Genomic DNA, 54,463 nt, shown 5'->3' on the forward strand with positions numbered 1-54,463 from the left:
CTCGTCAACGACATCTGGGGCGGCGAGACGCTCTTCGAGTGGGACACCCCCGTCTGGGAGCACTCTCTCGACAAGGGGCTGCGGCTGCTGCGGCTCGCCGTGGAGACCCACCTCGTCACCAGCCACCACGCGCTGCCGCTGCTGCTGCGCAGGCCCGGCGGGCTGGTCGTCGAGATGACCGACGGGACCGCGGAATACAACCGCGACACCTACCGCAACAACCTCTTCTACGACCTCGCCAAGGCGGCGGTGCTGCGCATGGGCTTCTCCCTCGGCCACGAACTCGGCCCGCGCGGCGCCACCGCCGTCGCCCTCACCCCCGGCTGGCTGCGCTCGGAGATCATGCTCGACCACTTCGGGGTGCGCGAGGACAACTGGCGTGACGCCCTCCACCGCGAGCCGCACTTCGCGATCTCCGAGACCCCGCGCTATGTCGGCCGCGCGGTCGCCGCCCTGGCCGCCGACCCGGACGTGGCCCGCCTCAACGGCCGGTCCCTGTCCAGCGGTGGCCTCGCCCGGGTGTACGGCTTCACCGACCTCGACGGCAGCCGCCCGGACGCCTGGCGCTACCTGACCGAGGTGCAGGACGCGGGCAAGCCGGCGGACACCACCGGTTACCGGTGACCCGCCGGCCCATGACGCAGCTGACGCGTCGGCGGACCGCCGCCCGGCCATGGTCCGCGCGGTAGCCGGCGCGTCAGCCCTCGGCTGCCCGCGCCGCGTCCACCCGCGCCACGGCCGTCCGCAGCCGCCCGAGCAGTGCGCGTGCCGCCGGTGAGACCGGGCCGTCCGACCGCCAGGCCAGCGCCACCCGCCCGCGCGCCCGCGGATCGTCGAGGCGCCACACCCGCAGTCCCTCGGCCGTGGGCCGCCCCGGTACGACGGCCACGCCGAGCCCGCGCGCGGCCAGGTCCACCAACGCCCGCGGGGTCGCCGCCTCGAAGGCGACGCGCGGCCGGAACCCGGCCTGGGCGCACAGCCGTTCCAGCACCCCGCGCACCCCGGCGCCGCGCGGCAGGGTGATCAGCGGATGACCGGCGAGGGCGGCGACCGGCAGGGCGCCACGGCCTCCGTGGGCGGCTGCCAGCTCGTGTCCCGCGGCGACGGCCGCGCCGAGCGGCTCGTCGATGACGACCTGGTGGCCGACGCCCGGCGGCGGTTCCTCTGCGAGCCCCGCGACCGCGAGGTCCAGCTCGCCGCGGCGCACCGCCTCCAGCATGCGGTCGGAGGTGTCCTCGGTGAGTGTGATCTCCACCCGCGGATGCCGCTCGTGGAAGGCGGCCAGCAGCCCGATCAGATCCATCGGGTGCCCGAGCGTGCCCGGCACCATCCCGATCGCGACCCGGCCGCGCAGCAGGCCCGTGAACTCCTCCACCGCCTGCCGCACCCCGTCCACAGCCGCCAGCGCGGCCCGCGCGTACGGCAGCACCGCCTCCCCGACCTCCGTCGGCCGCACCGCGCGGCCGGAGCGGTCCAGCAGCGGATGCCCGAGCTCCCGCTCCAGCCGGCGGATCTGCGCGCTGAGCCCGGGCTGCGCCAGATGCAGCCGCTCGGCGGCGCGGGTGAAGCCGCCCTCGTCCACGACGGTCACGAAGTAGTGCAGCTGCCTCAACTCCATAACGGATGATGCTAGATGCCAGAGCAGACGTCTCTTGGACTTATGGCCGCGCGGGCAAGATCCTGGACGCATGGGGACCACAGACGATGCCATCGCCGCCGAACGCCGGGACCTGGCAGACCTGTTCGACGCGCTCACCCCGGACCAGTGGGCGCGGCCCAGCCTGTGCGCGGGCTGGCGGGTGCGGGAGGTGGTGGCCCACATGTCGATGGGCTTCCGCTACTCCCGCCCGCGCGTCCTGCGCGAACTGCTCGCCGCGCGCGGCAGCCTGCACCGTATGGCCGATCGGCTCGCGCACCGCGACGCGGCCGCGCACACCGACGCCGAACTCGCCGGCCTCCTGCGCACCCACGCCCGCCATCCGTGGGGGCCGCCGGTGGGCGGGCGCGCCGCGGCCCTCGCGCACGACGTCGTGCACGGCCTGGACGTCGCCGTCGCCCTCGGACTCGACCGCCGTGTCCCCGAGGACCGGCTGCGTATCGTCCTCGGCACGATCTCGCCGCGCGGCGCCCGCTTCTTCGGCGCCGACCTCTCCGGCGTCCGTCTCGTCGCCGACGACCTCGACTGGTCGTACGGCAGCGGCAGCCCGGTGCACGGTGCCGCGCAGGATCTGCTGCTCGTCGCCTTCGGGCGGCGGCTGCCCGCCGCCCGGCTCGAGGGGCCGGAAGTTCACCGATTCGTCACAGCCTGACCGGTCCGTGCAACCAACACCCCCACTCGCCTGTCTACGTGGCAGAGACCGCAGGACGGGCAAGGGAGAAACCGGATATGAGGTACATAGGCCGTCGGGGCGCCGTCGCCCTCGGCGTCACCGGACTGGTGGCGCCGCTCACACTGGCGCTCGGCGCCGCACCGGCGCAGGCCGCGTCGCACTGCACCACCAGTACCGGCCCCCACCAGAAGCAGGTCGAGAAGTTCCTCGGCCGCCCGGTGGACGGCAGGCAGTCGTCCGCCGACTGCAGGGCCATCCAGGCCTTCCAGACCAGACACGGCATCACGCCGAACATCGGCTACGCCGGGTCCGTCACCTGGGGCGTGATGGACCTCATGAACAAGCAGAAGGCCGTCGGGAAGAATCCGAACAAATCAGGCAAGTGCCCGGTGAACAAGGGCCGTATCGCCTGCGTCGACCTCACCCTCCAGCTCAGCTGGATCCAGGACGGCAAGAAGCTGGTCTACGGCCCGGTCCCGGTGCGCACCGGTCGCGACGGCTACGAGACCCGCACCGGCCTGAAGAAGGTCTACTGGCGTGACATCGACCACGTCTCCAGCCTCTACCACGTGGCCATGCCCTACAGCCAGTTCTTCGACGGCGGCCAGGCCTTCCACTCGGTCGGCGTGAGCGTGTGGAACCCGCCCGGCTCGCACGGCTGCGTCAACATGACGAGGACCGACGCGAAGAACTACTGGTCACTGCTGCGCAAGGGCGACGACGTCTTCGTCTACGGCCGCAAGCCCGGCACCTGACGGCAGCCGCCGGGGGGCGGTGCCCGGACGGCCGCCCCCTCCCGTTGCCCCGTTTGGACGTGATCATCAACACGTCCGGAGTGTCTCGATTGTGCGACCTCGCTCACAGCGCCTTCACCTTCAGCGCCGTATGCTTCACAGCATGTCCACCACTGTTGAACCCGCTTTCGAGCGATCGGCCGCGGAGGTCAACGAGGAGATCCGGGCCCTGTGGCTCCGTTCGGGCGGGACACTGACCGGCGAGCAGCGCGAGGAGTACCAGCGCCTCGTCCTGGAGTGGGCCGCAGCGGCCCACCGGCCGGTGAACGCGGCCTAGCGTCGCCCGAACCTCCCGCCTCCCGCCGCGCATCCCGGCATCATCCGAGGGCACCCTCTGCTCAGTGGGTGCCCTTCTCGCTCTGACCTCCGCCCTCGTCTACGGCGTCGTCGACTTCTTAGGCGGCCTGCTGTCCCGGCGTGCCCCTTTCCGGGCCGTCACCTTCCTCGGCCAGGCCGGCGGGCTGCTGCTCGCCGCCGTGACCGCATGGGTGATGTCCGCCACCTCCGCCGCCCCCGCCGACCTGGCCTGGGGCGCGCTGTCCGGTGTCGGCAGCGGCCTCGCCATGCTCTTCCTCAACCGCGGACTCAGCCGCGGCGCGATGAGCGTCGTCGTCCCCGTGAGCGCCGTCACCTCCGTCGTGCTGTCCGTGCTGTGCGGGGTGCTGCTCCTCGGGGACCGGCCCGGTCCCGTCGCCTGGGCCGGCATCGCCGCCGCCGTACCCGCCCTGTGGCTCGTCGCCGGCGGCGCGGCGACGAGCGGCTCGGGCGTGCGCGACGGGCTGCTCGCCAGCGCCGGCGTCGCCGTGCAGTACCTCGCGCTCGGCCAGGCCGGTCCGGACAGCGGACTGTGGCCGGTGGCCGCCGGACGCGTCGCCGCGGTCCTGTTGCTGCTGCCCGGCGCGGTACGGCGTCCACCGCGCCTGCGTCCCGGGCCGGCCCTCGCATCGCTCCTCGTCGGCGCCGGCGCGGCCCTGGGTCTGATCCTCTATCTCCTCGCCACCCAGCGGCAGTTGCTGTCCGTCGCCGTCGTGCTCGCGTCCCTCTACCCCGCCGTGCCCGTCGTCCTCGGCCTCGCGGTCCTGCGGGAACGGGTCGCCCCCAGGCAGGCGGTGGGCCTTCTGGGCGCGGCCGTGGCCACGGTGCTGCTGAGCCTGGGCTGAGGGGTCAGCCCCACATGGCGGAGTAGTGCCGGCGAAAGGCCCTGCGGTCCTGTTCCTCCCGCAGCCAGCGGGTCGCCACCAGCGCCACCAGGCTGCCCGCCACCACCAGGAGCCCCGGCCCGACGGCACGGGTGTCCGCCAGGCGGGACAGCAGCGTCGTGCCCTCCGCGCCACCGCCCACCGGGGACGGTGCTCCCGGCGACGCGGCCCCGGGCGCCGACGAAGGGGCCTTGGGGGAGGTGCCGCTGTTCGATGTGGCCTGTGCCGACACGATCAGCCGCACGCCCAGCGTCCGCAGTGCCTTGGTCACCGGCTGGAAGAACGTCGTACCGCCCGAGGTGCAGTCCCCGCTGCCGCCGGAGGTCACCCCGAGCGCCACGCCCTCGGAGAACAACGGGCCGCCGCTGTCGCCCGGTTCGGCGCACACATCGGTCTGGATCAGCCCGGTGACCGTTCCCTCGGGGTAGTTCACGGTGGCGTCCAGGCCGGTCACCCGCCCGTCGTGCAGGCCGCTGGTGCTGCCGCTGCGGAACACCCGCTGTCCCACCACCGGATCGGCCGCCCCCGTGATCCGTACCCCCGTTCCGCCGCCGATCGCGACGACGTCAGCCGCCTCGCCCGCCCGGCCGCTCGCATACCGCACCAGGGAGAAGTCGGTGCCCGGGAAGGCGGAGTCGGCGGTCTGCCCGACCTCCCGTGCCGCCCGGGCGTCCGCGAACCACACCGAACCCTTCGGCCCGCAGTGCCCGGCGGTGAGGATGAAGTCGGCCCGCCCGTCGGTGACGTTGAACCCCGCCGAGCAGCGTCCGCCCGTCGACAGGATCGGCTGCGCCCCGTTCAGCCGGGTGGTGAACGTCCCGCCCGTGCGCTCCATCCGGACGAAACCGCCGATGCCCTGCGCCACATGTGTCAGCCGGGACCAGTCAGTGGCCGAGACGGTGCGGTCGGCGCGCACGACGACTTCGTTGGTGCGGTAGTCCACGGCCCACGCGGTGCCCGGCACCCGCGCCGCCGAACGCAGCACACCAGTCGCCGACTTCAGCTCGTCCAGGCTGTGCCCGACGAGTTTCGGCTCGGCGCCGGCACGGCGCACCTCGGCCGCCGCGCCCGGGTCGGTCACGGCGACGACCGGCCGCCCGTCGGCGCCGAGCCAGCTGCCCGCCGTACGCCCCGTGCCCAGCCGCCGCACCAGCCCCGCTGCGCTGTCCCCGGCCGGTTGTGCGAGCGTGCGCGGCGCCGCGGGCGGGCCCGGTGGCTCACTGGCGACGGCCTGGGTGACCATGGCCCCGCCCAGCAGGAGCCCGCCGGCGGCCGCCAGCCGTGCCGCTCGCCTCACGAACCGTCGTCGTGCGTGCCTCATGATGCCTGGCTCCCGAACCCCGAACGCGCGACCGGCGGCCGCGGGGCGCGCCGGTCGGCGCGCGCCCCTTGTCCATACGGCGCGGGGCCCGGGCGTGTTCAGCGCTTGCGGCCCACTCCGCCGAACATGGCCACCTCCGCCGGCTCGATCCCGTCGGTCGCGTCGGGACGCCAGCGCGAGCACGACACCACGCCCGGCTCCAGCAACTCCAGCCCGTCGAAGAACCGGGCCACGGCCTCCGGGCTGCGCTGGGTGAGCTTCGGAGTGCCGTGCTCGTTCCAGAACTTCACCGCCTCGTCCACGTCCGGCATCGCCGGGTGGGTGACGGTGTGCGACAGCACCAGGTGGCTGCCCGACGGCAGCGCGTCCAGCAGACGCCGCACCAGCGCGTACGGGTCCTCCTCGTCGCCGACGAAGATGACCACGCCGAGCAGCATCAGCCCGATCGGCTGCGTGAAGTCCAGGGTCTTCGCCGCGTGTTCGAGTATCGCGTCGACGTTGCGCAGGTCCTCGTCGAGATAGTCGGTGACGCCCTCGGGCGTGCTGGACAGCAGGGCGCGGGCGTGGGCGAGCACCAGCGGGTCGTTGTCGACGTAGACGATGCGGGCCTCCGGGGCGTGCCGCTGGGCCACCTGGTGGGTGTTGTCCGCGGTCGGCAGCCCGGTGCCGATGTCCAGGAACTGCCGGATGCCCGCCTCCGTGACCAGGTGCCGCACGGCCCGGCCCAGGAACAGGCGGTCCTCACGGGCGTACTCGCCGATCCCCGGGTGCAGTTGGCGAATCCGGTCGCCGGCCGCGCGGTCGACGTCGTAGTTGTCACCGCCGCCCAGCCAGTAGTTCCAAATGCGGGCCGTGTGCGGCTGGGAGGTGTCGATACGCACGCGCGGGCTGTCGGTCACGGGCCGGCTCCTGGAGAAACGGGGACGATACGGGGACAGCACGCAATCTAGACGGCGCAATCCAGCCGCGCTGCCACTCCGGCGTTTTCGGTGCGCGGGTCCCGAGCGGAAGCACCTTCATGTCAGGCAGTCACATCGACGTGACGTCACCCTTGCCTGCCACGACTCCGGCTGCCCTGGCTTCGGGCGGGCCACCGAGCCGCGCCCAGCTGTCCTCGTCGCCCCAGACGGACCCCGCGGCCACGAACGGGCACAGCTGCGTGGTCAGTTCGGTGTCGCCGTGCCCGTGCAGTTCGTCGGAGGCGATTTTGCGGGCGACCCCGGCCAGGAAGTCGGCGAGCTGCACGCGCGCGTCGTCCCGTGCGGCGACCAGCCGTAGCCCGGTCAGGGCGGCGCCGTGGCGGCGGGCGGTCGCCACGATCCAGGCGATCCGGTCCTCGGTCAGCAGGTTCTGCCGGTCGTGCACCAGGGTGACCGGCCGGCCACCGGTGCTCCAGGAGACCGCCGTGCGCACGATCGCCGGCAGCAGCGGGTCGAGCACCGGCACCAGCGGCGGCCCGTCCAGGAGCCGGTCCCGGTAGGCCTGGGCCCGGGCGTGGGTGTCCGCCAGCCGGGCGAGGACGTCCATGGCCGCAGCCGGACCGCCCGCCTCGCGCAGCGCCTCGACGGCGCCGTAGAACTCAGCCACGGGCGGCTGCGGCTCCCCGTCGTGGCGCACGCGCAGCAGCCGGTTCGCCGCGCCGAGGAACCGCGCCCACGGCCCGTCGCCGAACGCCCGCCGGCCCGCCCGGAACACGATCCTCGCCGCTTCGTCACCCTCGTCCAGCAGCAGCCCGACGGCCTGCTCCACCACCAGGAACGCCTTCTGCGTCAGCTGCACACGGGCCTGCCCGGCCAGTGGGCCCGCGGGCGCCAGCAGCCACTCCAGCACCGCGCGGTGCTTCTCCCGCAGCAGGTGCCCCGCCTTGTACTCCTCGGCCGGGGAGCGGATGCGGTCCCGGACCTCCCGTACGGCCGCCTCGGCCACGCCGACCGGCAACCGCACGCCCGCGTGCGCGAACACGTCGGTGTTCCCGCCGACCAGGTTCTCCCCGTCCGACCCCGACTCGTCGCACGCCACCTCCAGCGGTGCCTCGTCCGCTCGACGGCCGTCCGCCCGGTTCCAGGTCACACCCACGCCCCCTGTCCTCGCCGCACCTCAAGGATCGCGCATCGCCGGTCCCGGCCGCCTCGGGACAAACGGCTCTACACTGCCGGGCATGGACGACACGCCTCTGGACCGGCTCGGCGCGGGCAGCTACCTGCTGCTGACCAGCTACCGCAGGAACGGCACGCCCGCCGCCACCCCGGTATGGGTGGTGCGTGACGGTGACGCCCTGGGGGTGTGGACGGTCGCCGACTCCTACAAGGTCAAGCGCATCAGGGCCCGCGCCGACGTGCTGGTCGGCCCGTGTGACGCGCGGGGCAATCCGACGGGGGAGCAGGTCCCGGCCACGGCCGAGATCACGGACGCGGCGACCGTCGGCCGCTACCGGCAGCTGATCGCCCGCAAGTACGGCCTCATCGGCCGCCTCACCCTCCTCGGCAGCCGCATCCGGCGCGGCCGGGACGGCACCGTGGGCATCCGGGTGACGCTGAGCCGTGAGCCGTGAGCCGTGAGCCGTGAGGCTCTGAGCCCGGGAGGCCCTGAGCCCGTGAGGCCGTGAGCCCTGGCCGGCCGCACCGCGCGCGGTCGGCCAGGGCGCCTGTCGTCGGCTACGACGCGTCCAGGACCGTCCCGGTCAGCACCGGACCGCCCGGCAGCGGCGCACCCGAGTCGTCCGTGACCGTCAAGCGCACCGACTCGGCGGTCTCGGTCACCGTGTCCTTGACGGTGGGCACGGACACCTCCGTGCTCGTTGTGCCCGCCGGCATCGACGCCCACACGCCCAGGTACGGAACCTGGGACAGCGGCAGCTCCGGATCCGGCTCGACGCCGCCGGCCTCCCGCAGCCACGCCGGGTCGACGTCCTTGGTGGACAGCTCAGGGCCGGCCGTCACCGGCACCACCGAGAAGGAGGCGCTGATCTCGGTGTCCGCCGGCTCGGACAGCGTCACCTTCCAGCGCAGCGGCTGGCCCTCGCTCACCCGGTCGGCGATGGGGGTCACCGACACCTTCGGCATCGGGTCGTCGTTCAGCGCGGTCACTCCGCCCCGGTGGGACCCGACGACCGTGCCGCGGACCGCCTTGACGACGATGTCGTGCGTCACGTCGTACGCGAAGCGCTTGTTGCCCTTGACCTGGACGGCCACGGCGATGTCGTCGCGGCCCGGACGCACCGTCACCAGCCGGTCCTTGGCCTCGCCGGTGACCGGATCCATGACGTACACCCGCACCTGACCGCCCCCGTGCCCGGACACCCGCACCGGCACCCGGTAGGTGCGCACGCCCGAGTCGCCCTCCTTGACCGAAAGCCGGCCGAGGTCCACCCGGGCGAGGGGGGCCTCCTGCACCGCGGGCGTGCCCGGGCGCCAGGCCCAGGCGTCCATCAGCCAGGCCTGTCCGGCACGCGAACGCGGCGTCAGCTCGAGGGACGTGACGTGCCGCAGGTCGAGTCCGGCGCGGGTCGCTGCCGTGAGCGGGACGCGCAGCTCGCGCGCCCAGTACGAGGCGGTGCGGTCGCTGCCGGGCAGCCCGTCGGCGGTGACCCGGCCGAGGACGGCCCGCCGGCCGCGGGTGTCGGTGACGGCGACGTCGAGCTGTGTGCCCTTGCTGTTCGGCGGCATGATGACGCGCAGCGCCAGCGACCGGGCACCGGCGAGGGACAGCGGCGAGGCAGGCTGTACGCGGGCCGCTTTCCCCGGCGCCGGCCAGCGCAGCGCCACAGCGCGGCGGCCGGTCTCCCGGCCGGTGTCCCACGTGGCGAAGTGCGGTGAGACGCCGTGCGCGTCCTCGCCCAGGCAGGCGACCGCGGGCTTCGGGTCCACCGCCGAGCACAGCCGGGCGCCGGTGACCGTCACCTTGCCGTCGGGCAGGAATCCGGCGCCGCGTTGCGCGCCCACCGCGTGGGTCAGCACCCGCGCGGGGTCGGCGGACGGCGCCCGCCGCCCGGTGCCGTCGAGCAGCTCGCGCACCCGGTCGTCCCCGGCGACGAACAGCCGTGCCGCCGCCGCGATGTACGTCGAGCCGGCCCGGTGCTGCTGGTCGGCCGTCAGCCGGGTGCGGCTGCCGGGCGAGCACACCGGGTCCTTGTGGTCCGGGTCGTCGAAGAAGTCGTCCTCGGCGGGCGCCTGGGCCTTCCCCGGCGTCCACTCGGTGTTGAAGAAGTTGTGGTCGGCCCCCTCCACGTAGACGGCGCTGTGCAGCGCGCGGCCGCGGCTGACCCCACGGGTGCCGTCGACGTACACCTCGCCCTGCAGGTCGGAGACGTCACCGTCACAGCCCGGCAGGACGGTGGCCGAGGGCACGTCGGGCACCGGGTTCTGGCCGAAGATCGTCGGGCCGATCAGGACCGTGCCCCGCACGTGCCAGCGGACCGGGCCGCGGTAGCCGTCCTGGGTGGCGGGCGGCGGGTAGAGGCTGTCCATCGCGGCGCGGTTGACGCCCTCGCCACCGCGGGAGTGCCCGACGAGCAGGACCTTCGACAGGTCGGCCTTCGGCGCCTTGCGGATCGCCGCCGGGGCCGTGGCCGGGTGGGTGGCCCAGTCGGCCCAGTGGGCGAGGTGCTGCCGCACCAGCGAGGAGCGGGCCTGCGCGCCGCCGTCCTCCGCCTCCCCGTCCTGGCCGTTGATGCCGTTCGCGGAGATCGACACCGTCACATAGCCCTGGGAGGCGAGCAGTTGCTGGTCGCGCAGATAGCCGCGGTAGCTCGGGATGGGCTTGGTGCCGGCCGGACAGGGCCAGTCGCCTGTCGCCTCCGCGCCCTTGTAGCAGGTGGCGTGGCGGCCGTGCAGGAACAGCGCCAGCGGGCGCGCCCCGCGGGCTGCCGCCGGCGCCACGACCACCGCGCGCATCTCGACCGGCGCCTTGAAGCCGGGCAGCCGCACGGGCGGCAGGTCGTACTCTCCCGTGGCCGTGCGGTAGGAGCCCGGCGTGCCGGGATCGACGGCGCCCGCGGGAAGCGGGGCCGGTGGTTGCGCGGCGGCGAACGAGCCGCGGCGGCCCTGCCGGGTGTCGTCGGCGGGGGCGTCCAGGCGGCGTCCGCCGGCCCACACCTGAAGGTCCGTCAGCCGGGCGGCGTCCGACGACTCGAGCTCCAGCCGGAAGGTGTGGCCGTCGCGCGCCGGAGCGGGCACGCCGAGCAGCGTGCCGCCGGAGTGGAACTCCACGCGGGCGTCGCCCATGGGTATCCCGGGCGCCGAACGCCACACGAGGTGGCGCGCGGTGCCCTCGTCGGTGATCCGCCAGCCCGGCGGAAGGGCCGTCTCGTGCGCCTCCCGCGTGGGTGCTGCGGCGTGTGCCGCCAGCGGCGATGCCCCCGTCATCGCGAGCACCGCCGTGGCGGTGATGCCTATGCGCCGGGCCAGTGGCAACCGGGCAGGTGACAATGGTCTCTCCTCAACCCCGTGCGCGGGCACCCCGTCGGTCCCGGGGGCCCCTCGCGCCTCGGAGGACGGAGAGCGCCGTCCGCGGGTTGTCTGTGTGAGGGATCGGATCGAGTCAACTTCGCACGGATATGCGGGATTGGCGCGGACGTGCGCGGAAAGGGCTTTCCGTACGACTCGAACCCGACCGCTCCGCGCCGTCGTCGTCGGCACCGGCCACCGCGCCCGGACCTTCACCCGGGGCCTCGCAGCCCGCTCCGGCCGCCGTGTCGTGGCCCTGTGCGATCCGAGCCCGACCCGGATGGCGTTCCACAACCGCCTGCTCGCCGAGGAAGGCGCCCCGCCGGCCACCCCGTGGGACCCGCAGGACTTCGTCGCGCTGCTCGGCAAGGAAGAGATCGACGATGTCGTCGTCACCACGGTCGACGCCGAACACGACCGCTACATCGTCCCCGCGCTGCGCGCCAGCTGCCGGGTGGTCACCGAGAAGCCGATGACGGTCGGCGCCGAGCGCTGCCGCCGCATCCTGGACACCGTCCGGCGGACCGGCACATCCCTCGCCGTCGCCTTCAACTACCGCTTCAACCCCGCCCACCAGAGGGTGCGCGCGCGGCTCGCCGAGGGCGCGATCGGCGAGGTGCTCGGTCCACTTCGGATGGCTGCTCGACGTGCGGCACGGCGCGGACTACTTCCGCCGCAGGCACCGCGAGAAGGAGCGCAGCGGCGGGCTGCTGGTGCACAAGGCGAGCCACCACTTCGACCTGGTCAACTGGTGGCTCGGGGACCGGCCGAGCGAGGTCTTCGGCTACGGACGGCTCGCCTTCCACGGCCCCGACGCGGGGGAACGCCACGGGCTGCGCCGCGACTACGAGCGCGCCCACGGCTCCCGCGCGGCGCAGGACGACCCCTTCGCGCTGGACCTGGCGGCGCACGAGACCCTGCACGCCCTGTATCTGGACGCCGAGGGGGACGACGGGTACGTGCGCGACCGCAACGTCTTCGGCGGGCCGGTCACCATCGAGGACGACATGTCCGTCCTGGTCCGCTGCACGGGCGGCGCGACACTGACGTACCACCTCACCGCGTACTCCCCGCGGGAGGGCTACCGGGTGATGGTCAACGGCAGTGCGGGACGGCTGGAACTGGAGGTGGAGGAGAGCCGCTGGCAGCCGCCCGCCACCACGGTCGCCCCGGGCAGTGGCGCGGTGCACGGCGACACGGCCGCGCCGCACGAGGGTGGTGTCCGCCTCACCCTGCGACCGCTGTGGCGGCCCCCGGCCGAGGTGCCGCTGAACGCCTCGCACGAGGCCCACGGCGGGGGTGATCCCCGCATGCTGGACGCGTTGTTCGGTACCGTGGACGGCGCGCAGGCGGAGACGGTACCGGAGGAGCGTGCGACGGCCACCGAACGCGACGGCGCGCTGGCGCTCGTGGCGGCACTGGCCGCCGACCGGAGCTTCGAGACCGGGCGCCCGGTCCGTGCGGAGGAGATCCTGCCGGACCTCGCCGAGGAGTGAGCGGCCGTCAGGTCCACGCCCGGTACGGCTCGTCGACCAGCTGGAAGACCGGCTCGCCGCGCACCGGGTCCTTGGCGGTGGACAGCCGTACCCGGTCACCGCTGTGGATGCCGATGGGCGGGCCCATCACCCGGCCCCGCACGACGAAGCCCTCCGCCATCTCGACCAGGGAGACATTGCGCGCGGCGGGGGAGTTGCGGTGCACCACCGTGGAGTGGCGGACCGTGCCGACGCCCTCGCTGCGCTCCGTGCGCAGGTCGCTGCCGCGGCAGACGGGACACAGCACCCGGTGGTACATGGCGGTGCCGCACCAGGTGCAGCGCTGGAAGAGCAGGGCGTCCCGGGCCTCGGCGGTCCCGGGAATTGCGGCGGGATGGTCGAGGACGCCCGTGGCGGAGCGGGCTACCGGGGACACGGCGGTTCCTGAGTGGTGGTACACGCGGCTCAACTCCCTGCACTAGGCCGGAATCCGGCGTGCGCGGGGCAGCCCGCACACGCGTGTGCCCGGTTCACCGGAGGACCGTGCACGCCCTCAGCGTATGGCACTGAGTGCCACTCGTAAAGGCACTGCGTACCACGAAAAGGGAACGAAGGCCCGGCTACGCCCGTCCGAGGGTGGACTCGATCTCCCGCACCACACGCCACAGCGGGGCGTCCCGCCGGGAGACCACGACCACCACGTCGTCGGCCGACGTGGCGGCGAGGGGGTTGCGAGCGGTGGGGGAGGGCTGGTCCCCCTCGGTCGCGGTGGGCAGGGACCGTCCGCCGAAGGCCTCCTGCACATAGCCGAGCGCGTGGTCCACCGTGGCGCTCGCGTCCCCCTTGCCGGCCGAGCGAAGCCACGAGCGCAGCGCGTTGTTGTGCGCCGCCACCACGGCGGCCGCGATCACGTCCGCCCGCAGGGTGCCGTCCGGCCGGCCGGCGAAGCGGTCGCGCAGATACTCCGCGAGGGCCCGCTCGTAGCGCCACACCACCGACAGCTCGTAGGCGCGCAGCCCCGGCACCTTCTTGGTGAGCCGGTAACGCTGCACGGAGAAGGCCGGGTTCTCGGCGTACATCCGCAGCACCAGCCGGGCCGCGTCGCACACCCGCCGCACCGGCTCGTCGCTCTCCTCGCTCGCCGCGAGGAACTCCGTCATGTCCGTCAGGCAGCGCTCGTGGTCGGGGAAGACCACGTCCTCCTTGGACGGAAAGTAGCGGAAGAATGAGCGCCGTCCGACACCGGCCAGCGTCACGATGTCGTCCACGGTGGTCTGTTCGTAACCGCGTTCGAGGAAGAGCCGGAAGGCCGCCTCGACGAGCGCCTCCCGGATCGGCGGCCGCGCGCCAGCCTCCGTCTTGTCCTCACGCCCGGAGGCGGCACTGCTGGAGCTCATGCACGGAACGTAACATCTGGGAGGTCATCTTGGCACTCAGTACCCTCCACCCAGGGAACTGAGTGCCGCGCTTCTTCCCGGGCTCAGTCGGAGTCCTCAGGCACCCGGATGTCCACGACGCACACATCGTCCCGCCGTTCGCCCTCCAGCAGCGCGGCGAGCAGCGGCGCCAGCGTGCCCGACGGGTCCGGCGCCGGCGAACCGAGCGCCGCCGCGAGCCGGTCGAAACCCAGGTCGATGCACTCGCCCGGCCGCTCGACCAGCCCGTCGGTGTACAGCACCAGCCGGTCACCCGGCCGCAGCCGGCACTCGGCCTCCTCGTAGTACGGCGCGTCGGTGGCCCCGAGCAGCATGCCCGCGGGGCGCTCCAGGGGGCGCGCCCGGCCGTCGCGCAGCAGCATCGGCGGCGGATGTCCGGCCTGTGCCCACACCAGACGCCGGCCCTCGGCCCGGTACCGGGCGAGGATCAGGGTGGCGGTGCCGTGCGGATCGCGGGAGTGCAGCAGCAGCCGGTTGAGCCGGGCGAGCGCCCCGGTCAGCGACGACCCCGTGCTGATCATGCCCTTGGCGGTGAAGCGCAGCTGCGCCATGGTGGCCACGGCGTCGATCCCGTGACCGGCTACGTCGCCGACGACGAACAGCGCGTCGCCGTCGGGCAGTCGCACGGCGCTGAACCAGTCGCCACCGACGCTGAGCCCCGACTGCGCGGGCAGATACGCGATCTCGACACGCAGCCCGGCGAGGTCGACCGGCGTGCGCGGCAGGGGCAGCAGGGCGTGCTGCAGCCGGGTGGCGAGGGCGCGCTCGGCCTGCAGCACACCGTGCTGCGTCAGCATCGCCCGCTCGCTCTCCACCAGGGCGAGCTCGGCGTTGCGCCGCGCGGAGAGGTCCTGCACGAAGCCGTGCACCTCCACCGGGGCGCCGCTGCTGTCGGCCACTGCCTCGGCGACCACCCGCAGATGCCGTATCCCGTCGGGCGTGCGCACCCGGAACGGAACGTCGAAACGCTGTCCGTCCCGCAGCAGCTGCCCGACCGCCCCGGCCAGCGCGGGCATGTCCTCGGGTACGGCCAGCGAGGGCAGTTCGGCCAGGCGCACCGGTCCGCGCGCGGGGTCCCGGCCCAGCACGGTGAAGGTCTGGGCGGACCAGGTCGCCTCGTGCGTGACCAGGTTCCAGTTCGCCCAGCCCAGGTTGCCCAGCCGCTGCACGTCCGCGAGCCGCTGCTCCTGCCGGTCGGAGGGGTCGTGCCGGACCCAGTTCACGACCAGCCCCGCGCCCAGGCGGGCGACCCGTGGGGCGGACGTGACCAGTTCGGTGACGCCCCCCGCCACCACGCGTTGGGCGAGCGGTTCTCCCTCGTACGGCTCACCGGTGGCCAGCACCCGCAGGCAGCCCTGCCACAGCGGCTCATCGGCCACGCTCGGCCGGTACTCCAGCAGCCGGAGACCGACCAGCTCGCGTCCGGTGCGGCCGACGGCGTCGACGGCTTGTGGGGTGGCCGCGTCGATACGGAAGTCCTCGACCTCGCCGGACGCCGAGCGCAGCGGCGTGAGCAGCAGCGCGGCACCCGGCAGCGTCTCGAACACACCCTGGACGACGTCGGCGGCCGCGTCGACGGCGGGCTCGCGCGGGGCGTCCAGCGACCGCAGCCGGCCGGCGCACAGCCGGGCGACCGCCCGCAGATGGGTCCGGTCGGAGTCGGTGAACGGGCCGGTGCGTCCGCACAGGACGCCGAGCACCACGTTGGCCCGGCCGCCGACCGACACCGGCAGCCAGGCGCGGGACGGCCATCGCTCGGGCGGGTCCCCGATGAGCAGATGGGTGTGGCCGACCGCTTCGATGTCCTCCAGCCACTGCTCCTGCTGCGCCTCCAGGCTGTCCCGCGCGGCCACTCCGGGCAGCGGCGGCACATGGTGCCACTGGCTGGCGGTGAGCTCGTCGAGGCCGGCCTGCCCGATCAGCTCCAGGCCGCCGGCGTGCGGCCGCTGGTAGATCATGATCGCGGTGGCGTCCACGCGGCGCCGCAGCTGCCGCAGCAGCACCGCGGCGAGGCCCTGGGGGCTGTGCACGCGCAGCAGGGTGCGGCCGAGCCGGGCCAGCGCGGTGGCGTCGTCGCGCAGCGCCGGCGGCTCCTCGAGGGGCTCGGCGAGGTCGCTCCCGGCGCCGGGCCGCCGGGTCTGCGAGGGGCGCGGTGGCGGTGCCGCGAGCGTGCCCAGCGTGATCCAGCACTCCTCCAGCAGGGTGCGCTCGGCGGCCTTGGCCCGGTGCATCAGCTCCTCGTAGGCCGTCTCCGGGGAACAGCCGGTCATTGCCATGACCGCGCCCTTGGCCCGCTCCAGCACCGCCGAGGCCGCGGCCATGTCGTGCAGCCGGTCCATTTCGGCACGCTGATGGGCCACGACCCGGCTCAGGGCGGCCAGGTCGGGCACGTTTCCGGACTCCGCCGGGAGGACCGGTTCGCTCGTCACGCTTTGAGCATTGCACAGGAGCGGTGCTTCGCTCACGGTCCAGGGGGACCTGATCGGCTTCACCGGCCCGGCGGGGGACACAGCCGGCGGCGCGGCACAGGGCTGACCAGGGGCATCACCAGGCACCTCAGGCTCTGGCCGGCCGCTGCAGCGCGGCAGGGCGGGGCACTGCACGGCAGGGCAGGGAAGCGGTACCGGCCGTCCGCGAGCCGCAGCCGGGCGACGCCCTGGGCGCCGGGGAACGCCCGGGCGCAGTGGGGGCCCAGCGGGAGATCCGCCAGGGGCTCACGGGACCGGGAGGTGCTCACCGCAGCGCCACGCCGCCTCGCCAAGCCGCACGCCGGTGCCGCGTGCCGGGGCCGGCGGGCCGTCCATGGCGTCAGCGGGGGCCCGGCAGGGCCTCGGTGACCGCGCGGACGCTGCGGGCGATGTGCTGCAGCTGCATCACCTCGGCCGCGTACAGCTTGATCGTGTGCTCGATGACCGACTCCGGCAGGCCGAGCCGGGGCAGGTCGGCGCGGGCGGTCTGCAGGGCGGTGCGGGCGACGCGGATCTCCTGCTGCACCTGGAGCTGCGCGTGCCGGGCGAGCAGCACGGGGTGCCGGATCAGCGCCGGGTAGCTGGCGTAACGCGCCGGCACCAGTTCCCGCAGCCACCGCACGGCCGAGCGCTCCCAGTCGTAGGAGCCAGGGGTCTTCACCTGGCACGGCCAGTCCGGGCTGATGCGCGTCGTCGTCAGGGCCATGATCGTCGCTTCCGGCGTCGGGTGCGGTGGTTCGAGAGGGGGGAGGGGCGGCCCCGGCCTAGGGGATGACCGGAGCCGCCACGGGCGCTCGCACAGGTGAAACGCCCGACCGGACTGCCCCTCGCCGTCGCGGGTAGGGGGCGGCGGCCGAGGGGGCGGTGTACGGCCCCGAGCAGTATTTATATATGCCGTCTGCTTTGCAAGACGTATGAAAACATTCATGCGCGCTTTACGACGGGTTCTCCCCCTGTGCACCGGTACGGGTACCGCCGCGGCTCAGTCCCGCAGGAAGAACTGGTGCTCCTCGGCGACCTGCTCGTACTCCTCCAGGCGGCCCTGCGTGCGCTCCGGACCGGCGTCCGTCATGGCCTGCAGCAGCGCGGCGGCCATCACCCCGGGCGCCGCGTAGGAATCGAACACCAGCCGGGAGCCGGTCCCGGTCGCGAAGGTGACGTCGGCCTCGTCCACGACCGGCCCGAGCGCCAGGTCGGTGATCAGGGCGACCCTCAGCCCGGCGCGCCGCGCGACACGCACCGCCGTGAGCGTCTCCTGCGCGTGCCGGGGCATGGAGAACGCCAGCACCCAGGTTCCGCCCGCCTCCCGGGACTGCAGCAGCGCGTCGTACGCGACGCTGCCGCCCATCGTCACCAGCCGCACATCGGGATGGATCCGGCGGGCCGCGTAGGCGAAGTACTCGGCGAGCGAGGAGGAGATGCGCAGCCCCAGCACGGTCAGCGGTGCCGACTCCGACAGGCTGCGGCCCACCTCGATCACCCGGTCGGGGTCGGCGAAGTCGCGGCGCAGGTTCTCCAGGTTCTCGATCTCGGCGTCGACCGCGGCCTGCAGCTCGTTGCTGCGGTTCACCTCGGCGGGGCCGCCGGCCAGCGTGCCGAGCGCGATGGTCTGCAACCGCTCCCGTAGCGCGGGGTAACCGCTGAACCCGACCGCCGCCGCGAACCGCGTCACCGACGGCTGGCTGACCCCGGCCCGCTCCGCGAGGTCGGTGATCGACAGGAAGGCGGCCTCGGTGATGTGCTCGATCAGGTACTGCGCGATGCGCCGCTGCCCCGGGGACAGACGCGGCTGGTCGAAGAGCGACCTGAGCTGGGAAGTCGGGGACGCCTCCACCTCCGGCGCGGTCTTGCCGGAAGTGATCGCCGATGCCTGTGCGCGTGCCTGCTGCGGCGATGGCACGGGTGCGTCTCCTTTGTCTCCCACAGTGCTTCAACATAGCTCACTCACCGTGGTGAACAGGGCGTATGGATAGCCCGGCGCCCACCGGGAACCCGACGCGGGACACGATCCGCGACGACACGTCAGGAGCAGTACGCGATGACCGTCCCCGAGGAGAACCGGGCGAAGACCGACACCACCGACGACACCCTCAAGACGCGGGGCGCGTCCCAGGAGGCGCACGGGACCGAGGAGCAGCGCGCCACGACGAGGGACCAGGGCGCGAGCGGGCGCACCCTGCGCGAGGCGATGGAGGAGGCCCAGGTGCGGCCGGACGACTTCGAGGAGAAGTGAGGGGGCGGACATCCATGGGAGCCCTCAGCGGGCTGGAACGCGCCCTGGAACAGCGCTGGGAGGCGCTGTGGGAACGCGTCATCGGCCGGGAACCGGTGGAACTGCTCGCGGCCCTGCGCCGTGAGTGCGACGAGAACGCCGTCGTGTGCAGCGAGAACCTCGTCGTGGTTCCCAACGCCTACGACGTCGAGCTCGACGCCTCCGTCCACGACGAACTGAGCCGCCACGGCAGCCGGGTCGGCCAGGACCTCGCCGACAGTCTGGTCCGGCACGCGGAACGCAAGGGCTACGAGTGGGCCGGCCCCCTGACCGTGCACATCACCCGCTCGCGCGACGTGCCCAACGGCCGCTACCGGATCGCGAGCACGGTGATGCAGCACGTCAGCGCGGAGGGGTTCGAGGCCGCGCATTAGGGCAGGGCCTGCCGTTCGGATCAGGCAGGCTGCGGGACGCGGTGCCTCCGAGCCGACCCGCGCGGGGGCGATGGGGGTGCTACCGCGCGAGCGCGATTCGAGCGTGCCAGGCCCCGCGGTGCCGGCATTGATCCGAACGCCAGGCCCTGGATGGCGGCGCCCTACCGCCGGAACACGGTGATGGAGTGGCCGACCTCGTCGACCGGCCGGCTGCCGGCGACGAGCGCGGCCAGCCGGCCCCGCGCCTTGGCGAGCGCGGAGTCGGACACCACCAGCAGTCCGTGCACGTCCCCGGCGGGCACCCGCAGCGGGTTCGCCGCGTGGATGCCGTAGGCGGAGGGCACACCGCTGCCCTTGTACACCAGCCACACCCGTTCCCCGGGATACCGCTCGCGCAGGCGGTGGGCGAGCCGGCCCAGATCCTGCCCCCAGTCGACGTTGGAGTCGTGCAGCCGCAGATGCGTCTGCGCCGGACCGCCGAACGCCTCGTTGGAGTACGGCAGGTAGTACGGGAAGGCCCGCAGCGAACTGACCGCGACGCACAGCACCAGCGCGGCGGTCACGCCGGGCGCCCACCGCCGGCGCAGGACCGGGGCGCAGCCCGCGGCCACCGCCAGGAACACCGGCACGAACAGCGCGTACCGCGTGCCGAGGTCCCGCGACCCCGTCATGGCCGCCGCCAGCAGCACACCCGCGGGCAGCAGCAGATACGGCGCCGCGGCCCGCAGCCGGCGCCGCGCGGTCAGCGCGACCACGCCCGCGATCCACAGGACGAGCATGCCGAGCGGCGTCTTCACCAGCAGCGCGGCCGGCAGGTAGTACCAGAGCGACCCGGTGTAGAGCCGCCCGAACAAGAACCCCTGCCAAGGCTGGTTCTCGAAGGCGAACTGCATGCGCAGCCCGTCCCGGTACGCCCGCGGGAGGGGCAGCAGCCGCACCAGCAGCCCGCGCAGTCCGTGCACCACCGGCACGTGCTGCTGCGGCGACCACCACAGCCGCGGATCGACCACCAGATACGCCGCCCACACGACCGCCACCGCCACCACGGCCACGGCCAGCGCCCCGCCCGCCGCTCGCAGCAGCCGGACCCGCCGCCGGTGCGCCCCGCACGCGTGCCACGCCGACACGGCCGCCAGGACCATCAGCACCGGTACGGCCGGCAGCGCCGCCGCCTTGGTGGCCGACGCCGCACCCAGAGCGGCCCCGGCGAGCGGCACGTACCGCCGGGGCAGCCGCCTGGCCCGCCACAGCAGCCACACCGACGTCAGCAGGAACCCGGCCGCGGGCGCGTCCAGCGTGGCGAGCGAGCCGTGCGCGATCACGTCCGGCGAGAAGGCGTACACCCCGAGCGCCACCAGGCCGGCCGGCGGCCCGGCGAGATCCCGGGCGAAGGCGAAGACGACCAGGCCGAAAAGCAGCGTCAGCACGATCACCGGCAGCCGCGCCCAGAACATCAGCCGCCACGGATCGTTCCCCGATTGGTACAGCAGATGTTGCCCGACCTGCTGCTGGGTGCCGGTGAAGGAGGCGTCGAAGTGCGGCCCGGCGGCCGCCACGCCCACGGCGATCGCCAGCTTGCCGAGCGGCGGATGCTCGGGATTGATCTCCAGGCTGTGCTCGTGCAGATAGACGGCCGCGGCGCCGACGTAGACGGGCTCGTCGACGGTCGGCGTCTGCTGCACGGCGGTCGTGACCATCGCGACGGCCATCTGCCCGAGCAGCACGGCCACGACCAGCGGCACCAGCCATCGCCGCCCGCCCCGCGGACACTCCCGCGCGGGCGTCTCGCGCACCCGCTGCCGCTCGCTCGTCGCCATGTGCCGCCCCGCGCGGGCGCCACCCCCTCAGGAGCCGTACGCCGGACCTTCCGCCGCGCCCAGGGATACGGCCGGCCGGCCGCCGCGGTTCACCCCTGGAGGCAGGTCATCGTGATCACGAGGTCGGCCCGGTCCCGGGTGGCCGCCACCAGGTCGGCGTTGCGCCGGTCCGTGCCCCCCACCCAGGCGACCGCCTCCTCGTGGCCCTTGCCGAACTCCTCGTGCCGGGCGACCAGGCGGCGCACGCGCTCCGGCTCGGGCAGCTCGCAGAACCACACCTCGTCCAGCGCGGCCCGCACCCGCGCCCAGGCGCCGGTCCCCAGCAGCAGGTAGTTGCCCTCCGTCACCACCAGGCGGGCGCTCGGCGGAACGGGGATCGCACCGGCGAGGGGCTGTTCCAGGACCCGTTCGAAACCCGGTGCGTACACGACGTCCTCGTTCTCGTCCCGCAGCCGGCGCAGCAGCGCCGCGTAACCGGCGGCGTCGAACGTGTCCGGCGCGCCCTTGCGGTGACGGCGGCCGAGGCGGTCCAGCTCCACGTCGGCGAGGTGGAAGCCGTCCATGGGCACGTGCACCGCCCACGGCTCGTCCCCGTCGTTCAGCGCCCGCACCAGCCGTTCGGCGAGCGTGGTCTTGCCCGCGCCGGGGCTGCCCGCGATGCCGAGGACCGCGCGCGCGGGACGGGCGTGGACGAGGGCGCGGGCCCGGGTCAGCAGATCGTCGAAGGTCGGCACGCAGCGAAGTGTGCCACTCCACGAACGGCGCCCTGTGGCGTGTGACACCCCGTAGGAGCCGCTGTGTGGGGAACGGTGTCAGGTATGACGACGGATCTCGGTCTGCCCGACAACATCCAGGCCTGCCTCTTCGACCTCGACGGGGTCGTCACCAAGACGGCCGTGGTGCACGCGGCCGCCTGGAAGGAGACGTTCGACGCGTTCCTGCGGCAACGGCAGGGCGCGGACGCCGAGCCGTTCAGCGACGACGACTACGACCAGTACGTGGACGGCCGGCCCCGCGCCGACGGCGTGCGCACCTTCCTCGCCTCCCGCTCCATCCACCTGCCCGAGGGCTCGCCGGACGACCCGCCCGACGCGCAGACGGTGCACGGCCTCGGCAACCGCAAGAACGAGCTGCTGCTGGAGAAGATCCGCACCCAGGGTGTCGAGCCGTACGACGGCACGCTGCGCTACATCGAGGCCGTCAGGGCGAAGGGCCTGCGCACCGCCATCGTGTCCTCCAGCGCCAACACGCTGGACGTGCTGAAGTCCATCGACGCCGAGCACCTGTTCGACGTGCGCATCGACGGGGTCGTCGCCGTCGAGCGCGGCCTGCCCGGCAAGCCGCGCCCCGACACCTTCCTGGCCGCGGCAGCCGACCTCGGCATCGAGGCGGCGGGAGCCGCCGTCTTCGAGGACGCCCTGGCCGGCATGGACGCCGGCCGTGCGGGCAGGTTCGGATACGTCGTCGGCGTCGACCGCGTGGGGCAGACCGACGCGCTGTACGCGCACGGCGCGGACCGGGTCGTCAGGGACCTCGCGGAGCTGGGAGGACAGGCGTGATCACCGAGCGGTCGTACACCGTCGAGCCGTGGGCCGTACGCGAGACCTCCCTCGACCTCGACCTCCTCGCGCAGAGCGAGTCCGTCTTCGCCCTGTCCAACGGGCACGTCGGCTGGCGCGGCAACCTCGACGAGGGCGAGCCGCACGGCCTGCCCGGCGCCTACCTCAACGGCGTCTACGAGCTGCACCCGCTGCCGTACGCCGAGGCCGGCTACGGCTACCCGGAGTCCGGGCAGACCGCCATCAACGTCACCAACGGCAAGGTGCTGCGGCTGCTCGTCGACGACGAACCCTTCGACCTGCGCTACGGCCGGCTCGTCTCCCACGAGCGCAACCTCGACCTGCGCCGGGGCGTGCTGGAACGCGTCTGCGAGTGGACGTCCCCGGCCGGCACCACCATCCGGGTGCGCTCCACCCGCCTGGTCTCCCTCACCCAGCGGGCGATCGCCGCCGTCGCCTACGAGGTCGAACCGGTCGGTGGCCGGGCCCGCGTGGTGATCCAGTCCGAACTGGTCGCCAACGAGAGCCTGCCCGACCCCAACGGCGACCCGAGGGCCGCCCGCGCCCTGAAGTCGCCGCTGGAGCCGGAGGAGGACATGGCGTCCGGCCCGCGGCTGCGGCTGGTGCACCGCACCCGGCGCAGCGGCCTGCGCGTCGCCGTGGCCGCCGACCACCGCGTCGAAGGACCCGAGCGCACCACCAGCAGCGAGTCCAACGTCGACGTGGCCCGGTTCACCGTCACCTCCGTGCTGGAGCCGGGACAGCGGCTGCGGGTGGAGAAGCTCGTCGCGCACGGCTGGTCCGGCGCCCGCTCCCGGCCCGCGATGAGCGACCAGGTGGAAGCCGCCCTCGCGGCCGCCGACCACAGCGGCTGGCAGGGCCTGCTCGACGAGCAGCGCGCCTACCTGGACGACTTCTGGGCGGCCGCGGATGTGGAGGTCGACGGCGACGAGGAGATCCAGCAGGCCGTCCGCTTCGCCCTCTTCCACGTCCTGCAGGCCGGCGCCCGCGCCGAGCAGCGCGCCATCCCCGCCAAGGGCCTGACCGGATCCGGCTACGACGGGCACGCCTTCTGGGACACCGAGATGTTCGTGCTGCCGCTGCTCACCTACACGGCGCCCAGCGCCGTCTCCGAGGCCCTGCGCTGGCGGCAGAACACCCTGGACGCGGCCCGCGAGCGCGCCGCCCAACTCGGCCTGCGCGGCGCCGCGTTCCCGTGGCGGACCATCGAAGGCCAGGAGGGCTCCGCGTACTGGCCCGCCGGCACGGCCGCCTTCCACGTCAACGCGGACATCGCGGACGCCGTCGTGCGGTACGTGGCGGCCACCGGCGACGTCGCCTTCGAGCGGGAGACCGGCCTCGAACTGCTCGTGGAGACCGCCCGGTTGTGGCGCTCCCTCGGCCACCACGACTCCACCGGAGCCTTCCACATCGACGGCGTCACCGGGCCCGACGAGTACAGCGCGGTCTGCGACGACAACACCTACACCAACCTCATGGCCCGGCAGAACCTGCTGGCCGCAGCCGACGCCGCCGAACGCCACCGCGAGCAGGCCGCCCGCCTCGGCGTGGACGACGAGGAGACGGCCACCTGGCGGGACGCCGCCGCGGCGATGAACATCCCCTACAACGACGAGCTCGGCGTGCACGAGCAGCACGCGGGCTTCACCCGCTACCAGCGCTGGGACTTCGCCGGCACCCGCGCCGACCAGTACCCGCTGATGCTGCACTTCCCCTACTTCGACCTGTACCGCAAGCAGGTCATCAAGCAGGCGGACCTGGTGCTGGCCATGTACACCTGCGACGGCTTCTTCGACGAGGAGCACGTCGCCCGCAACTTCGCCTACTACGAGCCGCTGACCGTGCGCGACTCCTCGCTGTCGGCGTGCGTGCAGGCCGTCGTCGCCGCACGCGCCGGCCATATGCGCCTCGCCTACGACTACACGGCCGAGGCCGCGCTGATGGACCTGGCCGACCTGGAGCACAACACCCGCGACGGACTGCACATCGCCTCCTTGGCCGGCACCTGGACGGCCCTGGTCGCCGGTTTCGGCGGCATGCGCCGCGAGGGCGAGAGCCTGCGCTTCGCGCCCCGCCTGCCCGAACACCTCAGCCGGCTCGCCTTCCACCTGCGGCTGCGCGAGAGCTGCCTGCGCGTGGAGATCGGTCCCGAGAAGGCCGTCTACACGCTGTTGTCGGGGCCGCCGCTGACGATCCGCCACCACGGCGAGGAGGTGACCCTGTCCACCGACAGTCCCGCTGTGCGCGCCGTTCCGCCAGCCCCGCGGCGCCCGGAGCCCGAGCAGCCCCGGCACCGCGCCCCGAACGCCCGCTAGGCCCTGTCGTTTGGATCATCCCGGGGTCGCGGGGTCTGGCGGCATTCCCCCGAGCTCTTCACGCACCAGACCCCGCTCGGGTCGGCCGGAAGGCACCGCACCTCACAGCCGGCCTGATCCGAACGACAGGGCCCAGAGCGCGCGAGGCGCGGGCCGGGAGGCCGGCGGCCGCAGCGGTGCGCGCTGTCCTCCGCCCGGCCGCGCCCCGCGGGCCCCGGGCGGCGCAGCCGGTTACGTTGGCGCTGATCACCGCACGCGCGGCCGGTTTCCCCACGCCCGCGCGCGGACTCAAGCGACCACAGGGAAGGGCCGGCGATGGCCGACAGCGCGCACCGCACCCGGCCCGCCCGGCGTCCCGTCGCCTCCTCGGCCCCGCCCGCGCCGGCCGGGACGGACGGCCCGCTCGCCGTCGTGGCCGGTCTGTTCACGCTCGCCCAGCTGCTGCTCGTCCACCCGTCGATGGGCCTCGGCTGGGACGAGACCGTGTACGTCAGCCAGGTCTCCGCCCACGCCCCCGCGTCGTACTTCAGCGCGCCACGCGCGCGTGGTGTCAGCCTGCTCGTGGCGCCCGTCGCGTCCTGGTCGTCGTCCACGTCGCTGCTGCGCGGCTACCTCGCCGTCCTCGCGGGCAGTGCCCTTTACCTGGCGCTGCGCGCCTGGCGGGGCCTGTTCCCCGTCCGCGTGCTCGCCACCGCCGCGTCACTGTTCGGCGGCCTGTGGGTCACGCTCTTCTACGCCCCGCAGGCCATGCCCAACTACTGGGTCGCCGTCGGTGCGCTGGCCTGCGCCGGCTGCTTCCTGCGCGGGTGGCGGAACCCGGCCGACCGGTGGGCCCTGGGCGGCGTCGCGGCTGCGGCCGCGCTCATGGCGCTGATGCGGCCCACCGACGCCGTCTGGGCCACCGCCCCGCTGCTCGTCCTCGGGGTCACGAGGCGGCGGTGGCGACCGCTTCTCGCCTTGGTGGCGGGCCTCGCGGCCGGTGCGGCGCAGTGGGTGATCGAGGCGTACGCCGACTACGGGGGCCTGCTGCGCCGTCTCGCCGACGGCTCCCGCCTCCAGGGTGGCCTCGGCCTGCACCTCGCCGTCGACGACCAGCTGCGCAGCCTGGACGGACGCACCCTGTGCCGCCCCTGCGACGTACCGGCTCCGCACCCGGCGGTGACCCTGTGGTGGTGCGCCCTGCCGCTGCTCGCCGCCGCCGGCCTGGCCGTCGCCGTCCGGGCCGGGCGCACGCTGCCCACGCTGCTTCCGCTGGCCTGCGCGGTCACCGCCGCAGTGCCGTACCTGTTCCTCATCGCCTACGCCGCCCCCCGGTTCCTCCTCCCGGCGTACGCCCTGCTGTCCCTGCCCGTCGCAGACGCCCTGCTGTCCCTGCTGACCGGCCCCCGAGGGCGTCCGCGCCCGCTGCTCACGGTGGCCGCGGTGCTCGCGCTCGCCGGGCACCTCGCGGTGCAGTACGCCGTCCTGGGCCACACCGTGCGCCGCACCACCGCGCAGCACCGGGCGTGGGCCCGTACCGCCGCCGAGCTGCACCGGCTGGGGGTGCACCCGCCCTGCCTGGTCACCGGCCATGAGGCCCTGCCGATCGCCTACTACGCCGGCTGTGCCTCCGCCGCCACCTCAGGACCCAACGCGAACGCCACCGCGGCCGGCATCACCCGCACCGCGCACCACGTCCCGACCGCCCACCTCACGCCCCCGGGTGGCGCACCCGCCGACTACGCGCGCACCTGGCGGCCGTACCGCTTGAGCACGCTGCGGATCTACCTGGCGCCCACCGACACGCCGCGATGATCCACACGACACGCCCTAACCCTCCACCCCCAGCTCTCGACGCCACCGGGTGATCTGACGGGAAGGGTCCCCGGTGCACGACCATGGCGTTCGGGTCGCGCGCCGGCCCACCAGCCGCAGCAACGCGGCGCCGATGTCCGCGCACCCGGCGAGGCACGCCGCGTGGGCGAGATGGTGCACATCCCGCAGCTCGGCCGGTGTCACGGGGGTGCTCCCGCGCTCGGCGATCCAGCGCTGCCAGCTGCGCCGCACGTCGGCGACCGCGCCGGGGTGGCTCCAGTGCTCACCGGAGGCGACGGCGGCCGTCCGGCCCCGGGCCGCGTCCAGGGCGTAGCGGTACTCCTCCACGCGCGCGTACTGCACCAGCACCGGCAGTGCGCAACCCGGCGGCGCCGCCCCGGCGGCGTCACGGGCGAAGTCGTACATCACGCCGTGGGTGCCGTGCCAGCGCGCGGAGTAGTAGTGCAGCACCTGAAGGTGCCCCTCGACGCTGTACGGGTCGCGCCGGTGCAGTTCGTCCCACCAGCGGGCCAGCTCTCGCCGCCGTACCCCGGACGGGTACAGCCGGGCCACCGAGACGAGTGACACCCATGGTGTCGGGTCCTGCGGGCAGGCCTCCGCCGCCGCGTGGCAGGCCGACACCGCCGAGTCGATGCGCCGCTGCTCGATCGGCACGCCCCGCCCGGCGGCGATGGCCACCTTGAAGGCCCGCGTCGTCTCCGTCGCGGCCCGCAGCACCAGTGCGTCGGCGCTGCGCGGCTCGGCGGCCAGCCAGGTCTCCACCGTCGAACGGTCCGCGCAGGCCTGCGCCAGCAGCCGTACCCGGTGTCCGCGCACCGCCCAGTCGGGGCCCGTGGCCCGCAGCAGCGCGCGCAGCCCCTGCCAGCGGCCGATGACGACGTCCTGGCGTGCGGAGGTCAGGGCGGCGTCGCCGCAGTCGGGGTCGAAGTCGGGCGTGAAACGCTCCCGCGTCATCGTCCTGCCTCCCCCTCAGAAGTCGGTGGGGAGGCCCTCGAAACCGCCCGGCGCCAGGGCCGGGCCGGCGGCCGGGACGTAGTCCGTCTCCACCGTGCGCGAGGCGTCGAGCCTCGCCGGCCGGTAGTACTCGCTGCCCCGCCGCCAGTACCAGAGCATCGGCACCAGACCGGCCGCAAGCCCGCCCAGCCCGATCCCGACCGCCGCGCCGCTCAGCTCGGCCAGCGACTCGGCGAAGACCCAGAACATGAACGCCGAGCCGAGCAGCGGCCACAGCCCGTTCAGCAGGAAGGCACCCGGCGACGACAGCAGCGTCCTGCGGTAGGCGACGACGACCGCCACGCCGACGAGACCGTAGTACACGGCGATCTGCAGGCCGATGGCGCGGATCGCGTCGGCGAGGATCTCACCCACCGTGCCGAGGGCCGTGGACGCGACGAACAGGACCAGCGCCACCGCGCCCACCACGGCGATCGCCACCCACGGCGTGTTCCAGGTGCGGTGCACCCAGCCCAGCGCCGCCGGCATGGTGCGGTCCCGGCCCATCGCGAACAGCGACCGCGTGACCTGGATCAGCGTCGTCTCCAGCGTCGCGATCGTGGAGAGCATCACCGCGACCGTCAGCAACTTCCCGCCCCAGCCGGGCCAGATCACCTCACCCAGCGCGGCCGGCACGTCGGCGCCGTGCGCGGCGATCCGCTCCGGCGTGAGGAGCGTGTTCACCAGGACGGTGAACACCTCGAACAGGACGAACACCACACCCACACCGATCAGCCCCGCCGGACCGGCCGTACGGCGGCTGTTGCGGGTCTCCTCACTGAGGTTGCTGGTGACGTCCCAGCCCCAGTAGGAGAACGCGGCCACCAAGGTCCCGGAGGCGAACCCGGACACGCCGTCGAAGTGGCCGAGTCCGAACCACGACCAGTCGAAGGACCGGGCGTGGCCGACGTGGCCCAGCGCCAGTACCGCGAACAGCACCAGGATCGCCAGCTCCACACCGGACATGAGCAGTTGGGCCCGCGCGGTGAGGCGGGCGCCGCCGAGCACCACGCCCAGCATCAGCAGGAACCAGCCCGCGCCGACCAGCGTGGACAGCGCGGTGTCGTCCGCGAGGCCCGGGTCGAACAGGGCGAGCGTCAGCGATCCGGCGGGCAGCGAACCGGCCACCATGAACAGGGTCGCCGACACCACCAGGGCCCAGCCGCTCAGGAACCCGAGAAAGGGATGCAGCGTCCGGCCCACCCACGAGTAGCCGGCGCCCGCGTTCGCGTCGAGGCGGCCGAGCCGGCTGAACGCCAGCGCGATGCCGATCATCGGTATCGCGCAGTAGAGCAGAGCGGCCGGGGCCGCCAGCCCCACCGCGCCGACCAGGACCGCCGTCGTCGCGGCCAGCGAGTACGCCGGTGCGCTGCCGGCGACCGCCATCACCACGGTGTCCGTCATGCCCAGGGCACCGGCCTGCAGCCCTCTGCCGCCGCTGTTGCTCATGGTCGCTGCTTTCGCTCGTGCCGGCGCGCGGGTGGACCGGCGCCGGCGACGTGGGGGGTGGGGGGTGCCGCCGCGGCCCCGTGGGGAGGCCCCGGGGGCGCGGTGACCGCGCAGCCGGCGGGACCGTACGCCGGTGCGTGGACGGACGGTCACGCGGAGTGTGCGAGTGATGATAGCGGCAGCCCTCGGCGCGCCAGGACGCCCCCGAAGGCGCAGGCGGGCCACCGGCCAAGGGGGTTGGACCCGGCCGAACGGGAAACGCGGAACAGGCAGACGCAAACACGCCACACGCACATCACGAGGCGACACGGCACCCGAGGGAGGCAGCATGGGCACCCGCCCCGAACCGATGGCCGACGACGCCTACCAGCCCACCGGAAGCAACGAGGAGCAGGAGGACGCCGCGCCCCTGGACATGCAGGACGCCGTCGGCGAACGCACCTATGACGACACCCTGGACGAGGGCTATTCGCCCCCGGAGAAGCCGCTCGGCGTCACCAAGCACGGCACCACCGCCGCCGAGCAGCACGACGGGGAGAGTCTCGACCAGCGGCTCGCCCAGGAGCAGCCGGACGTGCAACCGCCCGCCGGCGACGCCATCGGCGACCTTCCCGGCGGCGAGGGCGAACCCGTCGACCCGGAGGCCGGAGCGGACCGCGCCGGGCGTCTTGTCGCACCCGACGAGGGTGTGCGGCCCGACACCGAGAAGGACGCCGTCGCCGTGGACAAGGGCATCGACGCGGGCGCGGCCGGCGCGGAGGAGGCCGCGATGCACATCGTCGACGACGACGTGACGGAGAGCTGACCGATACCTCTTCCCACGGGGCACGACGTGGGGCGGTCTCCTCGACGGCGAGGAGACCGCCCCACGGCACGGTCCCGGCTCGAAGCGTCCGGCCCGTCAGGGCAGCAGCTTGTCCAGCGCGGCGGGCCCCTCCCGGTCCAGCTTGCGCTTGGCCCACTCCAGATTGCGCGGAGTGATGTCACGGCCCGCGGCCAGCACGACGTCCTCCGCGGAGACGTCGGTACCGGTGCGGGCGTGCAGCAGGCTGTCGGGAGTGGCCCGGTCCTCGGACGGCTTGGACGCCTCGGGCTGTGGTGTCGGCATGGCAGTGCTCCCTCCGGTCCGGACGGCTGCGACGACCCGGTGCGCGCAACGAGTCCACTCTCACCATTCATCCATCCGGCGCACCCTGCATCCGGACGGCGCGGGCAGGCGGGCCGCAGCCGTTTCTGTGCCGCCGGAGTACCGCGGTGCCGCCCGTCGTAACCCTCCCCGCGCCGATCGCCCGGGATGCCGCGCTGTGGCGCCCGACGTCTAATGGGAAAGGTCGGACGGGAGAGGGTCGAGCACCCCACCCGGCATACGCCAGGAAGGGCGCCCATGGCACGCACCCGGGAACGCACTGGGGGACACCGACGCGCCGCGCCAGGCGGCGCGTCGGCCGCGGGGGGACTGCGCGGGCTGGGAGAGTGGTGCGCCCGGCACTTCGTCGTCGTCATCGTGGCCTGGCTCGTCGCCCTGGCGGCGCTCCAGGTGCTCAACCGCAGCTTCGGCGGCGAGTACTCCGACAACTTCTCCCTGCCCGGCGTGCAGTCCTCGCAGGGCCTGACCGTTCTCAAGGAGCACGACCCGGCGGCCGGCGGCTACGGCAGCCAGATCGTCCTGCACGACGGCAGCAAGTCCCTGACGGCGCTCGGCTCACAGATGTCCACGACGGTCGGCGACCTGCAGAAACTGCCACACGTCCTCAGCGCGCAGAATCCGCTCACCGCCCCGGGCTCCACAAAAGGCAAGCCGCCGCAGGGCGGTGTCGGCCCGCTGTCGAGTGACGCAAAGACCGGGTACATCACCATCCGCTTCGACGTGCAGCCCTCCACGCTCGGCGACGACTACCTGAAAGGCGTGAACTCCGCCGTCCAGCCGCTGCGTTCGGCCGGCGCGCAGGTCGAGTACGGCGGACCGCTCGGCGAACTCGCCCGGCCCGCAGCGGACGACCGGGTCAGCGAGCTGATCGGCTTCGCCGTGGCCATCGTGGTGCTGCTGGTCGGCTTCGGCAGCGTCATCGCCGCGGGTCTGCCCCTGATCACCGCGCTGATCAGCGTCATCGGCGGCCTGGCCTGCCTGGGCCTGCTCGCCGCCGCGTTCACCTTCGCCACCGTCTCCCCGACCCTGGCCACGATGATCGGACTGGGCGTCGGCATCGACTACGCCCTGTTCCTGACCACCCGTCACCGGCAACATCTCATGGACGGCGCTGATCCCGTGCGAGCCGCGGGCGGGGCCGCCACGACGAGCGGACGCGCCGTCCTGGTCTCCGGCACGACCGTGATCATCGCCCTGGCCGGCCTGTACGCGTCCGGCGTCTCCTTCATCGGCAAGCTGGGACTCGCCGCCGCCGTCACGGTCGTCACCGCCGTGCTCGGTGCGCTCACCCTCGTCCCGGCGCTGCTCGGGCTGATCGGGAAACGCATCGACCGCTACCGGGTGCGCCGGCCGGTCGCCGAGACCGATGCCGCCCCGGGGTCGGTGCCGCACGGCACCTGGCACCGCTACGCCCAGCGCGTGGCGCACAGACCCTGGTACTACCTGGCCGCGGGCGTGGTGACCGTCGTCGTCCTCGCCATTCCGGTCTTCTCCCTCCAGCTCGGCCACATCGGCGACGGCGCCGACCCGACCTCCTTCACCGACCGGCGCGCCTACGACCTGATGACCAACGCCTTCGGCCCCGGCTCCAACGGCCCGCTCACCGTCGTCATCGACCAGAGCGGCGTACCCGCCGACCAGCGTTCGGCCCTGTCCTCCCAGGCGCAGAAGACCCTGAACGCCGTGGCCGGCGCCGCCACCGTCACCCCGCTGACCCCCACCACGGACGGCGACGTCCTGATCGGCACCGTCTACTCCAAGTACAGCCCGCAGAACGCCGGCACCACCGACCTCACCAACCGGCTGGTGGACACGACCCTGCCCGACGCGGTCGCCGGCACCCACGCCAAGGGCTACGTCACCGGCACCACCGCCGCCCAGGTCGACTTCCGCGACATCGTCTCCAGCCGGCTGCCGCTGATCATCGGCGTGGTCGTCGCCCTCGCCTTCCTGATCATCCTCGCCGTCTTCCGCGGACTGCTCGTCGCCGTCAAGGCCGCCGTGCTCAACGTGCTGTCCATCGCCGCCTCCTACGGCGTGGTCGTCGCCGTCTTCCAGTGGGGCTGGGGCGGGCCGGCGCTCGGCGTCTCGGGCAAGGTGCCCATCGAGAGCTATGTGCCGATGATGATGTTCGCGATCATCTTCGGACTGAGCATGGACTACGAGATCTTCCTGCTCTCCCGCGTCCACGAGGCCTGGCTGCACACCGGGGACGCGAAAGCGTCGGTCGCGCACGCCCTGGAGATCACCGCGCGGGTGATCACCTGCGCGGCACTGATCATGGTGAGCGTGTTCGCCGCGTTCATCCTCAGCGACAACATCGTGGTGAAGATGCTCGGCCTGGGCCTCGCCGTCAGCGTGCTCATCGACGCCACCGTGGTGCGGCTGCTGATGGTGCCAGCGGTGATGACCCTGCTCGGCAAGCACGCCTGGTGGACACCCCGCTGGCTGGACCGGATCTTGCCGCACATCGACGCCGAGGGTGAGTCGGCCGGACAGGCGGACGGCGTCAGCGGGCGTCCGGCGGCATCGGCGCGAGGGCGAGCATCGTGACGTCGTCGCGGATCTCGGGGCAGAACCGCACGAGGTCGGCCCAGACCAGGCCCGGCAGCGTGTCCGGGCCCGCCTCGGCGAAACCCGCCAGCCGCTCCTCGAGCGGATAGAACTCACCGGCCTCGTCGCGCGCCTCCAGCACCCCGTCCGAGGCCAGCAGCAGCCGGTCGCCGGGCAGCAAGGGCACCGCCGCACCGGCCTGAGGAAGCGTGTCGGCCAGCCCCAGGCCGAGCGGCGTCCACGGCTTCACCGGCACCTCGGTGACCGTGCCGCCGCGCAGCAGGAGGGGCGCCGGATGACCGCAGGACACGACGCGCACCGCGCGCGTGTCCGCACCGAACTCCAGCAGCACGGCCGTCGCGAACAACTCCGCGTGCTCGGTGCGCGCCGAGTCCACCACCAGCCGCCGGTCCAGGCGCGCGGCGACCGACTCCACGTCCGGCTCGTCGAGCACCGCCTCCCGGAAGGCGCCCAGCACGGAGGCCACCGTCGCGACGGCCGACAGGCCGTGCCCCTGCACATCGCCGAGGACCGCCCGCACGCCGTACGGCCCGCTGCGGACGTCGAAGAAGTCGCCGCCGACCAGCGTGCCGCGCTCCGCCGCCCGGTACAGCCCCGTGCAGCGCACCGGCCCGACGCGCTCCGGCACCGGCGGCACGACGGCGCGCTGCGCGGCCTCGGCGACGGTGCGCTCCAGGTCCAGCTGGGCGTCGCGGCGGCTGCGCACGAAGGACACGAAGATGCTCAGCGCCGCGACGAAGGACAGGGTGAGCAGGTCGGTGTTGCCGGGGCGGTTCAGATGGAAGACGGGGATGTTGAGCACGGCGAGGGCCGCGCCTCCCAGTACGGCGGTGGCGATCGGCCCGTACGACATCACGGCCAGCGGCGGGATGGCGCCGAGCAGGAAGCCGATGTCCTGGGCCTCGGGAGTGACAAGGGAGGCCGCGCACACACCGGCGATCAGCAGCACGGGCAGCACGCGCACCCACGGAGGCGGCGGCGCACCGCGCAGCCAGCCCCGCCGGTCCTGCTCCCGGCCCGCCACCGCACCACGCAGCCTCGCCACACCCCCACGCTCCTACGACCCTCCACCTCCCGCACCCCGGGTCGGGCCGAGCGGCGCTGTCAGTGCCGGGTGCGATGCTGGGGCACACGGCATGATCCACGGGCGATCGCAGGCGAGGGGGGAGAGGCGTCATGGGTTACCAGGGCCAGGTGTGGCGACTGACCGGTGCGACGGGCGCGATCGGAGAGGTCGTCGTCGAGGAGGCCGACTTCCCCTGGCTGCGCGGGCGGTTCGCCGCCGGTCCGGCCTTCGGTTCGGTGCGCGCCTTGTTCGAGCGGGAGCTGGCGCTGGCCGACGACGAGGACTGGGACGCGTGGGAGCGGGTCTGGGACGACATCTCCCGCACGGTGACCCTGCACGCCCCGGACGGCCCGGTCGCCGAGTTCCTGCTGCACATCGAGGACGACCGTGCCTGGTTCCGCTGGAGCGACGAGCCCCTCGCCGACGACCGGGCCGACGCTCCGGCGGGCAGTGGTCCCGCGGAGCCGAGAGCCTAGAGGGTCGTCGATCAGCCCCGCAGCAGGTCCTCGGCCTCGGCGAGGATCGCCGTGACCCGCAGGCCGAAGGCGGCATCGCACGGGTGGGGGCTGCCGTCCCGGGCGGCTGCCAGCAGGGCCTCGACGGCCCGGGCGTACGACTGCTGCGCCCCCTGGCTCCGCTCCGGGAGCCGCGTCACGCCCGACTCGCCGCGCAGTTCCACCACGGCGCCGGCGGCCGCGGGCGGTGCGGTCAGGCTCAGGTCCAGCGCGCTGGAGGCTCCGCCGGCATGCCGCAGCACCAGGTGCACGGTGTCCTCGGGCCCGTGTGCCGCGGCGGCCACCTGCTCGACGTCACCCAGCACCGGCAGGAGGACGGACAGCGCGTGCGGGCCGACGTCCCACAGCGCGCCGCGCTCCCGGCGCCAGGGGGAGGCCGCGTAGGGGCTGCCCTCGGCGAACGCCGCGCCCAGCCACTGCGCCCGCGCGGTGAACCAGCCACCCTGGTCCGCCTGTTCGGTGATCCACGCCTCGGACTCCGGCTGGAACCGGGTGGTGAAGAAGATGATCGAGGCGACCTGGGCGTCCCGCACCGCGTCGGCCACGGCGCGCCCGCCGGTGACCGAGGTGGCCAGCGGCTTGTCGAGGAGCAGGTGCCGGCCCGCCCGGGCGGCCCGCGCCGCGAGTCCGGCCTGTACGTCGGGCGCCAGCGCGACGGCGACGGCGTCCACGTCGGCGAGCAGGTCGTCCACGTCGTCGTAGGCCCGGGTGCCGTGGCTTCCGGCCAGTTCCTTGGCCGCCTCGGGCCGGCGGCCCCAGACGCCCACCAGGTCCACGGCCTCGTGTGCGGCGAGCGCGGGGGCGTGCACCAAGCGTGCCCAGGGTCCGGTGCCGAGCAGTCCGATGCGCATGCCACTCCTTCACAGGGTCGTCTTCACGGTCCTCCGGCGAGGTCGCGCACGAGCGTGGCACACCGCCGGGTCCGCGGACACCCCGGACCGAATGGACCGAACGGACCAGCTCACGCCGCCGGGCGCTCGGCGGGCCCGGCCGGGTCGGACGCCGCGGCGTCCGCCGCGTGTTTGCGCGGGGAACCCGCCCGCCCGCCGCGCACCAGACGCAGATGGCGTCGGCGCGCCGCGTGCCGGTGCCTGACCGGCAAGGCGGTGAACAAGCGGTCCTCCATACGATCCATGATCAGCAGCAGAACGGACAGCAACGGCAGCAGCAGAACGGCGACCCAGACCACGACAGCCCCCTAGGCCCTCGGGAATGTCTTCACGGGTGCTCCGGGCCGAGCCGATGATGCGTTCGAAGCCGGTGAAGAATCCGTGACGATACGCGGTTGGATATGCGTAAAGCAGACGGTATGTCCCTCTGATATCTCCGGCAACACGGCGACAAGACCGGTGACTTTGCCGGTCCGCGCGCGGCAGCCCCCCGCCGACAGTGACACCGCCAGCCCCACGGCGGCGCCCGCAGGCGGTCGCGGCACCCCAGCCGTGCCCTCGTCCGGGCGGGCGTTCGCCACGACCGAGAGGACCACTCGTCGTGCAGCACCCGCGCACCAGCACCGCGGCCCACGGGGCGGGCAACCCCTATGAGCGCGGCCCGGCGCCGACCGCGGCGAGCATCGAGGCGCTCCGCGGGCCGTACGCCGTCTCCGGGACGACCGTCTCGCGGCTCTCCGTCACCGGCTTCGGCGGGGGCACCCCACCGCCGGCACCGTCCACCTCGGCGACACCGACCTGACCCGGCTCGCCCCGCACCGCATCGCCCGGCTTGGTGTGGCCCGCACCTTCCAGAACATCGTCACCACCGAGGGCACGGTCGCCGACAACCCAAGGCGGGTTGAAGATCGCGGGGCAGAAGATCAAGGCGACCGACACGGGCCTGTCCGCACAGGTCTCCGCGCTGCGCAAGGAGGGCGTGAAGGCGATCCTGATCAGTGCCGGGCCCACCCAGACCGCCTCCCTGGCCGGTGTCGCCGCCTCCCGCGGCCTGCGCGTCCCCGTCGTCAGCAGCGCTCCCGGATTCGCGCCCCAGCTGATGAAGACCCCGGCCGCGCCGGCCCTGGCCGCGATGCTCCACGTGGTCAGCGCCGCGCCCGCGGTCAGCTCCCCCCTGCCCGGCGTACGGCGGATGGTGACGGCGTACCAGAAGAAGCATCCCGGATCGCCCGTCGACTCCGGCGTGCTGTCCGGCTGCAACGCCGCCGAGCTGCTCGGCGCCGACCTGTAGAAGGCGTGCGCGGCGGGCAGCCTCGCTCGTGAGGACGTCGTCAAGGCCCACCGCGCGCGGAAGAACGCCGACGCCGGCCTCGGCACTCCCCAGGACTTCTCCGGCGTCAACCGTCCCGCGAGCCTGGCCTCCTCTACGTGCTCAGGCCGGACGCGAAGGCGGTGGGGCGGTCTGGTGGCCGTGGAGGAGGCGCACCGGGCGCCGGGCGTGGAGGAGCATCTGAGGGGGCGCCACTCCTGAGGAGGCCGCTCGGGGCCCGGCCACCACCGGCGAAGGTTCGGGATGCGTGTACCCGAACGGGCCAACGCCGGGCCCCGAGCCTGTACTCTCTGTGCTGCCGGTTCCGATGCCGGTTACGGGAGTTGGGGGCGCAATGCGGCGTGACGGGGAGCTGTCCACGGAGATCGACGCCACCGTGCCGACGGCCGCGCGCATGTACGACCACTACCTGGGCGGCAGGGACAACTACGCCGCCGACCGTGCGGCGTGCGAGCAGCTCGACAAGGTCGTCCCCAGCACCCGCCGGCTCGCCCTGAACAACCGCCACTTCCTGCAGCGCGTCGTGCGGACCCTCGCAGGGGAGCACGGCATCCGGCAGTTCCTGGACCACGGTTCAGGTCTGCCCACCCAGGAAAACGTCCACCAGGTCGCCCAGCGTCTCGATCCCACCGCGCACGTCGTCTATGTCGACAACGACCCCATGGTGCTGGTGCACGGCCGGGCGCTGCTGGAGCAGGACGAGCGCACCACCGTCATCCACGCCGACCTGCGCGACACGGACAAGATCTTCGACCACCCCGACACGCGGCGCCTGATCGACTTCTCCCAGCCCGTCGCCGTGCTGTTCAACTCCGTCTTCCACTGCATCCCCGACAGCGACACCGACGGGCCGCTCGCGGTGGCCCGCCGGGTCGCGCGGCGCCTCGTGCCCGGCAGCTACCTGGTGATGTGCCAGCTGGTCAGCGAGGATCCCGAGGTGCGCGCCTTCGTCACCGACTTCATGGACCAGGCGACGCAGGGCCGCTGGGGCCGCGTGCGCCAGGAGAAGGACGTCGCCGAACTCTTCGAGGGGCTGGAGATCCTGGAGCCAGGCCTGGTGGAGGTCTCCACCTGGCGCCCGGACACCGAGGTCGCGCCGCGCCAGCTCAGCCACGAGTGGATCGAGTTCGGCGGAGTGGGCCGGATCGTCTGACCCCTTGCATCTGCACGCACCGAGCCCCGCTCGGGTCGGCCCAGAGGTACCGCACCTCACAGCCGGCCTGATCCGAACGACAGGGCCTGGTCTTAGGTGTAGCGGCTCTTCACCGTCTCGCGCAGCAGCTCGATCGTCTCGCGTGGCTTGAGGGCCTCATCCGCGAGGCGGTCCAGGGCGAAGCGGTATTCCTCGGTCTCGTCGCGGTCCTCGAGGAAGTTCGCGCTGCGGATGTGCTCCAGGTAGACCACGTCCGGCAGATCGAGACCGTCGAAGCGCAGGTAGGTGATCGGGATCGCGGGCGCCGACGCGTTCGTCACGTCCAGCGGCACGACCTGGACGGTCACGTTCGGGCGTTCCGCCATCTCGATGAGGTGCTCGAGCTGCTCGCGCATGACGTCCTTGCCGCCCAGCACGCGCAGCAGGACCGATTCGTCGACGACCGCCCACAGCTGCGGCGCGTCCTCACGCAGCAGCAGCCGGGCCCGGCGCATCCGCAGCTCCACGCGGCGCTGCACCTCGCCCGCCGGCGCGTTCGGCAGGCCACGCTTGACGACGGCCTGCGTGTAGGCCGGAGTCTGCAGCAGGCCGGGCACGTACTGGATCTCGAAGGTGCGGATGGTGGCCGCCGCCTCCTGGAGCCCCACCAGCCGCTCGAACCACTCCGGCATCAGCCGCTTGTCGTAGCGCTGCCACCAGCCGGGCTCACCGGCCCGCCGCAACAGCCTCAGCAGCACCGAAGCCTGGTAGTCGTCGGTGCCGTACAGCGTCAGCAGGTCGCGCACATCGTTCTCGGCCGGAGGGCGGCGGCTCTTGCCGGACTCGATGCGGGACAGCTTGGCGCCGCTGAAACCGAGTTCCTTGGCGGCCTGGTCCTGGGAGTACCCGGCGTCCTCGCGGAAACCTGCCAGCTGGACGCCGACCAGCATCTTCAGCAAAGTCGGCGCGGGCTCCGACCGGTCCAGATACGATTCCAGCCGGGAGAGGCGATGCGACTGAGCGGACATCCTTTACTCCCCGTTGACCGGCAGACCTGGCGGCCAGAATATCGTACTCGTTCCCGATACGGCCCATCATCCGACCGATCCGGGGGAGTTGGGTCCGAGCCCGGGTCGGCCGAACGGGCCCCGGGGCCGCGTCAGACCAAGTGGTCGAACTCGCCGTCCTTCGCGCCCGCCAGGAACGCCGCCATCTCCGAGGCCGTGTAGATCAGCGCGGGGCCGTCCGGGTCACGGGAGTTGCGCAGCGCGATGCCGCCCTCGGTCAGGGGTGCGACTTCCACGCAGTTCCCCTCGGCGTTGCTGTACCGGCTCTTCATCCACCGGGCGTCCAGCGAACTCGCTCGCACTCCGTTGCGTACTGGTGGCATCGCAGTCTCCTTGCCGTGACCGACCCGTCGACGCAGTGTCGCGCAATTTCTCGTGCAATTGCACGCGAGCGCCGTCAGCGTGGATAATAGCCGTGGCGTCAACCCTCGGGACGATGCCCGGTCCTGACGTCATTTCAGGGAGAAGACGTGCTCTCACCTGCGCCGACAGCGCCACGGTCATCGGGCGCCGCCGGGGTGTGCGGGCACGTGAGGCACTCGGCCGGCGAACCGTCCGGCCTCCCGGGCCGACCGGCCCCTGCGAGCTGACCCGACCGCCGTGGAAAGGCCCCACGTCATGCGCACCGCTCCGACCGGACAGCAGAGCACATCGCGCACGGAGAGCGCCGCTCCCGCCGCGGCAGCGACCCTGCAGGCGCCGCTCGCCGGCCTCGGGCAGGTGCCCTGGGCGGAGATCAAGGACTCCACCGGCTCCGCCGCGGCGATCCCGCTGCTGCTGAACAAGATCGCCTGGGGAGACCCCGCGACGGCCCGTGCCGCGCTGGAGGATGTGCGGAAACGCATCTGCCAGTACGGCTTCGTGGTGGAACAGGCCACCGCCGTCACCGTCCCGTTCCTGTGGGAACTGGCCCAGCTGCCTCACGTCTCCTGCCGGGCGCGGGTCATCCAGCTGCTCAAGAGCATCGCGGACGCCCGGCAGTGGGAGAGCACCGCCGCCGCCTACCCCAAGCTCCTCAACCACCGCGAGAACCACGTGACCTGGGAGCGGGCCGCCCGTCAGGCCGTGCGCGACCGGCGCGGTGTGCTGCGCCATCTGATGGCCGAGGGTGACGCGGAGATCTCGCGCGCCACCACCGAACTGGCCCGCGCGCTCGGCGAGTGGGGATCGCACGTCTCGGACAGCGGACAGCGCGTGTGAGGCGGCCGCGCCTGGTGTAGTCGTGGACCCCAGCGAGGAGAAACCGCTTACTCCTGACTCCGCACCTGGGAAGGCCACCGCCGATGGCGTCGTCGCTGGAAAGACCGCTCGACCACCGCTACCGGGACGAACACCCGATCCGCACGCTCGCCTACCTCTTTCGCGCCGACCGCCGTCGCCTCGCCGCAGCGGTCGTCGTCTTCACCGTCAAGCACAGCCCCATATGGCTGCTGCCGCTGATCACCGCGTCCATCATCGACACCGTCGTCCAGCACGGGCCGGTGGACCGGATCTGGACCTCGACCGGGATCATCATGTTCATCCTGGTCGTCAACTACCCGCTGCACCTGCTGTACGTCCGTCTCCTCTACGGCAGTGTGCGGCGCACGGGCACCACACTGCGCTCGGCGCTGTGCACGCGCATGCAGCAGCTCTCCATCGGCTACCACTCCCGGGTCAGCGCGGGCGTGCTGCAGGCCAAGGTGGTGCGCGATGTCGAGACGGTCGAGCAGATGGTCCAGCAGACCGCCGAGCTGGGCCTCGGTGCCCTCACCGTGCTGACCGGCGGACTGGTCATCATCGCCGTGCGCACACCGGAGTTTCTGCCCGTCTTCCTCGTGGTCGTCCCCGCCGCCGCCCTGCTCGTCGCCCGGTTGCGGGCCCGCCTGCGCACCCACAACGAGAACTTCCGGCACGAGGTGGAGACCCTCTCCTCGCGCGTCACGGAGATGACCCGGCTCATCCCGGTCACTCGCGCCCACGGCCTGGAGGGCAAGGCGCTGCGCCGCATGGACGGCACCCTGCGCCGGCTGCTGAGCTCCGGGATGCGCCTCGACCTCGTCAACGGCCGCTTCGGCTCGCTTTCCTGGGTGGTGCTCAACGTCGTCGGCGTGTGTGTCCTCGCGGGTGCCGCCCTCGTCTCCTATCACGGCGTGTGGGGCGTGAGCGCCGGTGACGTCGTCATGCTCAGCGCCTTTCTCACCACCCTCACCAACTCCACGACCACCCTGGCAGGCCTCGCACCCGTGATCACCAAGGGCCTGGAGTCCGTCCGCTCCGTCGGCGAGGTCCTCCAGGCGCCCGAACTGGAGGACAACGAGGGCAAGACCGAACTCACCTCCCTGCGCGGCGCCGTCACCTTCGAGCGCGTCGGCCACGCTTACGACGCCGACCGGGTCGTGGTGCGCGACTTCACGCTGTCCGTCGCGCCCGGTGAGACCGTCGCGCTCGTCGGCGCGTCCGGCGCGGGCAAGTCGACCGTGATGAACCTCGTCATCGGCTTCATCCGGCCCACCTCGGGGCGGCTGCTGCTGGACGGCACCGACATGGCCACGCTCGACCTGCGCACCTACCGCCGGTTCGTGTCCGTCGTACCCCAGGAGTCGATCCTGTTCGACGGCACGGTCCGGGAGAACGTCGCCTACGGCATGGAGGACGAGGCGGACGAGGAGGCCGTGCGGGCCGCGCTGCGCGACGCCAACGCGCTGGAGTTCGTCGACCGGTTCCCGCAAGGCCTGGACACACTGGTGGGTGAGCACGGGGCGCGCCTGTCGGGCGGGCAGCGCCAGCGGCTCGCCATCGCCCGCGCGCTGATCCGCGACCCCAAGGTGCTGATCCTCGACGAGGCGACCTCGGCACTCGACACCCGCTCCGAGGCGCTGGTGCAGCAGGCGCTCGCCCGGCTGCTGCACGGCCGCACCACCTTCATGGTCGCGCACCGGCTGTCCACGGTCCGCGGCGCCGACCGGATCGTGGTGATGGGCGAGGGCCGCATCCTGGAGACCGGCACCCACGAGGAACTCCTTCGGCGCGGCGGGGCCTACACGGCGCTGCACGCCGGGCAGGCGGCCTGAGCGGCGGCTGCACGCGCGTCGTCGTCCCCGAGGAGCCACCCACCCCGGTGCCGCGCGGACCGGCCGCGGTCGGCGATCCCCTCTCGGGTGCATCGTCGCCGCGGAGCGTTCGACCGCGCCGGGGAGACGGTGGACGGCGGGAACAAAGGCCGACGGGGTCCGGGGCGCAAGAAGTAATGTACTGATGGGTAAAACATGGGAGGCCGGCCCGGGGCTGCCTCACGGTCAAGGGCGCCCATGCCTGCGGTCCGGGTGTCCGAACGAAACGACACCACCTGACATCCCGTGAGGAGACTTGGGCACCATGGGAGCCACTGCGCCCGACGCCGCCACCGAGGGATCCGGCGCGCCGCTCGCCGGGGTGCGGCACGACACCTTCACGGTGTCACTCCGTCTCGCCGCCCCGCCTGGCGCCGTGTTCGAAGCGTTCTCCGATGCGCCCCTCCGGCGCCGGTGGTTCAAGCTGCCCGGCCGCGAGGTGGCGTACCGGCACGACTTCGCGGTGGACGGCGGTGAGGCCGCGTCGAGTGTCTTCCCCGTTCCCGGCGCACCGCCGGAACAACTCGGCTACCGGTCCCGGTACCTCGACATCACGCCGTGCTCGCGGATCGTCTACGCCTACACGGCCCGCGTGGACGACGTCGTGCGATGGTCCTCGCTCGTGACCGTCGAACTGGACCCGGAGGCGGACGGCACCCGGCTGCGGTGGACCGAGCAGGCGGCCTTTCTGGCGGCGTCGGCGGAGCCGCAGCACGACCTCCCGCACCTGCGCGGCGCCACCCGCCTTCGGTTGAACGGCCTGGCGGCCGCCCTGGCGGCCGAAGCCTGAGCCGGGCCCCCTCGCCGCGGCCGGCGTCAGGTCGCGCTGCTGCGGTGGGTGCGGTGGCGGCAGGCCGCGTCGTGGGACGTGCCCAGACTGGTCCACCAGCGTTCGCAGCAGGCCGCCCCCAGTTCCGCGCGGACGAGGGCCTCCGTCGCGTTCGGCCGCGCGGGCGGCGCGCCGCCGCCGCACCCGGGGCGTTCCGTCTCCCGCACCAGGGCGATCAAGGGGACCAGACTCGCTGCGCTGAACAGACACCCGGCCTGGGCGGGACCGTGGCCGAAGTCCAGGACGGCCGTCCAGGCCAGGCCGGCGCTGGTGACGACGTAGAGCGCGCACAGGGCGCCGGCGGACCAACTCATCGGTGGACACCGTTCGTAGACAGGGAGGCCGTGCTCTCCGTCCAACTCCCTCCGGCGCGGCGAAGAAGCGGGTCCTGGCGACTCGCCCTCGGTTCGGGTGCATTCGGCGGACGTGCCCGTGCCGTGATGGTTCCGCGACCCGTGCGTGACAAATTTGGTCGCCACGGCCCGTCATGGCCGTAAATCCTGCCATTCAGCGAGGAAAGCGTGCATGATCCTGCCAGGGCGGGGCATACGGAGCAAAAAGTCGAGAGAGGGGAGCTCCGTGCTTGTTCCGGACCCGAAGGTCGTCAGACATCTGCTGACGCGGTACGCATCACTCAAGATCGCTCAGGCGGAGAGGGAGAGGCCGGCGACGGCCCGGGAGTTGGAGGACGTGAGCTACACCCTGTGCGTCCTGATGGGCACCACGAGCGTGTACGACGCGATCGCCAGGGCGGACGCCCTGCTTCTGGCGGCGAACCGGCCACAGCCGCAGACCAGCGAGACGGACGGCGACAACGGCCTGTCCCTTGCGGTGTGACCCGCACGGACCCCTGACGACCCGCACACCGGCCGATCGCCGGTGTGCGGGACTGCGGGGTAACGCACCCGGGCGTCGGCGAGGGCGCCTAGACTCGACCCTCGTGCCCACCACGCGGGCCCACGAGAGGAAGAGCACCGGGTGTTCCAGGATTCCCCCATCTACGACCGACTGATCGCCGAATGCGGAGACGTACCCACCGAGGTGCGCCGGGAGGCCGAGCGCGTGAACAGGGAGCTGGAAATGGTCCTGCGCCCGCTGCGCTCTCCGGGCTACCACGACCCGTCCCAGCGCCCCGCCCCCCACCCCGGCGCCGGCTGGCAGCGCACCGCCATGCTGCCCGCACCGCGCCCGCAGTGACCCCGTACCGGCCGGGTCCGCCCCTACGGCTCAGGGCAGGACGCAGCCGGTGCAGTTGACGTGCTGGGGCCGTCGGTCCGTGAGGGGCCGCCCCAGCCATTCGGCGATGGCGCGGGCGATCGGCTGGCCCGTGTCCACCTCCACGAAACCGAACTGGCCCGACTGGTTGCACTCCAGGAACCACCAGGTCCCGTCGGCGTCCTCGGCGAAGTCGAAGGCGCCGTACGCCAGTTCCGCCTCCCGCAGATAGCCCTGCACCGCCTCCGCCACCCGCGGCGGCACCTCGACCGGCTGCCACGGTCTGCCCGACGCGTCGAAGCGGACGTCGACCAGGTCCGGATGCGCCTGCGGATCGGCCGGCTTGCGGGCGGCCAGCAGGCGCTCCCCGACGGCGGTCAGCCGGATGTCGGCCCGTTTGGCGATCCGGCGCTGCAGCAGGGTCGGGCCGTAGGCGACGGCCGAGAAGTCGGTATCCGGCGCGATCCGGCTGGTCGGCACCGCCCGCGGCGGATCCTGCGGATGCGCGCCGGAGACCGGCTTGACGACCAGATCCGGATAGCGTTCGGCGAACTCCCGGGCCGCCTGCGGGAACGTCGTGATCAGCGTGGCCGGAACGGGCAGCCCGCAGCGCTGGGCGAGGTGCAGCTGCCACGGCTTGTGCCGGGCACGGCGGGCCGCGTCCGGGTGGTTCATCCAGCGCGCGCCGCTGCCGCGGAGCATGCCGTACAGCGCCTGCGTGGACTCCTCCGTCAGCCACGTCGACGCGTGCGGTGCCCGCGCGGCCGCGGCGCCGGGTCTGCGGACCCACACGGACCGCAGGCCGTGCAGGCTCACCAGGCGTCCCGCGGACGACAGATGGCCGCGGAACGCCCCGTGGACGTACTCGCCGGAGAGCGCGACGCCCTCGGTGAGGTCGGCCGGGTCGAGCCGGACCACCGGTACCGCGGCGGCGTTCAGGTGGACCACCACCATGTCGGCCGTCACGTCCTCTTCACAAGTGAGGATCAGTACGGTCATTGTCGACGGTCTCGCGTTCAGTCGTCGAAGTGGGTTTTGGAGCCCGCCGTCGACGTCGTGGTCCCCAGCTCCCTCAGCAGCGCGTGGTCGCGGGCGGCGATCCGGCCGTCGATGAGCACGTTCAACTGCAGCCCGGAGTCGTAGGTGTACGGAACGGAGAACTCCAACTCCGCAGCGGGACGTGCGTAGTTGAGCGCGAACGGTTGCATCGTCTCTCCCTCGTCGGTACTGCGTCGAACACGTGGTGCCGCCGTGCGGCGCCCCTTGGTCAGCGCGTTCCTGCGACCTCCAGTCACTTATACGAATCGAACGGGTGAATGGTTTCCTTACTCTGCGTGATCGACGCGGAGTTGGGTCTCGTCGCCCGTCGTGACGCGGTGGTGAAGAGGGTGTGCGGGCCGGGGACTCCCGGTGGTCAGCTCGCCGGTGCGGCGCGGTGCGCGAGACGGCGCAGGAACCGCGGTGCGCGGGGGAGTGCGGCGATGTCGTCCGGATGGAGGACGTCGGCCGGCAGGACGGCGGCGCGCGTGGTGGTCGTGTCCACGAGTCCTCCCCTTGGCGCGGAGCGCCGCGCCGCGTCTGCTCTTCCCCCGCTTTCGATTGACGGATTCCCGTTTCCGGGCCCGGTTACCGCCCCGCGCGGCGAAACCGTTCTCGCGAACGTCCGTTCCGACGGGCCCGCCGAGTCCCGCGAGTTCTCGGTATTCACACGTGTGCGCGGGTGGACTGGCGCGCGCTGCCGCGCAGCGGCCGTTGGAGGACATCGTCCAGCTGATCACCCTCCTCCAGCAGTCCGGGCAGTACGCGGGCGCGGCGGCCGACGTGCTGCGCGCCGTCGGGGTCGAACGGCCCGTGGAGGACGTCAGCCGGCTGGTCGCGGCGTTCTCCCGGCCTCCGTACCGCGCCGGGGACGCCGACCAGATGATCCGCGCCGCCGCCGCGCACCGCCCGGTCGCGGAGGTCACCCGGCTGATGGAACTGCCCTACCGCGAACCGGCGGAGCAGCAGTGCGGCGACGAGGCCGGGCGGGCGGCCGCCACCGCCCGCCCGGTGGAGGAGCTGGCGGAACGCGTCGGGCGGCTGGCCCGCGAGCGGGAGCAGCGCGCCGCGCAGGCGCCGTCCGCCGCGGAGCAATCGGCGGCGGCGGGGGCCACCCCGGCCGAACAGCCCTCGCCGTCCCGCGAGGACGGGCCGCCCGCCGTGCTCGCGTCCTGGCCGGCCGTCTCGCCGCGCTCGTGCTCGCCCTGTGCGGTGCGGCCTGGTTCCCGTTGCACCGCGACGGCGCACCGGCCCGGGTGTACGGCGTGGCCTTCGGGCTGTCCGCCCTGTGCCTGCTGCTGGCCCTGCTGCTCACCCGCCGGCGCCCCGCCCTGCCCGCCCTCGGCGCGGCGGTGGCCGTACCGGCGGCCCTGGCGGCGGCTCGGCTGCTGGTCGGCCGGATCGACGTGGCGGGTCTGTCGCGCTCCCTCGAGCTGACCGCCGCACCGCCTTGGATCACCGGCCTGCTGGCCCTCGCCGCCGCCCTGACGGCACTCGCGGCGCTGTGCGTGCGCCCGGCGGGCGCACGCCCGGCCCCGCAACCGGCGGCGAGCCCGGCGGCGGTGGGGGAGCGGGTCTCCTCCGAGTAGGGCCGAGGTCGGGATCGCGCGGCGCGACGGCCGCCACGGGGAGCACAAGAACCCCGTGGCGGCCGTCGCCGTCGTAGGACCCCCCGTCGGCACGCGGGTGTGACGGTTGGCTCACCGCATGCCCGTCAGCGCCTCCAGCACCTTGTCCGGCGTCAGCGGGAGGTCGCGCAGGCGGATGCCCGTGGCGTGGTGGACGGCGTTGGCGATCGCCGCCGCCGTGCCGACGATGCCGATCTCGCCGATGCCCTTGCTGCCCATCGGGTTGAGGTGGGTGTCGTCCTCCTCGATCCAGTGCGCCTCGATGTCGGGCACGTCGGCGTTGACGGGCACGTGGTAGGACGCCAGGTCGGACTGGACGAAGTCGCCGAACGCCGGGTCCACGGTGCTGTCCTCCGTCAGCGCCATGCCCAGGCCCATCGTCATCGCGCCCACGAACTGCGAGCGCGCCGTACGGGCGTTGAGGATCCGCCCGGCCGCGTACACGCCCAGCAGCCTGCGCACCCGGACCTCACCGGTGACGGTGTCCACGGCGACCTCGGAGAAGTGCGCGCCGAAGGCGTGCCGGGAGTACGGGCTGTCGGCGTCGGCCGCCCCGGCCGTGTCGGCCTCGGCGGTGAGCCCCTCCGCCGGCAGGGGGTCCGGCTGTCCGGCGAGCCGCTCGGCCAGCCGGGCGCACGCCTCGTGCACCGCCCAGCCCCAGGAGGCGCTGCCCGAAGACCCGCCGGCCAGGGAGGCGTACGGCAGGTCGCTGCTGCCCACCTCGGTGCGCACCCGGTCCAGCGGAACGCCGAGGGCGTCGGCGGCGACCTGCGCCAGCACCGTCCGGGCGCCCGTGCCGATGTCCGTGGCGTTGATCTCGACGAGGAACGTGCCGTCGGGCCGGGCGTGCGCCCGCGCGGTCGACGGCTGCGCCATGACCGGGTACGTCGCCGCGGCCACCCCGGTGCCGAGCAGCAGCGGCCCCTGCCGCCGCGCCCCCGGCCGCGGGTCGCGCTCCGCCCAGCCGAACCGGCGGGCGCCCTCGCGCAGACACTCCACGACGTGCCGGCTGCTGAACGGCTTGCCGCTGTCCGGCTCGCTGTCCGGCTCGTTGACGACCCGCAGCTCGACCGGGTCCATGCCCAGGGCGCAGGCCAGTTCGTCCATCGCGGACTCCAGCGCGTACATCCCCGGCGCCTCGCCGGGCGCCCGCATCCAGGACGGGGTGGGCACGTCGAGCCGGACGACGCGGTGCACGGTGCGGTGGCCGGGGGCGTCGTACATGACCCGAGCGGGCACCGCCGCCTGTTCCACGAACTCCTTGATGCGCGAGGTGTGCGTGGTGCTCTCGTGCAGCAGCGCGGTCAGCCGGCCGTCGGCGCCGGCGGCGAGCCGCACCCGCTGCACGGTGGGCGCGCGGTGACCGACCGAGCTGGGCAGGAAGCGGCGCGGGTAGGCCATGGTGACCGGTCGTCCCGTCGCCCGCGACGCCATGGCCGCGAGGACGACGTCCGGGCGCGGCGTCCCCTTGGAGCCGAAGCCGCCGCCGACGTGCTCGGCCACGACCGAGATCCGCTCCTCGGGCAGGTCGAACAGTCCGGCGAGCACCATCCGCACGACGGACGTGCCCTGGCTGGAGGTGTACACCGTCAGCCGCTCGCCGTCCCAGTGGGCGGTGCTGGCGTGCGGTTCCATGGGGTGGTTGTGCAGCGGCGGCACCCGGTAGGTGGCGTCCACGCGGACGGCCGCGGAGGCGAACGCGCCTTCCGCGTCGCCGTGTTCCCGCACCGCCGGATACCCGGCGTTGGCCTTCTCGGGGACGTACGCCTCCGGATGGTCCTCGGTGAGCGTCACGTCGTGAGGTTCCTCCGCGTACGTCACCCGGACCGCGGCGGCACCGGCACGGGCCGCCTCCAGGGACTCCGCCACCACCAGCGCCACGCACCAGCCGCGGTGCGGCACCCGCGCGTCCTGCAGCACGGCGAGCGTCGGATCGTTCGACTTGCCCAGGCGCGGCGCGTTGTCGTGGCTGAGCACCGCGACGACGCCGGGCAGGGCGAGCGCGGCGGAGGCGTCGACGGCGGTGACCCGGCCGCGCGGGACGGTGGCCGGCACCGGCCGGGCGTACAGCCGGCCCGGCAGGGCGTGCTCGGCGGCGTAGCGGGCGGTGCCGGAGACCTTCAGGCGCGCTTCACGGCGCTCGGCCGGCGCGCCCACGGCGGTGGCGGTCATGCTTCCTCCTGGCGGATGCCGGTCAGGTCGCCGAGGACCGGGCCAGGCCGGTCAGGGCGTCCACGGCGAGATTGCGGGCGAGCGGCACCTTGAACGCGTTGTCGCGCAGCGGCCGCGCCTCGGCGAGCTCCAGATCGACGGCGTGTTCGAACGCGGCCGCGGTGGGTGCCGCGCCGCGCAGCACCTCCTCGGCGCGGCGGGCCCGCCAGGGCCGGTGCGCCAGCGCCCCGAAGGCGATCCCGGCCTGCTGCACGACCCCGTCCGCCACGTGCAGCACCGCCGCGACGGACGCCAGCGCGAAGGCGTACGACGCCCGGTCGCGGGCCTTGCGGTAGCGCGAGGGCAGTCCGGCCGTCGCCGCCGGCAGCCGCACACCGGTGATCAGCTCGCCCGGCCGCAGCTCGGTGTCCTGCTCGGGGTGCTCCCCGGGCAGCCGGTGGAAGACGTCCGCCGCGATCTCCCGGGCGCCGCCACGGCCGTACACCTCGATGCGCGCGTCGAGCGCGGCCAGCGCCACCGCCATGTCCGAGGGGTGGGTGGCGATGCACTTCTCGGAGTGGCCGAGCACCGCGTGGTCACGGTGGACGCCGTCCAGGGCGCCGCAGCCGGTGCCCGGCTGACGCTTGTTGCACGGCTTGGACAGGTCCTGGAAGTAGGGGCAGCGGGTGCGCTGCATCAGGTTGCCGCCGGTGGTGGCGGCATTGCGTAGCTGGCCGGAGGCGCCCGCGAGGAGCGCCTGCGAGAGCGCCGGGTAGCGGTCGCGGACCAGCGGATGCGCGGCGAGGTCGCTGTTGCGGACCAGGGCGCCCACCCGCAGGGAGCCGTCCGCCAGCTCTTCCACTGCGGCCAGCGGCAGCCGGGTGACGTCGACGAGGACGGCCGGCTGTTCCACGCCGAGCTTCATCAGGTCGACCAGGTTCGTGCCGCCGCCGAGGTAACGGGCTCCGGGGTGGGCGGCGTACGCCTCGGTGGCCTCCGCGACGCTGCCCGCCCGCACATAGCCGAAGGGCTTCATGGGATCACGTCCTCCACCGCGTCGACGATGCGTGGATACGCGCCGCAGCGGCACAGGTTGCCGCTGAGCCGCTCGCGGATCTCCTCCCGGGTCAGCGGCACCGGCCGGCCGGACGGCGCGGTCGGATCCGTGACGTGCGAGGGGTGCCCGGCGTCGGCCTCGGCGAGCGCGCCGAGCGCGGAGCAGAGCTGGCCCGGCGTGCAGTACCCGCACTGGAAGGCGTCCCGCTCGGCGAACGCCCGCTGGAGCGGGTGGGACGCCTCGCCGTCGCCCGCGAGGCCCTCCACGGTCGTCACCTCGCAGCCGTCCGCCGCCACGGCGAGCAGCAGGCATGCGTTGACGCGGCGCCCGTCCACCAGGACCGTGCACGCGCCGCACTGGCCGTGGTCACAGCCCTTCTTGGCGCCGGTGAGACCCAGATCCTCGCGCAGCAGGTCGAGCAGGGTGCGCCGGTGGTCGACGGTCAGGGTGTGCGGTTTGCCGTTGACCCGGAGGGTCGTGTCGGAACGGTGCGCGTCCGACGGTGCGGGGTGCTCGCTGCCCATGTGGTGTTCCCCTCCGGACGGGAGCGTCGTACTGTCCTGTCCGCGTATCCCGACCGCGCCGGGCGACACCTGCCGATGTCCGGAAACCGGTGGCGGACCGCCGGGGTGCGCTCCCTGCGCTGACCGCATGACAGCCGAGCACCCAGGCGCCGTCACCCCGGTCACCGCTCTGCACGCCTCCTACGGGCCTTCGCCGCGCTCGTCGAAACGCTCGGCGACGACGAGTCCTGGCTGCCCACCGGTTGTACCGGATGGGCCGTGCGCGACCTCGTCTTCCACTGACTCTCCGACGCCCAGCGCGCGCTCGTCGCCCTGCACACGCCCGCCACCGCACCACCGGACCGGGACGCCGTGACCTACTGGCACGACTGGGCGCCGGATCCGGTCGGCGCCGCGCACGGACGGCGCTGGACACGGGTGAGCGCGGGCATGTTCCTCGACGTCGGCCCGCTGCGCGAGCTGAACCTGGAGACCGCGGCCGCCACCGTCAGCGCCGGTGCGGCGGCCGACCCGGCCCACGCCGTGGGCACCCAGGGCCACGTCCTGACCGCGGGCGACCTGCTCACCACGCTCGCCGTCGAGGCCACCGTGCACCACCTCGATCTCACCGTCTCCCTGCCGGGGGCCACGGGCCGGCGCCGGAGGGCCTCGCCGCGGTGCGGGCCACCCTGGACGGACTGCGGCCGGCCCGAGCCCTGGACTGGCGCGACGAGTACTACGCCCGTGCCGCGACGGGCCGCGTGCCCCTCACTCAGGACGAGCGGCGCACACCGGGCTCCTCCGCGGAACGGCTGCCGCTGCTGTCCTGAGCGGACTCGGCGACGGCGGCGGGTTCACCCGGCGGAGTGGCCTTGTCCGCGGTGGCGGGCTCCCGTGCAGAGGGGATTCCGTCCACGGAGAGTTCACCCGAAGAGCTGATCTCGCCGACGACGGACGGTTCACCCAAGGAGGTGGTCCCGACGGCGGCGGCCTCCTCGGCGGCGGCCGGTCCGGCCGGAGCGGCAGGCTCGCGGGGGGCCGTGGGGCGCAGGGAACGGCCGGAGATCTTCAGGCGTTCGAAGGTCCGGGTCAGCTGCTGGAGCGGACCGCCGACGGGCCGCGCCGGTGCCGGCTGGTCACCCACGGTCGCCGCGGCGGTCTCCCGGTAGGCGGCCAGCGCCTCGTGCGCGCGCTCCGCGGCCTCCCGGTACAGGTCACGGGAGCGCGTCATCGCCTCGAGCGCCTCGGCGTACATGGCGACCAGCGCGCGCTGGCGCTCCAGCTCCTCCTCGAGCGTGTACAGGTGCCACTCCTCCCGCAGCGCGCCCAGCTGTTCCGCGGCACCGTCCGGCAGCGGCCGCGCCAGGGCGGCGAACCGGGTCACCGCGTCGATCAGCTCCACCGGCTCCGAGCCGTCCAGGAACACGCTGCGCACCGAGAAGTCCGCGGCGCTCCAGCCGTCCGGAACCGGGGCGCCGGGAAGGACGGCGGCGCCTCCGCGCGGCACCTCGACCCCGGCGTCGCGCAGCGCGTAGTTCAGGGCGCGCAGCTGGTGCGGGGCGGCCCGGTGTTCCACGACGCGGTGGTGCAGGCCCGGCGGCAGGAAGCGGGTGAGCGGGCCACGGCCGCGTTCGTCGGGCGTCATCGCCTCGTGGACGACGACATGGACGCTCCAGCGGTCGCGCAGGGCCTCCTTCAGCACCCGCCGCAGCGCCTTGTCGTCCTCCGGCAGCGCGTTGACCTGGAGGAAACGCAGGCCCGTCGCGGACTCGTGCGCCCAGCCGCCGTCCGGCTCACCGGGCCAGAACACGCCCGCCGGCGACGGCCAGCGCAGGTCCCACGGCCGTTCGGCCTCCGCGACCAGCAGCCATTCCTGGCCGTGGCCGGCGCCCATGGCGACGGTCATCCGTGCCCGGACGGTCACCGCCTCGGGCACCTGCCAGCGCGCCTCGAAGACGCGCTGTCCGGCGGGAGATTCGTCCTCGGGCAGTTCCAGGAAGTCCTGGACGGCCCCGTCGTCCTTCAGCCGCTGCAGGTGTCTGCGCAGCACGCCGGCGGCTGCGGACCCCAGGAACCGGCCGCGGGCCGGCCACAGCGTCGGGGGTGTAGTGGAGGGATCGGGGCGGTCCGTGGGCGAGATCGGCATGGGTCCGTTCGTGAGGGCGGGGACGACGTGTACTGCCAGTATCGTCGCCGCGGCCCTCGTGGAGCACACGGGGGTGAGAGCGCGTACCGCGTGTCGGCCCGGCCGCCGGACCGCCGCGGTCACTCCTTGCGGTCGGGATGGGGTTCCAGGCTCGCGACGATGCCGGTCACGCCGGCTTCCTCGTCGGCTTCGTCCCGGCCCGGCCGGGCGTCGGCTCCACGGGTGTCCGGCTGCCCGCCGCCCGTGGTGCCGTAGCCGCCGGGTACTCCGGGGACGCTCTCGGCGTCGGCCTGTTCCCGGCTGATGTGCCGGGTGGCATGGACGCCGGCGCGCCGTTCGTCGTGGGGTAGTCGAAGGGGGGCGGGACGCGGCCCGCTGCTCGTCGGCGGTCTCCGCCGCCCGGGCGGCCTCACGCGGATCGGGTGTCTTGCGGTCGTTCATGCGGGCCGGGTACCCGGCGCGTACGGGGCGGCATGTCGCCGCGCGCGCTCTCGTCCGGGCATCGCGCACACGGGACGCACGCCGCGCGGACGGGACGCACGCCGCGCGCACGACGTGTGCGCCGTTCACCATGGCGGGCGGCGCGCACCCGTGGTTCCGGCCGGGCCCCGCCCAGCACAATCGTCCGGGCGGACAGGGCCCGTCCACCATCCGCATCGGGACGGGTCCTGTCCGTTTCGGCCGCACGGTGGACGGTCAGTCGTCCAGCGGCCGCCAGGCCGGACCGTCGCCGTCCGGTCGTACGGCTCCGAAGACGACGTCGGCGAAATGGACACCGAAGCCGATCGTGCCGGGCTCGGCGAGCTCGGTGACGAGCCGGCGCCGGTGGAAGGCGGCGCGCACAGGGTCGTAATCGACTGCGGAGGACCACTCGGGGTGGTCGATCTGGACCGGTGAGTGCAGGGCGTCACCGAAGGCGATCAGCCGGCGCCCGCCGCCGCTGATCACGTACTCGGCGTGCCCGGTGGTGTGCCCGGCGCTGACCCGCATGCGCACGCCGGGGAAGACCTCCTCGCCGTCGGCCGGCGTGCGCACCCCGCCCTTCGGCGTCAGGACCGAGCCGTGCGCAGCCCACTCCGGCGCGGACAGCAGGTGCTCGGCGTGGTCGAACGGGGGCCGGTCGGCGCCGGGTGCCGTATGCAGCGCCCAGCCGGTGTGGTCGGGGTGCAGATGGGTGAAGGCCACCGCCTCGATCTCCTCGGGCCGGCGGCCGAGCGTGGCGAGGCTGTCGAGGAGCGCGCCGCCGTGGATGGCGCCGCGCGGGGTGGCCGGGTCGGGCGGCAGGGACTGCGGTCCGAAACCGGTGTCGATCAGCAGCGCGCGGTCGCCGTGCTCGACGAGCAGGGCCCCGATGCTCGCCACGAGGTGGCCGGTGTCGTCCAGGTACCGGAGGTGTGCCGGCCACACCGCGTCCGGCAGCCAGCCGGGGGGCAGCAGCACCACCCCGTCCGGCACGTAGGACACGCGCAGCTCGCCCAGGTGCAGCGATCGTATCCCCGACGGCCGTCGCAGCCGTATGTCCGCATCGAGCTCCAACTCGCCCATGAGCCCTCCCTGTTCGTGCCGAACGCCGCGGCGGGCGCCGTCGGCCGCACCACCATAAACATCAAGCTAGAAACATTCAAATTTGAAAGGTAATGGCTTGATAGACTTGCTAGCATCGGCGCATGACCACGTCCCCCGAGAAGCGGCACCCGGCCCCGTCCTCCGAGCCGCAGGCCGTTGCCGAGCGCCGGCTGTGCGGACTGGTCAACGGCCTGGCCCAGCAGATCGCCGACCATGTGCGCGAACGCGCCGAGGCGCTCGGGCTCACCGCACCGCAGGCGACCGCGCTGCGGGAGATGACCGGGCCGATGACCATGCGCGAGCTCGCCGACCGCATGAGCTGCGAGCCGTCCAACGCCACCTTCGTGGTCGACCGGCTGGAGAAGCAGGGCCTCGTCGAGCGCCGCCCGCACCCGACCGATCGCCGGGCCCGGCACCTGGTGCTCACCGAGCAGG

The 54,463-nt window shown here is 73.6% G+C and carries 53 protein-coding genes and 5 pseudogenes (2 of these 58 only partly in view); 28 read left to right on the forward strand and 30 right to left on the reverse strand.

The annotated features are described in order from the left end of the window. Positions 1 to 624, forward strand: partial view of an SDR family oxidoreductase gene (locus tag ACF1GV_RS29010; RefSeq protein ID WP_391686147.1) — the 3' portion only. The gene continues 291 nt to the left of window position 1, outside the view; 624 of the gene's 915 nt are visible here — the last part of the coding sequence; its start codon lies off the left edge, out of view; it ends in the stop codon at positions 622 to 624. Positions 625 to 697: 73 nt separating this feature from the next. On the opposite strand, the gene ACF1GV_RS29015 is transcribed toward ACF1GV_RS29010, so the two are convergent. Continuing rightward, a complete protein-coding gene (locus ACF1GV_RS29015) occupies positions 698 to 1,618 on the reverse strand; it encodes a LysR substrate-binding domain-containing protein (RefSeq protein ID WP_391686149.1) in 921 nt (306 codons plus the stop codon). Positions 1,619 to 1,688: 70 nt separating this feature from the next. Between ACF1GV_RS29015 and ACF1GV_RS29020 the strand changes: the two genes are divergently transcribed. The 4 genes from ACF1GV_RS29020 (at position 1,689) to ACF1GV_RS29035 (ending at position 4,284) form a co-directional block, all read left to right on the forward strand. Then, a complete protein-coding gene (locus tag ACF1GV_RS29020) occupies positions 1,689 to 2,309 on the forward strand; it encodes a maleylpyruvate isomerase family mycothiol-dependent enzyme (protein WP_391686151.1) in 621 nt (206 codons plus the stop codon). A gap of 77 nt (positions 2,310 to 2,386) precedes the next feature. Further along, positions 2,387 to 3,085 (forward strand): L,D-transpeptidase family protein, encoded by a 699-nt coding sequence (locus tag ACF1GV_RS29025; protein WP_391686153.1) that lies wholly within the window; start codon positions 2,387 to 2,389, stop codon positions 3,083 to 3,085. A 130-nt stretch (positions 3,086 to 3,215) separates the two neighbouring features. Further along, complete coding sequence (locus ACF1GV_RS29030; protein ID WP_391686155.1) at positions 3,216 to 3,401, forward strand: hypothetical protein; 186 nt, start codon at positions 3,216 to 3,218, stop codon at positions 3,399 to 3,401. Positions 3,402 to 3,465: 64 nt separating this feature from the next. Beyond that, positions 3,466 to 4,284, forward strand: coding sequence for an EamA family transporter (locus tag ACF1GV_RS29035; protein WP_391686157.1), 819 nt, complete (start codon positions 3,466 to 3,468; stop codon positions 4,282 to 4,284). A 4-nt stretch (positions 4,285 to 4,288) separates the two neighbouring features. Here ACF1GV_RS29035 and ACF1GV_RS29040 read toward each other — a convergent pair whose 3' ends face one another. The 3 genes from ACF1GV_RS29040 to ACF1GV_RS29050 form a co-directional block, all read right to left on the reverse strand. After that, positions 4,289 to 5,644 (reverse strand): S1 family peptidase, encoded by a 1,356-nt coding sequence (locus ACF1GV_RS29040; protein WP_391686159.1) that lies wholly within the window; start codon positions 5,642 to 5,644, stop codon positions 4,289 to 4,291. A 98-nt stretch (positions 5,645 to 5,742) separates the two neighbouring features. After that, a complete protein-coding gene (locus ACF1GV_RS29045; protein ID WP_391686161.1) occupies positions 5,743 to 6,543 on the reverse strand; it encodes an SAM-dependent methyltransferase in 801 nt (266 codons plus the stop codon). A gap of 130 nt (positions 6,544 to 6,673) precedes the next feature. Then, the gene (locus ACF1GV_RS29050) at positions 6,674 to 7,714 is read right to left on the reverse strand and encodes a hypothetical protein (protein ID WP_391686456.1); all 1,041 of its coding nucleotides are present in this window, start codon (positions 7,712 to 7,714) and stop codon (positions 6,674 to 6,676) included. 88 nt (positions 7,715 to 7,802) lie between these two features. Between ACF1GV_RS29050 and ACF1GV_RS29055 the strand changes: the two genes are divergently transcribed. Further along, positions 7,803 to 8,195, forward strand: coding sequence for a PPOX class F420-dependent oxidoreductase (locus ACF1GV_RS29055; protein WP_391686163.1), 393 nt, complete (start codon positions 7,803 to 7,805; stop codon positions 8,193 to 8,195). A gap of 103 nt (positions 8,196 to 8,298) precedes the next feature. On the opposite strand, the gene ACF1GV_RS29060 is transcribed toward ACF1GV_RS29055, so the two are convergent. Beyond that, on the reverse strand, positions 8,299 to 11,007 hold the full coding sequence (locus ACF1GV_RS29060) for an alpha/beta hydrolase family protein (protein ID WP_391686459.1): 2,709 nt from the start codon (positions 11,005 to 11,007) through the stop codon (positions 8,299 to 8,301). Between the two features lie 199 nt (positions 11,008 to 11,206). Here ACF1GV_RS29060 and ACF1GV_RS29065 point away from each other — a divergent pair. Further along, a pseudogene (locus tag ACF1GV_RS29065) lies at positions 11,207 to 12,584 on the forward strand (Gfo/Idh/MocA family oxidoreductase). A 7-nt stretch (positions 12,585 to 12,591) separates the two neighbouring features. Here the strand turns inward: ACF1GV_RS29065 and ACF1GV_RS29070 are convergent. The 5 genes from ACF1GV_RS29070 to ACF1GV_RS29090 form a co-directional block, all read right to left on the reverse strand. Continuing rightward, positions 12,592 to 13,023 carry a Zn-ribbon domain-containing OB-fold protein gene (locus ACF1GV_RS29070; RefSeq protein ID WP_391686165.1) on the reverse strand — a complete coding sequence of 144 codons (432 nt, stop codon included), beginning with the start codon at positions 13,021 to 13,023 and terminating at the stop codon, positions 12,592 to 12,594. 160 nt (positions 13,024 to 13,183) lie between these two features. Continuing rightward, the gene (locus ACF1GV_RS29075; RefSeq protein WP_391686167.1) at positions 13,184 to 13,960 is read right to left on the reverse strand and encodes a TetR family transcriptional regulator; all 777 of its coding nucleotides are present in this window, start codon (positions 13,958 to 13,960) and stop codon (positions 13,184 to 13,186) included. An 83-nt stretch (positions 13,961 to 14,043) separates the two neighbouring features. Then, positions 14,044 to 16,428, reverse strand: coding sequence for a SpoIIE family protein phosphatase (locus ACF1GV_RS29080; RefSeq protein ID WP_391686169.1), 2,385 nt, complete (start codon positions 16,426 to 16,428; stop codon positions 14,044 to 14,046). Between the two features lie 379 nt (positions 16,429 to 16,807). Next, positions 16,808 to 17,173: a hypothetical protein gene (locus tag ACF1GV_RS29085; protein WP_391686171.1), complete on the reverse strand. Its 366-nt coding sequence runs from the start codon at positions 17,171 to 17,173 to the stop codon at positions 16,808 to 16,810. Between the two features lie 276 nt (positions 17,174 to 17,449). After that, positions 17,450 to 18,367 carry a MurR/RpiR family transcriptional regulator gene (locus ACF1GV_RS29090; protein ID WP_363268182.1) on the reverse strand — a complete coding sequence of 306 codons (918 nt, stop codon included), beginning with the start codon at positions 18,365 to 18,367 and terminating at the stop codon, positions 17,450 to 17,452. Positions 18,368 to 18,505: 138 nt separating this feature from the next. On the opposite strand from ACF1GV_RS29090, the gene ACF1GV_RS29095 reads away from it, so the two are divergent. Together ACF1GV_RS29095 and ACF1GV_RS29100 are read left to right on the forward strand one after the other, a co-directional pair. Next, complete coding sequence (locus tag ACF1GV_RS29095; RefSeq protein ID WP_391686173.1) at positions 18,506 to 18,700, forward strand: hypothetical protein; 195 nt, start codon at positions 18,506 to 18,508, stop codon at positions 18,698 to 18,700. A 14-nt stretch (positions 18,701 to 18,714) separates the two neighbouring features. Further along, positions 18,715 to 19,113, forward strand: a complete 399-nt coding sequence (locus tag ACF1GV_RS29100) for a DUF3662 domain-containing protein (protein ID WP_363268184.1) — start codon at positions 18,715 to 18,717, stop codon at positions 19,111 to 19,113. Between the two features lie 161 nt (positions 19,114 to 19,274). On the opposite strand, the gene ACF1GV_RS29105 is transcribed toward ACF1GV_RS29100, so the two are convergent. Continuing rightward, on the reverse strand, positions 19,275 to 20,930 hold the full coding sequence (locus ACF1GV_RS29105; protein WP_391686175.1) for an ArnT family glycosyltransferase: 1,656 nt from the start codon (positions 20,928 to 20,930) through the stop codon (positions 19,275 to 19,277). Positions 20,931 to 21,019: 89 nt separating this feature from the next. Beyond that, complete coding sequence (locus ACF1GV_RS29110; RefSeq protein ID WP_391686177.1) at positions 21,020 to 21,664, reverse strand: nucleoside/nucleotide kinase family protein; 645 nt, start codon at positions 21,662 to 21,664, stop codon at positions 21,020 to 21,022. Between the two features lie 84 nt (positions 21,665 to 21,748). On the opposite strand from ACF1GV_RS29110, the gene ACF1GV_RS29115 reads away from it, so the two are divergent. From ACF1GV_RS29115 to ACF1GV_RS29125, 3 genes are all read left to right on the forward strand, one after another. Further along, positions 21,749 to 22,489 (forward strand): HAD family hydrolase, encoded by a 741-nt coding sequence (locus tag ACF1GV_RS29115; RefSeq protein WP_391686179.1) that lies wholly within the window; start codon positions 21,749 to 21,751, stop codon positions 22,487 to 22,489. Then, positions 22,486 to 24,825: a glycoside hydrolase family 65 protein gene (locus ACF1GV_RS29120; protein WP_391686181.1), complete on the forward strand. Its 2,340-nt coding sequence runs from the start codon at positions 22,486 to 22,488 to the stop codon at positions 24,823 to 24,825. Before ACF1GV_RS29115 ends, ACF1GV_RS29120 begins: the two co-directional genes overlap by 4 nt. A 315-nt stretch (positions 24,826 to 25,140) precedes the next feature. Then, positions 25,141 to 26,619 (forward strand): hypothetical protein, encoded by a 1,479-nt coding sequence (locus ACF1GV_RS29125; protein WP_391686183.1) that lies wholly within the window; start codon positions 25,141 to 25,143, stop codon positions 26,617 to 26,619. 15 nt (positions 26,620 to 26,634) lie between these two features. Here the strand turns inward: ACF1GV_RS29125 and ACF1GV_RS29130 are convergent, their stop codons facing one another. Continuing rightward, entirely contained in the window at positions 26,635 to 27,594 is a 960-nt protein-coding gene (locus tag ACF1GV_RS29130) for a hypothetical protein (RefSeq protein ID WP_391686185.1), read from the reverse strand. Between the two features lie 15 nt (positions 27,595 to 27,609). Beyond that, positions 27,610 to 29,082: an APC family permease gene (locus ACF1GV_RS29135; protein WP_391686187.1), complete on the reverse strand. Its 1,473-nt coding sequence runs from the start codon at positions 29,080 to 29,082 to the stop codon at positions 27,610 to 27,612. A 328-nt stretch (positions 29,083 to 29,410) separates the two neighbouring features. Here ACF1GV_RS29135 and ACF1GV_RS29140 point away from each other — a divergent pair, with 328 nt between their 5' ends. Next, a complete protein-coding gene (locus ACF1GV_RS29140) occupies positions 29,411 to 29,887 on the forward strand; it encodes a DUF5709 domain-containing protein (protein ID WP_391686189.1) in 477 nt (158 codons plus the stop codon). Between the two features lie 96 nt (positions 29,888 to 29,983). On the opposite strand, the gene ACF1GV_RS29145 is transcribed toward ACF1GV_RS29140, so the two are convergent. Further along, positions 29,984 to 30,190 (reverse strand): hypothetical protein, encoded by a 207-nt coding sequence (locus ACF1GV_RS29145; RefSeq protein WP_363268192.1) that lies wholly within the window; start codon positions 30,188 to 30,190, stop codon positions 29,984 to 29,986. Positions 30,191 to 30,466: 276 nt separating this feature from the next. On the opposite strand from ACF1GV_RS29145, the gene ACF1GV_RS29150 reads away from it, so the two are divergent. After that, a complete protein-coding gene (locus ACF1GV_RS29150; RefSeq protein ID WP_391686191.1) occupies positions 30,467 to 32,782 on the forward strand; it encodes an MMPL family transporter in 2,316 nt (771 codons plus the stop codon). On the opposite strand, the gene ACF1GV_RS29155 is transcribed toward ACF1GV_RS29150, so the two are convergent. Next, a complete protein-coding gene (locus tag ACF1GV_RS29155) occupies positions 32,739 to 33,848 on the reverse strand; it encodes a PP2C family protein-serine/threonine phosphatase (protein ID WP_391686193.1) in 1,110 nt (369 codons plus the stop codon). The two genes, ACF1GV_RS29150 and ACF1GV_RS29155, sit on opposite strands and share 44 nt — an antisense overlap. A gap of 131 nt (positions 33,849 to 33,979) precedes the next feature. Here ACF1GV_RS29155 and ACF1GV_RS29160 point away from each other — a divergent pair, with 131 nt between their 5' ends. Next, positions 33,980 to 34,345, forward strand: coding sequence for a hypothetical protein (locus ACF1GV_RS29160; protein ID WP_391686195.1), 366 nt, complete (start codon positions 33,980 to 33,982; stop codon positions 34,343 to 34,345). Positions 34,346 to 34,356: 11 nt separating this feature from the next. Here the strand turns inward: ACF1GV_RS29160 and ACF1GV_RS29165 are convergent, their stop codons facing one another. Continuing rightward, the gene (locus ACF1GV_RS29165) at positions 34,357 to 35,235 is read right to left on the reverse strand and encodes a Gfo/Idh/MocA family protein (RefSeq protein ID WP_391686197.1); all 879 of its coding nucleotides are present in this window, start codon (positions 35,233 to 35,235) and stop codon (positions 34,357 to 34,359) included. Positions 35,236 to 35,345: 110 nt separating this feature from the next. Further along, positions 35,346 to 35,573 carry a hypothetical protein gene (locus ACF1GV_RS29170; RefSeq protein WP_391686199.1) on the reverse strand — a complete coding sequence of 76 codons (228 nt, stop codon included), beginning with the start codon at positions 35,571 to 35,573 and terminating at the stop codon, positions 35,346 to 35,348. A 302-nt stretch (positions 35,574 to 35,875) separates the two neighbouring features. On the opposite strand from ACF1GV_RS29170, the pseudogene ACF1GV_RS29175 reads away from it, so the two are divergent. From ACF1GV_RS29175 to ACF1GV_RS29190, 4 genes and pseudogenes are all read left to right on the forward strand, one after another. Then, positions 35,876 to 36,037 (forward strand): annotated as a pseudogene (locus ACF1GV_RS29175) (alpha/beta hydrolase); the annotation flags it as partial. Continuing rightward, a pseudogene (locus tag ACF1GV_RS29180) lies at positions 36,037 to 36,165 on the forward strand (ABC transporter ATP-binding protein); the annotation flags it as partial. The pseudogenes ACF1GV_RS29175 and ACF1GV_RS29180, both read left to right, overlap by 1 nt. 1 nt (position 36,166) lies before the next feature. After that, a pseudogene (locus tag ACF1GV_RS29185) lies at positions 36,167 to 36,805 on the forward strand (ABC transporter substrate-binding protein); the annotation flags it as partial. 133 nt (positions 36,806 to 36,938) lie between these two features. Continuing rightward, positions 36,939 to 37,757 (forward strand): SAM-dependent methyltransferase, encoded by an 819-nt coding sequence (locus tag ACF1GV_RS29190; protein ID WP_391686201.1) that lies wholly within the window; start codon positions 36,939 to 36,941, stop codon positions 37,755 to 37,757. Positions 37,758 to 37,849: 92 nt separating this feature from the next. Here the strand turns inward: ACF1GV_RS29190 and ACF1GV_RS29195 are convergent, their stop codons facing one another. Both ACF1GV_RS29195 and ACF1GV_RS29200 read right to left on the reverse strand, forming a co-directional pair. Further along, positions 37,850 to 38,764: a helix-turn-helix domain-containing protein gene (locus ACF1GV_RS29195; RefSeq protein WP_391686203.1), complete on the reverse strand. Its 915-nt coding sequence runs from the start codon at positions 38,762 to 38,764 to the stop codon at positions 37,850 to 37,852. A 131-nt stretch (positions 38,765 to 38,895) separates the two neighbouring features. Beyond that, the gene (locus ACF1GV_RS29200; RefSeq protein ID WP_391686205.1) at positions 38,896 to 39,126 is read right to left on the reverse strand and encodes a DUF397 domain-containing protein; all 231 of its coding nucleotides are present in this window, start codon (positions 39,124 to 39,126) and stop codon (positions 38,896 to 38,898) included. Between the two features lie 295 nt (positions 39,127 to 39,421). Between ACF1GV_RS29200 and ACF1GV_RS29205 the strand changes: the two genes are divergently transcribed. The 3 genes from ACF1GV_RS29205 to ACF1GV_RS29215 all read left to right on the forward strand — a co-directional run bounded on the left by ACF1GV_RS29205 (position 39,422) and on the right by ACF1GV_RS29215 (position 42,685). Continuing rightward, entirely contained in the window at positions 39,422 to 40,003 is a 582-nt protein-coding gene (locus tag ACF1GV_RS29205) for a hypothetical protein (protein WP_391686207.1), read from the forward strand. 83 nt (positions 40,004 to 40,086) lie between these two features. Next, complete coding sequence (locus ACF1GV_RS29210) at positions 40,087 to 41,856, forward strand: ABC transporter ATP-binding protein (protein ID WP_391686209.1); 1,770 nt, start codon at positions 40,087 to 40,089, stop codon at positions 41,854 to 41,856. 304 nt (positions 41,857 to 42,160) lie between these two features. Beyond that, positions 42,161 to 42,685, forward strand: coding sequence for an SRPBCC domain-containing protein (locus tag ACF1GV_RS29215; RefSeq protein WP_391686211.1), 525 nt, complete (start codon positions 42,161 to 42,163; stop codon positions 42,683 to 42,685). 26 nt (positions 42,686 to 42,711) lie between these two features. Here the strand turns inward: ACF1GV_RS29215 and ACF1GV_RS29220 are convergent, their stop codons facing one another. Beyond that, positions 42,712 to 43,038, reverse strand: coding sequence for a hypothetical protein (locus tag ACF1GV_RS29220; RefSeq protein ID WP_391686213.1), 327 nt, complete (start codon positions 43,036 to 43,038; stop codon positions 42,712 to 42,714). A gap of 265 nt (positions 43,039 to 43,303) precedes the next feature. On the opposite strand from ACF1GV_RS29220, the gene ACF1GV_RS29225 reads away from it, so the two are divergent. After that, entirely contained in the window at positions 43,304 to 43,561 is a 258-nt protein-coding gene (locus tag ACF1GV_RS29225; protein WP_391686215.1) for a DUF5133 domain-containing protein, read from the forward strand. Between the two features lie 141 nt (positions 43,562 to 43,702). Next, positions 43,703 to 43,921: a hypothetical protein gene (locus tag ACF1GV_RS29230; protein WP_391686217.1), complete on the forward strand. Its 219-nt coding sequence runs from the start codon at positions 43,703 to 43,705 to the stop codon at positions 43,919 to 43,921. Between the two features lie 30 nt (positions 43,922 to 43,951). Here ACF1GV_RS29230 and tgmB read toward each other — a convergent pair whose 3' ends face one another. The 4 genes from tgmB to ACF1GV_RS29250 all read right to left on the reverse strand — a co-directional run bounded on the left by tgmB (position 43,952) and on the right by ACF1GV_RS29250 (position 46,072). Beyond that, the gene (tgmB, locus tag ACF1GV_RS29235; RefSeq protein ID WP_391686219.1) at positions 43,952 to 44,938 is read right to left on the reverse strand and encodes an ATP-grasp ribosomal peptide maturase; all 987 of its coding nucleotides are present in this window, start codon (positions 44,936 to 44,938) and stop codon (positions 43,952 to 43,954) included. 17 nt (positions 44,939 to 44,955) lie between these two features. Beyond that, complete coding sequence (tgmA, locus tag ACF1GV_RS29240; protein WP_363268208.1) at positions 44,956 to 45,147, reverse strand: putative ATP-grasp-modified RiPP; 192 nt, start codon at positions 45,145 to 45,147, stop codon at positions 44,956 to 44,958. Positions 45,148 to 45,353: 206 nt separating this feature from the next. Next, a complete protein-coding gene (locus ACF1GV_RS29245; protein WP_391686221.1) occupies positions 45,354 to 45,482 on the reverse strand; it encodes a hypothetical protein in 129 nt (42 codons plus the stop codon). A gap of 161 nt (positions 45,483 to 45,643) precedes the next feature. Further along, on the reverse strand, positions 45,644 to 46,072 hold the full coding sequence (locus ACF1GV_RS29250) for a hypothetical protein (protein WP_391686223.1): 429 nt from the start codon (positions 46,070 to 46,072) through the stop codon (positions 45,644 to 45,646). 101 nt (positions 46,073 to 46,173) lie between these two features. Between ACF1GV_RS29250 and ACF1GV_RS29255 the strand changes: the two genes are divergently transcribed. Then, positions 46,174 to 46,566: a hypothetical protein gene (locus tag ACF1GV_RS29255; RefSeq protein WP_391686225.1), complete on the forward strand. Its 393-nt coding sequence runs from the start codon at positions 46,174 to 46,176 to the stop codon at positions 46,564 to 46,566. 111 nt (positions 46,567 to 46,677) lie between these two features. Here the strand turns inward: ACF1GV_RS29255 and ACF1GV_RS29260 are convergent, their stop codons facing one another. Genes ACF1GV_RS29260 through ACF1GV_RS29270 form a run of 3 tightly spaced genes read right to left on the reverse strand, consistent with a single transcriptional unit; the run spans position 46,678 to position 50,337 of the window. Then, positions 46,678 to 48,777, reverse strand: a complete 2,100-nt coding sequence (locus ACF1GV_RS29260) for a xanthine dehydrogenase family protein molybdopterin-binding subunit (protein WP_391686227.1) — start codon at positions 48,775 to 48,777, stop codon at positions 46,678 to 46,680. Between the two features lie 22 nt (positions 48,778 to 48,799). Further along, on the reverse strand, positions 48,800 to 49,792 hold the full coding sequence (locus ACF1GV_RS29265; protein ID WP_391686229.1) for an FAD binding domain-containing protein: 993 nt from the start codon (positions 49,790 to 49,792) through the stop codon (positions 48,800 to 48,802). After that, the gene (locus tag ACF1GV_RS29270; RefSeq protein WP_391686231.1) at positions 49,789 to 50,337 is read right to left on the reverse strand and encodes a (2Fe-2S)-binding protein; all 549 of its coding nucleotides are present in this window, start codon (positions 50,335 to 50,337) and stop codon (positions 49,789 to 49,791) included. Before ACF1GV_RS29270 ends, ACF1GV_RS29265 begins: the two co-directional genes overlap by 4 nt. Positions 50,338 to 50,559: 222 nt before the next feature. Here ACF1GV_RS29270 and ACF1GV_RS29275 point away from each other — a divergent pair. Further along, positions 50,560 to 50,619: pseudogene (locus ACF1GV_RS29275) on the forward strand (hypothetical protein); the annotation flags it as partial. Positions 50,620 to 51,088: 469 nt separating this feature from the next. Here ACF1GV_RS29275 and ACF1GV_RS29280 read toward each other — a convergent pair. Next, entirely contained in the window at positions 51,089 to 52,462 is a 1,374-nt protein-coding gene (locus ACF1GV_RS29280) for a hypothetical protein (RefSeq protein WP_391686233.1), read from the reverse strand. A gap of 137 nt (positions 52,463 to 52,599) precedes the next feature. On the opposite strand from ACF1GV_RS29280, the gene ACF1GV_RS29285 reads away from it, so the two are divergent. After that, positions 52,600 to 52,812, forward strand: a complete 213-nt coding sequence (locus tag ACF1GV_RS29285; RefSeq protein ID WP_391686235.1) for a hypothetical protein — start codon at positions 52,600 to 52,602, stop codon at positions 52,810 to 52,812. A 346-nt stretch (positions 52,813 to 53,158) separates the two neighbouring features. On the opposite strand, the gene ACF1GV_RS29290 is transcribed toward ACF1GV_RS29285, so the two are convergent. Continuing rightward, positions 53,159 to 54,007, reverse strand: coding sequence for an MBL fold metallo-hydrolase (locus ACF1GV_RS29290; protein ID WP_391686237.1), 849 nt, complete (start codon positions 54,005 to 54,007; stop codon positions 53,159 to 53,161). Between the two features lie 122 nt (positions 54,008 to 54,129). On the opposite strand from ACF1GV_RS29290, the gene ACF1GV_RS29295 reads away from it, so the two are divergent. Beyond that, a protein-coding gene (locus tag ACF1GV_RS29295; RefSeq protein ID WP_391686239.1) for a MarR family winged helix-turn-helix transcriptional regulator crosses the window boundary here: on the forward strand, positions 54,130 to 54,463 show its 5' portion. Its footprint extends 122 nt past the window's final position; only the first 334 of its 456 coding nucleotides appear in the window; it begins with the start codon at positions 54,130 to 54,132; its stop codon lies off the right edge, out of view.

The organism is Streptomyces sp. NPDC014006 (assembly GCF_043088925.1).
In the GTDB taxonomy this organism is placed as follows: Bacteria; Actinomycetota; Actinomycetes; order Streptomycetales; family Streptomycetaceae; genus Streptomyces.

What these genes read in the sequence shown, in the direction of transcription:
- ACF1GV_RS29140 (WP_391686189.1), top strand. Translation starts at nt 29,411, where the DNA reads ATGGGCACCCGCCCCGAACCGATGGCCGACGACGCCTACCAGCCCACC.
- ACF1GV_RS29030 (WP_391686155.1), top strand. Translation starts at nt 3,216, where the DNA reads ATGCTTCACAGCATGTCCACCACTGTTGAACCCGCTTTCGAGCGATCG.
- ACF1GV_RS29100 (WP_363268184.1), top strand. Translation starts at nt 18,715, where the DNA reads ATGGGAGCCCTCAGCGGGCTGGAACGCGCCCTGGAACAGCGCTGGGAG.
- ACF1GV_RS29125 (WP_391686183.1), top strand. Translation starts at nt 25,141, where the DNA reads ATGGCCGACAGCGCGCACCGCACCCGGCCCGCCCGGCGTCCCGTCGCC.
- tgmB (WP_391686219.1), bottom strand. Translation starts at nt 44,938, where the DNA reads ATGACCGTACTGATCCTCACTTGTGAAGAGGACGTGACGGCCGACATG.
- ACF1GV_RS29150 (WP_391686191.1), top strand. Translation starts at nt 30,467, where the DNA reads ATGGCACGCACCCGGGAACGCACTGGGGGACACCGACGCGCCGCGCCA.
- ACF1GV_RS29220 (WP_391686213.1), bottom strand. Translation starts at nt 43,038, where the DNA reads ATGAGTTGGTCCGCCGGCGCCCTGTGCGCGCTCTACGTCGTCACCAGC.
- ACF1GV_RS29145 (WP_363268192.1), bottom strand. Translation starts at nt 30,190, where the DNA reads ATGCCGACACCACAGCCCGAGGCGTCCAAGCCGTCCGAGGACCGGGCC.
- ACF1GV_RS29280 (WP_391686233.1), bottom strand. Translation starts at nt 52,462, where the DNA reads ATGCCGATCTCGCCCACGGACCGCCCCGATCCCTCCACTACACCCCCG.
- ACF1GV_RS29165 (WP_391686197.1), bottom strand. Translation starts at nt 35,235, where the DNA reads ATGCGCATCGGACTGCTCGGCACCGGACCCTGGGCACGCTTGGTGCAC.
- ACF1GV_RS29060 (WP_391686459.1), bottom strand. Translation starts at nt 11,007, where the DNA reads ATGACGGGGGCATCGCCGCTGGCGGCACACGCCGCAGCACCCACGCGG.
- ACF1GV_RS29085 (WP_391686171.1), bottom strand. Translation starts at nt 17,173, where the DNA reads ATGGCCCTGACGACGACGCGCATCAGCCCGGACTGGCCGTGCCAGGTG.
- ACF1GV_RS29075 (WP_391686167.1), bottom strand. Translation starts at nt 13,960, where the DNA reads ATGAGCTCCAGCAGTGCCGCCTCCGGGCGTGAGGACAAGACGGAGGCT.
- ACF1GV_RS29200 (WP_391686205.1), bottom strand. Translation starts at nt 39,126, where the DNA reads ATGCCACCAGTACGCAACGGAGTGCGAGCGAGTTCGCTGGACGCCCGG.
- ACF1GV_RS29020 (WP_391686151.1), top strand. Translation starts at nt 1,689, where the DNA reads ATGGGGACCACAGACGATGCCATCGCCGCCGAACGCCGGGACCTGGCA.
- ACF1GV_RS29290 (WP_391686237.1), bottom strand. Translation starts at nt 54,007, where the DNA reads ATGGGCGAGTTGGAGCTCGATGCGGACATACGGCTGCGACGGCCGTCG.
- ACF1GV_RS29285 (WP_391686235.1), top strand. Translation starts at nt 52,600, where the DNA reads ATGGGGTTCCAGGCTCGCGACGATGCCGGTCACGCCGGCTTCCTCGTC.
- ACF1GV_RS29130 (WP_391686185.1), bottom strand. Translation starts at nt 27,594, where the DNA reads ATGACGCGGGAGCGTTTCACGCCCGACTTCGACCCCGACTGCGGCGAC.
- ACF1GV_RS29105 (WP_391686175.1), bottom strand. Translation starts at nt 20,930, where the DNA reads ATGGCGACGAGCGAGCGGCAGCGGGTGCGCGAGACGCCCGCGCGGGAG.
- ACF1GV_RS29055 (WP_391686163.1), top strand. Translation starts at nt 7,803, where the DNA reads ATGGACGACACGCCTCTGGACCGGCTCGGCGCGGGCAGCTACCTGCTG.
- ACF1GV_RS29190 (WP_391686201.1), top strand. Translation starts at nt 36,939, where the DNA reads ATGCGGCGTGACGGGGAGCTGTCCACGGAGATCGACGCCACCGTGCCG.
- ACF1GV_RS29215 (WP_391686211.1), top strand. Translation starts at nt 42,161, where the DNA reads ATGGGAGCCACTGCGCCCGACGCCGCCACCGAGGGATCCGGCGCGCCG.
- ACF1GV_RS29210 (WP_391686209.1), top strand. Translation starts at nt 40,087, where the DNA reads ATGGCGTCGTCGCTGGAAAGACCGCTCGACCACCGCTACCGGGACGAA.
- ACF1GV_RS29025 (WP_391686153.1), top strand. Translation starts at nt 2,387, where the DNA reads ATGAGGTACATAGGCCGTCGGGGCGCCGTCGCCCTCGGCGTCACCGGA.
- ACF1GV_RS29040 (WP_391686159.1), bottom strand. Translation starts at nt 5,644, where the DNA reads ATGAGGCACGCACGACGACGGTTCGTGAGGCGAGCGGCACGGCTGGCG.
- ACF1GV_RS29095 (WP_391686173.1), top strand. Translation starts at nt 18,506, where the DNA reads ATGACCGTCCCCGAGGAGAACCGGGCGAAGACCGACACCACCGACGAC.
- ACF1GV_RS29260 (WP_391686227.1), bottom strand. Translation starts at nt 48,777, where the DNA reads ATGACCGCCACCGCCGTGGGCGCGCCGGCCGAGCGCCGTGAAGCGCGC.
- ACF1GV_RS29015 (WP_391686149.1), bottom strand. Translation starts at nt 1,618, where the DNA reads ATGGAGTTGAGGCAGCTGCACTACTTCGTGACCGTCGTGGACGAGGGC.
- ACF1GV_RS29160 (WP_391686195.1), top strand. Translation starts at nt 33,980, where the DNA reads ATGGGTTACCAGGGCCAGGTGTGGCGACTGACCGGTGCGACGGGCGCG.
- ACF1GV_RS29270 (WP_391686231.1), bottom strand. Translation starts at nt 50,337, where the DNA reads ATGGGCAGCGAGCACCCCGCACCGTCGGACGCGCACCGTTCCGACACG.
- tgmA (WP_363268208.1), bottom strand. Translation starts at nt 45,147, where the DNA reads ATGCAACCGTTCGCGCTCAACTACGCACGTCCCGCTGCGGAGTTGGAG.
- ACF1GV_RS29115 (WP_391686179.1), top strand. Translation starts at nt 21,749, where the DNA reads ATGACGACGGATCTCGGTCTGCCCGACAACATCCAGGCCTGCCTCTTC.
- ACF1GV_RS29205 (WP_391686207.1), top strand. Translation starts at nt 39,422, where the DNA reads ATGCGCACCGCTCCGACCGGACAGCAGAGCACATCGCGCACGGAGAGC.
- ACF1GV_RS29265 (WP_391686229.1), bottom strand. Translation starts at nt 49,792, where the DNA reads ATGAAGCCCTTCGGCTATGTGCGGGCGGGCAGCGTCGCGGAGGCCACC.
- ACF1GV_RS29195 (WP_391686203.1), bottom strand. Translation starts at nt 38,764, where the DNA reads ATGTCCGCTCAGTCGCATCGCCTCTCCCGGCTGGAATCGTATCTGGAC.
- ACF1GV_RS29135 (WP_391686187.1), bottom strand. Translation starts at nt 29,082, where the DNA reads ATGAGCAACAGCGGCGGCAGAGGGCTGCAGGCCGGTGCCCTGGGCATG.